Source organism: Marinobacter sp. (genome assembly GCF_048259445.1).
Lineage (GTDB): Bacteria > Pseudomonadota > Gammaproteobacteria > Pseudomonadales > Oleiphilaceae > Marinobacter.
The window spans coordinates 173,015-229,351 of record NZ_JBLXHQ010000001.1; the positions used below are offsets into that span (position 1 = coordinate 173,015).

Here is a 56,337-nt window from a genome sequence, read left to right on the forward strand (position 1 = left end):
GCTCGTAAAACCCTGCTGATGGCGCGAACTCAGAAAGCTGGCCGTTATGGGCAAACACCCAGTAACGGCCCCAGAGCTCACGCATAAACGGATGGGTATTGGCCAGGCAGATTTCACCCACATTGGCCTGGCGGATATGGCAGATTGCTACTTCGCTTTTGATCGGATGAGTCTGAACCACTTCTGCAAGCCGTGAGTTAGCGCTGGCATCCACATCGTGGAAGGCCCGCACGCCTTTGCCCTCATAAAAAGCTACACCCCAGCCATCCTTATGGGGGCCAGTGTCGCCGCCTCTGCGGGTCAGCCCGGTAAAGCTGAAGCAGAGGTCAGTAGGTGTATTGGCGCTCATGGCCAGCAGTTCACACATAAAACGACGTGATTCCTTGTCTCAATAGCCGTCAGCGATACAGGCTCTTGCCGGCAAAGCGCTCAACCAGGGGCTGATAGGCCGAGCCCAGCAGGCGGTTAATAGCATCAATACCCCAGGCATCGGTTCCCACAAGGATGCGGGACTCGTTTTTGAGAATGCCTTTTACAATCGTTTCAGCGGCTTTTTCCGGCGTGGTCATGGCCAGCCTGTCAAAGCCTTTTCGCAGATTTTCAGCACTTTTAGGCCTGCTTGTGCGTGCCGAATTGGCAATGTTGGTTTTTATACCTCCGGGGTGCACACAACTGACCGCAACCGGCTGCTTTTCCAATTTCATTTCCTGGCGCAGGGACTCGGTAAACCCGCGAACCGCAAATTTTGCTGCGTTATAAGCACTTTGTGTAGGTACGCCGATCATGCCAAACACACTGGAAATGTTCACCACATGGCCATCACCCGAGGCGATCAGGTGTGGCAGGAAAGCACGGGATCCATGAGCCACACCCCAGAAGTTGATATCCATGATCCACGCAAAGTCTGTATCAGACATCTCTCGCACCGTTGCAGAGAGTGCAACACCGGCATTATTGATAATCACGTTCACCTGGCCAAAGTCCTTTACCACTTCCGCCGCATGGGCGTATACAGCGTCTCTGTCGCTTACGTCCAACCGGTAAGTTCTGACTTCCGAACCCTCAATAGACGCAGCCGTTTCAGCCAGGCCTTGCTCGTTAACATCCGATAAGGCCAGCCTGCAACCCCGCACTGCCAGCGCTTTGGCGAGCGCTCGTCCGATACCGGAACCCGCTCCGGTTACCACCACCACTTTGTTTTTCAGGTCTTTCATGGGCATTGAACTCTTGTTGTGTGTTGTACTAACTAAAGAAGATACTCTAACAACCGCCCCTGATCAGCATATGGCATCAAATTTCTGTGTTGAGCGACGCCAGGGCCACTCGGACGCAGCCCCGGCTTTTGAGTACAATCCACCATCCGGGAGTTCAGTCTCGCGGATTTCTTAAACCCTGAACCTGCGGATTTTCTGTATGGAATGGAGCCTTACACATTTCTGGCTGATTCTGGCACTCGTGCTGGGCCTCGCCGAGCTGACATCGGGCGTGCTTTTACTGCTGGCACTGGCGATTGCCGCCGGCCTGACCGCTGTGCTTGCCTACGCTGGCATGTCGTTCGAGTGGCAGCTTGTTGGTATGGGCCTGTTCTCTGGCCTGCTGGTACCCATTGCTATCCGCTGGATACGCCCGCGCTTTTCGCCTAAGGGCGTGGCCTATGGCACTACCGGCACGGGTGTCGAACAGGGGAAGCAATATCGCACCCAGAAAAGGGATTTCGACGGTGCCGCGGGTGTAAAAATCAACGGCGATTTTTATCGCCTGCGAGACGAAACCACCGGGGCTACCGACTTCCCTGAAGGAACCAACGTTATATTCAGACAATTCGACGGCACCACCGCCGTTGTTCAAACCGTCCCCTCCAAGGAGCAGTAAGTTATGGAACCCTACATTTCACCGGGGCTGATTATCAGCCTGATTGTTGTCGCTATCGGTATTTTCATCATTGCCAAGGGCCTGGTGATTGTACGTCAGTCTGAAGTCATGGTTATTGAGCGTCTGGGCTCGTTTAATCGGGTTCTGGAAAGCGGCGTGAACATTATCATCCCTTTCGTAGAGCGGCCCCGGCCCATCACCATGATCCGCTACATGCGCATGGGTGAGGAATACCACCCGATGACCACCGATGAAACCCGCATCGACCGCCGTGAAACAGTGATGGACTTCCCCGGGCAACCCGTAGTGACCACCGATAACGTAACCGTGAAAATCAACGGGGCTCTTTATTACCAGATTATTGACCCTCGCCGTGCTGTATACGAAGTGGCCAATATGAGCCAGGCGGTTGAAGTGTTGGCCAAAACCACACTACGCTCGGTAGTGGGCAAGATGGAGCTGGACAAGCTGTTTGAATCCCGCGCCGAGGTGAACAACGCCATTCAGGCCGAAATGGAAGAGCCAGCCTCCAAATGGGGTGTCAAGCTTACCCGGGTAGAAGTTCAGGACATCAGCATGCCGGAAGAAGTGGAAGATGCCATGCGCCTGCAAATGTCTGCAGAGCGAAAGCGTCGAGCCACAGTTACCGAGGCCGAAGGTGAAAAGACTGCAGCGATTGCCAAGGCTCAGGGCCAGCGAGAGTCTGCCATTCTGAATGCTCAGGGCGACAAGGAATCCGCGATTCTGCGTGCCCAGGGTGAACAGGAGTCCATTCGTCTGGTACTCAGTGCAATGGGCGACTCCGAGCAAAACAAGCAGACGGTTATCGGCTATCTGCTGGGGCAAAGCTACATCAAGGTATTGCCGAACATGGCAAAAGACGGCGAGCGGGTGTTTGTGCCCTACGAGTCCTCTGCTCTTCTGGGCTCCATGGGCATGTTCCGGGAACTGGCAGGCAGCCCGGACGATGTGGTTCGCCAATCCCTGCAACGGGACGGCCTGCGCGGCGGCCTGGTAGGCGGGGCCAGTAACGCCTGACCTTGCGAGCGTGCGGACAACTTGAAGAGCATCAGCCCAGCAGGTTGTCCAACGGCTTTTCATAGCCGGGAGCGAATACTTCCATAAAGTAAGCGACTTCCGGCAACCCCTCCTGCTCAAGCCTCTGCCGGATCTGTTTCTCAGCTGGCTCAAACTCTCGGTTGCCCGCACGCACTTCGGCCTGACACTTCAGCCAGGCCGACAAACGGTCTGCCGCCTTGATCAGTTCGCGATCCTCGGCCGGCAATCGGGATTCCCGAAGATAGGGCGCAAAATCTTCGCGCAGGTCTTCCGGTAGCAGCGCCAGTAACTCCGCCTCCGCCTTGTGCTCAATGTCGCCGAAGGCCTCCCGCATAACCTTGGAGTGGTACTTCACAGGCGTGGGCATATCGCCGGTGATCACTTCAGTAGCATCATGGTACAACGCGGCAGCAGCGATTTTATCGGCATTCACCCGCCCGCCAAAGTGCCGGTTGCGGATCAGTGCCAATGCGTGTGCCAGGGTGGCCACTTCCCATGAGTGGGTTGCTACGTTCTCTTCGATTGCGTTACGCATCAACCCCCAACGCTTGATCCAGCGTAACCGGGAAACATAAGCAAAAAAATGACTACCAGCCTGTGACACGCGCTTTATCCCTTTAAAACATCGTTGTGAAATTCATAGCCGACTCAGCGGGCATCCAACGTAAACCCGACAATGACATTGCCATCCTCAGACATCTCGGCATTCCGTGACGGGTCGAGCATGAATAACTGGTTCGCCGGAACACCATGAGTATCTCGCAGTATTTCCTGTAACGCGCTCCCCCGTGCGCTGGCAAGATTACTCAGCGCTTCGGGCACCAGCGTCCGCTCTCCCGCCAGATAGGCCTCACGCGCTTCTTCCCAGGCCTGCTCCGACAACTCTCCTTCCTGACTCGCCGCCAGCTCATCACGCAGAAGCGCCAGCCCGTCAGCATCGGGTGAAACACCACCGCGTATATTCAGTAACAGATCCGGGCGATCAAGCAGAGCTTCCGACAGGGCGGCCAGCTTCTCAGCCTCGCCCGGCACCAGCCTGGTCGTGCCGGGCTCAAAGCGCATTTTGCCCAATTCCTCGCCGCTGAGGCCAGCCAGTTCGGCAATCGACCCAAGCACACTGAACGGCGACGTAGCGGCCTTTGCAAGCAAGTTCACAAACGTTCGCATAACGACCTGGCCGACTCTGAAATCCGGGCTGTCCAGATCACCGCTGACTGGCAGGTTCACATCAATAACACCATTGCCGTCCCTGAGCAGCACCAACCCAAGCTTCACCGGTGCGTTAACGGCCTCTTCGCTGGCAACGGCCTGCCCCAGAGTCAGGCGGTCCATAATCACCCTGTTCGATGCATCTATCCGGCTACCGGTAACTTCATAATCAAGATCCAGCTCTAACTTGCCGCTATCAATGCCGTAGCCCAAATAACGGCTCAGGTAGGGCGAAAGTGCGGGCAATGAGAGGTCTTTCATGGTCAGTTTCAGATCGCTGGTATCTTCCGTACCCAAGGTGCCGATGGTGCCGTCAGCTTCCATGCTGGCACTGCCACCCACTCGACCTTTCAGAGACACCTTGCCTTGTTGCGGCGATACATTACTGAGCCCCGTAATCGAACCATTGAGCTGGTCGAGCGAGGTTGTAAAGGCTGGATTCAGAGTACGGTCCGTATAATCGAGCGCGCCCTTTTCAATCATTAACTGGCCGATCCGGAAGATAAACGACGCGTCGTCGGCCCTGTCCTCTTGCGGCTCTGAGGCTGTATCAGCAGACCTGGGCGGCAGAGAAATTTTCGCAACGTTGTGCACGCTGTCGGTATCGCGAACAAGATTGATGGCCGGCTGAGCGAGGGTAATCGTGCCGATTTCCAATCTGGACGGGTAGACGTTGTACTCAATGGGCGCCAGACGAAGCGTCTGCCACGAGATCAACCGATCGCTGCTGTCTGGCAACTGAAGGTTCAGCCCGCTGACCTCTGCGGTGCCGCTGAACGTACCCGTTAGCGGGTCCTGCTGGCCATCCAGATCGAGATTACCATCCAGCCCGAGTGTGCCAGCTGCAATGGCGAGATTGGCCGACTCCTGCAAGTAAGGCTCAAACACCGCCAGAAGGATACCAGAGCCGGAGATAGCCGCTTCCAGCGTAAAGGGCTGAGGTGTCAGCTGGCCATTCAGGGATAGCGTGCCACCGCTGGCCAGAGTTGTCTGCAGCTTATAAGACATCGGGTCTTCCATCTCGCTGCTGATGTCACCGGTGAACAAGGATAACTGCTCCAGTGTCAGCTCCGCCGGCGAACCCGGCTGCTGATCCTGCCAGGTCACACGGCCATCAGAAATGCCGATGCCATCCAGTGACCACCGGAACGGTTGCTCAGCCGATGCGGGCTCCGACACTTCAGCGCCAGAAACTTTTTGCTGATTGCTCTCATTGAACGCGGCAAGTCTGGCAACCCAGTCAATGTCTCCTGCCTTGTTCCGTGCCAGTGCAACATCGGGCTGTTCCACCGAAATCTGCCCTACAACGGCTTCACGGGCATTGAGGTCGAATCCGATACCGTCAACGGCAATGGATACCGTGGTTAACCCGGGCTGCTCGCTTTGCGCATCGGTAGCAACAGCCAGATCTTCCAGCAACAACCGGCCGTTGTGGGTAGAAAAATACAGAATGTCTCCTGACTGCAGCTCATAGTCTGAACTTACCGTTACTTTACCGCCGCGCAAATCGTAGGGCAGGTAAGGTGCGAGGAAATGCCCGAGCGTTTCGTGATCGGCACCGGAAATTGCAAGATTTCCATTGGAGTAAAGCGGTGTGACACTGAAGTTGCCCCGCCACTCGATGGTCTGGCTGCCCAGTGCCGCCTGCAGGTGATAATCGCTGTTGCGGTCGTCCCGCTGCCAGGTAGCCAGATCGCTCAGGGTCAGGTCCAGCGGCGTAATCCGGAACTCCGCCATTTCAGACTGGGTAAAATCCCGGAACAGCAAAACGCCACCATCTACAGTGACCTGTTGAAAATACAGTGAGGGTGGCGCCTGATCTTCCTGAGCCTCAGCCGTATCTGCGGGCTTACCCTCGTCCCGTGCACTGGCAGCCTGAAAGTCCCGAGCGAAGTTAACGCTGTAGTCTTCCAGCAGATCCAATCGGATGAACGGCTCTTCAAGCTCAATAGCCTCAAACCCGACAACACCCTGAATCAGCTCAAAGAAGTCGAGATTAATAAACAGGCGATCGAAGCCCACCACTTTTTGATTATCGCTGTCCTGCGCAGACAGGTTCAGGGCTTCCACACTAAGCGCAAATGGATTGCTGCGGATGTCACCAACATCGGCTTGCCACCCCATATGCTGCTCCATCTGAGCAGGCAAAGCACGCTTCAGCCACCAGGGCAAAAGCAGAAACCCTGCAAGGCTGTACAGAACCAGAAGAACCAGGAATCCGATGAACAGGTTTCTGGGCATACGGCTTTGTTGACGGCTCTGGGCCACGGACATCTCCTCATGAACGGCGGAATACCGGGGCGATCTTGCCCACTTTCCTGTTTATAAGGATAGTCCGCCAGATGCCGGTTTGTCAGGTGCTCACTTCATTGTCGGTTGCATGCAACCGGTTACGACACAAGGATCGCTGACAGGCGGCCCTGAACCGGATATGCTCAGCCGTCGTAGTGTTTCCCCTGCAATTTTTTTAACGCGAGTGAGAGGAAGGTTTATGGACATCGGCGATATGCGTCGCGATTTTGAAAGCGAAGGGCTCGATCGCGAGGCGCTGAGCGACGACCCGGTACGGCAGTTCGAGACCTGGTTCGGCGACGCCCGGGAAGCCAGTATTCTGGAGCCCAACGCCATGTCCCTGGCTACCACCGGAGCCAACAACATGCCGGATCTGCGCACGGTATTGCTGAAATACTTTGACGAGCGCGGGTTCGTTTTTTACACCAACTATGAAAGCCGCAAGGCCCATGAGATGGACGAGAACCCTCAGGCTGCATTGTTGTTCCCCTGGATTGGCCTGAACCGGCAAGTGCGTATTCAGGGTCGGGTCGAAAAAGTCAGCAAGACTGAATCCCTGAAATACTTTGCCTCACGCCCACGTGGTAGCCAGATAGGCGCCTGGGTCTCGGAGCAGAGCAAAGCCATTACGTCACGGGGACTGCTTGAGCAGAAAGTGGCGGAAATGAAACGCAAATTCAGCGAAGGTGAAGTGCCATTGCCGGGCTTCTGGGGCGGCTATCGCGTTGTCCCTGAGCGCATTGAATTCTGGCAAGGCCGCCCCAGCCGTCTCCACGACCGGTTTGAATACGTGAGGGAAGGCGATGGTTGGCTCATCCAACGACTTCAGCCCTGATTCCAGCGGCAATCAACCGAAGCCGGACATCTGGCTATGCCACCAGGCCGGATCAGCTCCCGGGGTTGCGCCAGATTGGCTTACATTTGATGAACGCGAACGGTTATCGGGGCTAAGCCCGGCCCGTGCGGCGGAATTTCTCACCAGCCGCTGGTTGATCCGCCAGGCTCTCAGCAGGGCGAGCGCCGTGCAGCCTGGGCAGTGTTGGCCAGTGCAAGGGCGCGCGATTGAGTCTGCCAGCCCGCCAGGTTGGCATCTCTCACTCAGCCATAGTAACGGTCTGTCTGCCTGCGGAACCCAATACGGCTCGGCTCTGGGCGTGGATATAGAACCGAGCAAACGTCACCCACAATGGCAAAAAGTGGTTAAGCGCTGGTTCTCCCCCGTTGAACAAGAATGGCTGTTTCAGGAAGATGATCCCCACGCTTTTCTCTGGGCCTGGACATTGAAAGAGGCCTGGCTGAAAGCAACCGGCCGGGGTATTGCAGGCAATCTGCAGACACTGGAAGTACGCCGGAATTTCGAGCTCTACGGCGATCAGCCAGATGATTACTGGCAAGCCTGCGCCTTTTATACCGAGGGTTTTCTATGCACACTGGTATTCAGGCAAACGGAAAGCCATCAGGTTGGTTCATGGCCAGCCATCACACTGCTGGAGCCGCCCTCTGAGGGTTACAGCCTGAGCGCAGCAGAATCCCTGGACACACACTGGGAGCCAATGTTTCAGCGCAGGATCCGCTTGAAACGCTGATCACTTCGCCGGGAGAACGCCACATGCCTGTTGTACTCAAAGATGATCCGGCCCCCGCAACCCCGGCCCCGAACGAGCGCTGCCCTTGGTGCGGTTCCGATCCGCTTTATGTGCATTACCATGACACCGTCTGGGGCAGGCCTGAATACGACGATCTCGCTCTGTTCGAAAAGCTGTGCCTGGATGGCCAGCAGGCCGGTCTGAGCTGGATTACGATTCTGCGCAAACAGGAAAGCTATCAGGCCGCTTATGACCATTTCGATCCGGAAAAAATCGTTCGGTATAACGACGCCAAAGTTGCCGAACTTTTGACAAATCCGGGCATTGTGCGCAACAAACTGAAAGTCCGGTCAATCATCAAAAACGCCAGAGGGTTTCTCGACCTGCAGGAGCAAGGCAAAGGGTTTTCACACTTCCTCTGGTCATTTGTTCAGAACAACCCTGTGCAGAACAACTGGCGGAGCTTTGATGAAGTGCCGGTTACCACACCGCAATCAGAAGCTATGTCGAGGGCGCTGAAACGAGCGGGATTTACGTTTGTCGGCCCGACCATTGTTTATGCTTTCATGCAAGCCACCGGAATGGTTAACGACCACATGGTATATTGCCCGCAGCATATGCAATGCCGCTCGCTCGCCCAATGATCTTAAACGCCCGGGGACTCGTAAGTTCTGGAGAATCAGGTATCCCGGAGCTTCACTGTGAGAATTACCCTCGAACAACTCGCTACCCAGCCAAAGCAGGTCATTGATCTGCTTGAAATCATATCCATTGAAGGCCAGCAATACATGGCCAGGCTGAGCCTCGGCGATGAGCAGCTATTGCTGTCTGACAAGAAGGGCCTTACGCGTCTTTTCCGAAGTGCCTGGCAGATTCAGGACACTCTGGGCAGTTTTTCCATTAAAGAGACTCAGGTCGTTCATCCCTCTGCTTATCACGAGATGATTGGCATGGCCCCGGCCGCAATAGAACCGTTGAGAATAAGGGTTCAGAGGCAGCAGGTTCAGGGGAAAAAACAGTGATTTCAGTAGCGAGACTTGCGATTCTGGTAGGAATAGCGGGGCTGATTCCCTTCGTTGCCGGTGTTACCGCTCTTTTTACAATGCCGCAGTACAGCGTCTCTGTGCTGGGTTATTTTTATCTTTACAGTGCGGGCATTCTGGCTTTCATGGCGGGTGTATACTGGCCAATAGCCATGCAGCTGGATAACCGTTGCTACCCGCTATCCCCCTTGGTAACCATGCTGCTGAGCCAGGTTTTCTTTGTTGCAGCAGGCGTCGGCCTGCTGTTGAGTACTCCGGCACAGATCGCACTTTACACTGTTGCCTACCTTGGCCTGTATATCACCGATACACGCTGGATGCGGGTTTACTGGCCAGGCTGGTATCTGAAGCTGCGCCTTGTTCTGACGCTCGTCGCAGTTGTTTGCCAACTGACCGTTGGCGCCTGGTTCTTCCTGATACATTCCGGCCAGGCGGTCTAAAGCCGGTAGGACTCTTCCCGCCCGTCTGCCAGGGCTTGCAACTTGCGCAAAGCCAACTTCTCTATTTGCCGCACTCGTTCCCGGCTTATGCCCATATCATCCGAGATCACTTGCAGCGTATCCGGTTCAGGCAAATTCAACCCGTAACGGCGTGCCAGAATAGCCTGCTCGCGATCGGTCAACTCACTGAACATGGATTTCAGAGCCCGGCGATCATCGCGGCCAGACATCCTCTGCTCCGGGCTCGCCTGCTTGTCAGCCTCAAGGCTGTCGCCCAGAGTGATTGTACCATCGTCCATCAACGGAACATCCGTTGAAAGTTCACGCCAGGCCAGAGCCCTGAGTTCTCCGATCCGGGAGGGCGTCGCTTCCATCGCCTGTGCCAACTCTGTCTGAGATGGCATGCGCCCGAGATTCTGATGCATCTGCAACGAAACTTTATGCAGGTTGCGAATTTCATTCACAACGTTTTCCGGCGTATGAACCAGCCGGGCACCCCGCTGCAAACAGCGCTTGACCTCTTCGCTGATCCACCAGTAAGCGTAAGTAGAAAAACGGAAGCCTTTGGTAGGGTCAAAACGCTCAACCGCTTTGATCAGGCCCACATTAGCGTCCTGAATCAAATCAGACATAGAAATGCCATGCTGGTTATAACGGCGGGCAATGTGAACAGCCAGACGCAAGTTGCTCTGAATGAGCTTGCGACGACAAGCGTTGGCAAGATGGAAGGCACGACGGCACCTGGGTGAAAAGGCACAAGCGTCGCCGAGGCTGCCGATAACAGCACGGAAGGTCTGTGGTGTGTCGTCAGGCAAAGACAACTCTGCGCTGATCACATGATAACACCGCGTAAGTTTGCGAGAGAGGCGGCGTTCAGACGCCTCTGTGAGCATTTCATACCGGGACGCATCCCTGAAATAGAGCCCGACCAGAGAATCCCTTTCACCATCGTTGGGCATTTTAGGAGACGGCCCCGGCCTGTCTGTGTTTAACATGGCTCGGTACCCGTTGGAATTTACAGAGAATACGTCCTCATACCCTGGACGGATTCATCGCCGGCCGCCCTGCCGACGATGAATCTGCTCCGGACTGAATCACTCCATGCCTCAGGCCGCGACTATCGCATACCCATGGTTGTGGGGCTCAACAAGAACACCATGCAAAGCAATGATAGCTTTTTCATAGTTGTCCTCATCAACCACGAACTGGATATCAACCTGGCGCATACACAGGTGCAAAGCCAGCACGTTGATTTCCTCATCAGCCAGCACTTTGACCGACCGCGCAAGAATGCCAGGCATTTTTATATCACTGCCAATCGCTGAAACCACAGCCACTTTGCGGGTACTGATCTCACCGTTGGGAAACTCATCTTTCAGCGCCTTCACCACGCGTTTTACGTGTTTCAGGGTGCTGTCTACGTAATGAGTAATACTATTGGCGTTGGTGTCTTTTGCCATAAACCGTACTTTGAAGCGGCTCAGTATATCGAGGATGCGACGGTCCGAGCCGGGTTCTCCCTGCATATCCTGATCAAATACCTCGATGGCAAATACACCCTTGGCGCCGGCAATAATTTCAACCTGTGGTTTTTCACTCACATAATCGCCGGTGATCAGAGTGCCGGTATGTTCCGGCTCGAAGGTATTCATCACCCGCAGCGGAATCTCCGCCTGACGCAGACCCTTACCAGCACGGGGGTGAATCGCTTCCATACCCAGATTTGCCAGCTGGTCGGCTACGTCGTAGTTGGTCCGCCCCAGAGGAACCACTTTTTCTGCTCCTACAATGTTGGGATCGGCAGAACTCAGGTGGTATTCCTTGTGAATGATCGCTTCCCGGGCATCTGTCATGACGGCTACGCGGCTGAATGTCATCTCGCTATAGCCCCGATCGAAGGTACGCATCAGGCCTTCCTTGCACTGGGCGTAGCCGGTAACGATCGGCAATTCACGGCTCAAATCAACGGAGTCAAACGTCTGCTTCAGCTTTTCGTCCAGCGGCAACAGCTCCGTATCTCGCCAGCCGGTAAGATCCACGAAACGTGCATTGATACCTTCTTGCTGCAGTTTCAGCGTAGTGTTGAAAGCACTGTGAGCCTCACCAATGCCCGCCAGCATTTCACGAACCGTCAGCAGATGCTCTTCGAGCTGAAACTGGCCATAGGAACACAGGCGCTGAAGGTCAATCAGGCAGCCGCGCACACCTTCGATACGGTCAGTAATAAACTGATCTGCCTGCTGCTTGAGCATCGGATCTTCAAACAGTTCGCCGTTGATGTCGGTAATAAACTTTATCAACTTTGTAAGGTCGTCGCCCCATGCCCAGTCCGATTCCGCATCGGCAAACAAGGCATACACACCCGGCTCGCCGGTCTTCTTGTGCTCCAGCAACTCGTTGGTTACGCCTCCGTATGCAGACACCACGAAAATTCGCTGATAGAGGTCTTCCTTGCTACGATCCCCAACGATAATGTTATCGCGCACGGCTTCGTAGTTACTCATTGAAGTACCGCCGATTTTCTCGACGGTATGTAATTGGCTTGTCATAGTTCTATCCTGGCTACCCTGCAGACTGAATTTTCTGGATGGCGGGGCGTCTTACGACGCCTCGCTGATTCCTTCCTGCATGATTTCATCCACACTCTTTGCCAGCAATTCTGCACCCAGTTTCAGGTCGTCCTTGCTGGTTGTAAGCGGCATCAGGCATTTGATGACTTCATCATTCGGGCCACTGGTCTCGATAATCAGACCGTGCTCAAAAGCACGCTTGGTAATCGGGCCTGTAATATCAGCATGGGTGGCTTCAATGCCCCGCATCAAACCGCGCCCTTTCATTTTGAACTCACCCGGGTACTTATCGCAAATGGCCTGCAGCGCATCGCCCAGTACCTGGGTCTTTTCTTTTACCTCATTGGCAAAGCTGTCGTCTTTCCAGTACGTCTCTACCGCAGTCCGGGCCGTGATGAACGCCATGTTGTTGCCACGGAAAGTACCGTTGTGCTCGCCCGGATCCCAAACATCCAGTTCCGGCTTGAACAACACCAGTGCCATGGGCAGACCATAGCCACTCAGGGATTTGGACACGGTCACGATATCCGGCTTGATACCGGCAAATTCAAAGCTGAAGAAATCACCGGAACGGCCATTACCCGCCTGAATATCGTCCAGAATCAGCAGAATGTCGTGCTTCTTGCAGAGGGCTTCCAGGCCCTTCAACCATTCGGCGCGGGCGGCATTCAGACCACCTTCACCCTGAACGGCCTCCACAATAACCGCCGCCGGCAGCTCTACACCGGAGGAGCTGTCTGACAGCAATTTGTCCATGATGGCCAGAGTGTCTACATCTTCACCCAGATAGCCGTCGTAGAACATGAAGTCTACGCCCGACAACGGCACACCGGCACCGCCACGGTGATGCTTGTTACCGGTTGCGGCAACCGCACCCATGGTCACGCCATGAAAGCCGTTGGTGAACGAGATAATGCCGGTACGGCCTTTCACTTTGCGAGCCAGCTTCAAGGCTGCTTCCACACAGTTGGTTCCGGTGGGGCCGGTAAACTGCATTTTGTAATTAAGGCCACGGGGGTCCAGGATGTACTTCTTATACGACTCGATAAAGTCATGTTTGGCCGTTGTAAACAGATCAAGGCCCTGGCTCACGCCGTCTGCCTCAATATATTCAAGCAGGGCTTTTTTCAGAACATCGTTGTTATGGCCATAGTTCAGTGAACCTGCACCGGCCAGAAAATCCAGATATTGCTTGCCGTCTTCCGTGTATAAATGCGCATTTTTGGCGCGATTGAAAATCACCGGGAAGGCACGGCTGTATACACGTACTTCAGATTCGGTAGACTTGAAAATTTCCATAGTTTTACCTCTCGGCCTGATCAGGCCTGTTTAATAGGGTTCTTTAAAGGGTAACTCTGAGACTGGGAGCATGAGCAGGCATGGAGCCTCCTTGAAAAATGCTCAGGGCTTTCATGGGCTCAGGGCTTCTTGGTAAACGGCCCAATACGCAGCAGAAATTCAGAATCGTGCTGGCCACCAAAATGGGTGTCTTTTTCGAAGTGCTCATGATGCTCAAGCTCGGCGCCCATGTCTCGCGCGAACGAGCGGAACAACGCCCATGAAGCTTCATTATCTGCGGTGATCGTGGTTTCCATGTGAGTCACGTTTTTGCACGCTTCCCGAGCCACGATTTCTTTAAGCATCCGCTTGGCAAGACCCTGCCCACGACCTTTCTCATGAACAGCAACCTGCCACACGAATACAGTTTCGGGCTTTTGGGGAGGAAGGTATCCGGAGATAAAGCCGACCAGGTCGTCGCCTTTCTCCGCAGCAACGCCGGTGTCGGCGAAATGACTGCATTGCAAGAGGTTGCAGTAAATCGAGTTGGCATCCAGAGGGGGGCATTCTGCTACCAACTGGTGGAGCCTTAAGCCATCATCCTTAACGGGTGTACGCAGGGTGATGGCGGTGGTATTCGATCCTTCTGATGTCATAACGTGGTTAATTCGCCTTAAAAGTAAGGGGTAAATTATATAGACCACAAAATATATTTCAAGTCGGGCCGGTCAGTGGCGCCACGGCAACCATAAGCGCCTGCCTCAATAATAGACCGGATTACTGCATTCGCCAGTAACTGAAATATTAAAAAATGGAAGGAAACACAAGATCACCCGGGGTTAGCGAGGCGCCCTCAAGAACACGCTTGCGGTAAGAGATCGCAGCCGGTGAACCCTCAGGCCAGATGTGGTCAAACTCCGCAAGCCAGGCCTTGATATCGAAGTCGACAGGCATCAGATCCACATGCAGCCCGCCTGACTCGAGGCCTGCAACTGACCCGGACAGCGGAGCCGAGAGGCTGAGGCGAGCAATCAGACCGCGGGCATCAGAGCTCAGATTGCCCATGCCTGAAGCGCCGTTGTTGGCCACAAGGCAACGACGCCCCTCAATTTCGCCCGACCAGAGCACCGGCAGGCAGGTGTGAGTGGACACCATCGCATCCGCACCGGAACTCCGAAACCACTCCGTGAGCTTTTCGCTGTTGCCAGCAGCAAAGGATTCATGGGCCAGCCCCCAACCGGCCAGAGACTCCGGATCGCCATGCAACACCAGAATCTTTAGGCCTCCAAATAACAGACAATGATATCTGGGAAGAGAGGACAGCCGCTTCTGGATATCTGGATGCGCCCCGGCAACATCCTGAAGCCTCGCCATGATCTGATTGGAACGCTCAACAACACCCTGATCCACAAACTCGGGGTAAGCACAGCCGCACCCCGCACCCGTGCTCGGAGCAGCCAGTTCATAGTCCACGTTACCCAGGCTGGCAGTGTGGCCCAGCACTCTGCTATTGATATCACGGAACAGGTCATCATTTGCGTTAAACCAGTTGAAATCACCATTGAACACCAGCTTTACGCTGCGCCCCTGCCGTTCTTCAGCGAGGGCCATGCGCTCAATTTCATCCAGCGCAAACGGGTTCCCATACAGCCCACCAATCACATACAGAACGTCTTCCGTAACCGGCATGGGGTTTGCGCATAAAGACGCCGGTTCATAGCGATAAGCCAGGGGACAACTGCGACCTTCACTCATCGCGCCTCTCCTGCAGCCAAGGATTTACCGGCCAGCAGCCGCATCGCCAGGGGCAGGAAGAAACCTGCAGTGCATATTAGAAACCCGTAGGCGTTAACTCCCAGCAGCATGGCGTAATCGCCATCACCAATGGCCCAGCCCGCCGGGATCAACCCGGTTGCCAGCATTAACCCGAGCCCCAGACCAGTCCAGAAACTGAGATGAAAGCTCCAGGGCGACCAACGGGTAAATCCGTAGAAAAGAAACACCGGCGCCAGCCCCATCACCATGGTGCCGGAAATCGTGGTGGCCTTGAGAATATCCGTACCGGCAAACATAGGCAGGTTGCCAATTACTGCAAATACGATCATCACCGCCGCACCCACCCGCATACTGGGCAAACGGTCTGTCGCCCGCTTCGCCAGCCGTGGCAAATCCACCGCCAGGGATTTGGCGAGAGAGGTAAAGGTTGAATCCAGCGTAGAACCCGCAGAAGTCATCATCACCACACTCATAAAAAACAGCGCCGCCAACCCAAGAGACTGGCCGACTGCAGCGGGTGCATTGCCCATGGCCTCAATACCATTCAGGCGAGCGTGAACACCCACCAGGCTGAACAAAAACACCGCCACAAAACCCAACAAGCCCGCAACTACAAAGCTCTTGAGCATGGTTTTTTCCTTGTTCACGAAACCCCGATCAGTCAGCACCGGATCATGAAACGGATAACTGAACATCTGCAACAGTGCCACCAGCAGCAAATCAAACCCTGCGTTCAACCGGAACTCACCCTCGCGCAGCAACGCGGAGGTATCATTAGCCGGGATAATCATGAACAGCACCGCACCCAGGAAAAACACAAACACAAAGGTCTGAATCACATCGGTAAAAATCGAAGAACGCAGCCCGCCTTTCAGGCTGTAGGCCAGCGTAAATGCCGTGAACACCATTGCCGCAACGTAATACTTCCACTCCCCGGGCAACCCGAAGTAACCACCCACAACCGCCGTGTTACTCCACACCTCGTTATACAGCCGAATCAGAATAGCCGCCGCAAACGCCAACCCGGCAAGACGCCCAAACCGCGACGTAAGAAAATCCTGCAGACTCCGCGCGCCGGTCTGCGTGCGAATCAGGTAGATGATATACCCGGCCACCGGAATCGAAAGCCAGTAACTGGCATAAGCCAACCCCCCAGTCACGCCGTAGGTGGCACCCAGGTTGGCCGCATTGGTTACCGATTTGGCAAAAATCCAGCTGATAAAAATGCTGGCCGTAAGCGACCACTGACTAACCGGATTACCCTGATCGTCTGCGCCCTTATAAAAAGAGTCCGCATTCCTGCTTTTAGGCGACAGCGCATACATAACCACGCCATAAACCAGCAAGAACCCCCAGAACAGGGAGGCTTCTGTGATGTTCACTATTGTTTATTTCCTCGTTGTGTTCCGGGATTTCTATTCGTATATCAGCTTCGGAGGTATCGGCGCTGGTGGGGTTGGGGTCAAAAAACCGCCCGTGAACCCATCCATGGGGGGCTTGGTCGCGCCGTCCTTGGCGCTCCACATTTTTTGACCCCAACCCCACCAGCACCTTGACTGAACCAAATTCTTTCGTTCCCCGACAGAAAAGGCGCCTGGAGCACTTACATTTTTAAGCATGAGGCTCGCAAGGTGTTCCCGCGGTATGGGGGGTGACGTTTTATTTTCGCCGGAAAAAAATGTCTGAGCGCAGCGAGTTGTTTTTTCCAAGAAAATAAAACGTCACCCCCCATGCCGCCAACTCCAATCCCAGCAGGCTACCAGGCCAAAATCAGACAGGCGCCGAACAACTAGCCCCATAGCGATAACAGGAAAAACACCGATGATGCCGCAACATAATGCGCTCATCCATGCTCTCCGCCAGCGACCCACCCAGATCATACTGCGGGTCATCATCCACCAGCGTGCACGCATACACCCGCACCGAATCGCCCTTCTTCACCAACATCCGCGTGTAGGTACACATGAAATGGACACGGCTATCCACCGTCGGATACTTCTCCATACAGTTCTCGGTAATCTCCGGGCTACCGTCCTCAGACCCCGGCGTCCCCAAATCCGGGAACGCCGTAAACGCAAGATTCTCCGGAATCTGCCATTCACGAAATATTCCTCGAAAGGCAGACTCAACCTCCGAAGCCACTTCATCTGCATCGGTCTGACGGGCAATAGACACCTTGAAACCCTGCTCAACCAACCAGTGAATACCCTCCAGCGCCTGATCAAAGCTTCCCTCACCGCGATCCTTGTCATGGCGGGCACGGTCAGGAAAATCCAGGCTCACGCGGAAATGGATCGGGTAGGGGTTTTCCAGCAACGGCAACACCTGATGACGACGCTTGAGTAACGGCTCCGTGGCATTGGTAAGCACAAAACAGGGCCGATGCTGGCTGGCGTAATCCAGAATATTCACAAAATCCCGAATCACGAATGGCTCGCCACCGGTGAAGGAAAACTGCTCCACGCCCATATCCAGGGCTTCATGGATAAATGGCTTCACGTCGCTCAACTTCATGCCGGGAATACGGCCATCACCCGGATGACTGCCTTCCAGGCAGAAGGGGCAGGCCAGGTTGCAGGCGGTCCCGGTGTGAATCCACAGCTCTTTCAACTTATCAGCGTCAATGTAACCTCTGGGGTCACCATTGCGGGTGTGGGTCCAGCTGTCTGATGCTCTTGGCTCCAGCACTTCCACTGCCGGAATGCGCTGTCTGGCAGATCGGGTTTCAATCAGGGGCATGGAGGCTCCTAGATGGTTCAGGAATAAGTGTGCTCGGGCATGGGCGAAGCCGTTTGATTACTGCCATCGCCCCACGTTTTTCAGCCCGCATTCATTTCTTTACGTTTCTGTTGGCGAGTTTGGCCTTTCCCCCGGCGCCAGCCGTGAAGCTTCTCCAGCAATCTAAGAATACCTTCCGGTGCATGAGCGCGCTTCCACTCGCCCGCCGCATACTTGGCTGATTCATTCCAGGTCGGGTAGGGGTGAATGGTGCCCAATATTTTGTTCAGCCCCAGCCCATGCTTCATTGCGAGCGTGAATTCCGCGAGGATTTCACCTGCGTGGGAACCTACTACAACCACGCCGAGAATCTTGTCCTTGCCCGGTGGCGTAAGAACTTTTATGAAACCATAGTCTTCGCTCTCGGCAATGGCGCGGTCCAGATCATCCAGGCCATATCGGGTGATTTCATAGGCAACACCCTGTTCTTTCGCTTCCGCTTCGCTAAGCCCGACCCGTGCTACCTCGGGCGATGTAAACGTAACCCAGGGCATTACCCGGTAATCCACCCGGAAACGCTTGAACTGCCCAAACAAGCCATTTACCGCCGCATACCAGGCCTGATGCGCTGCCGCATGGGTGAACTGGTAGGGGCCTGCCACGTCACCACAGGCGAATACGTTGGGGAAGCGAAGGCTCATGTCGTCTTCAACGGGCACAGTTCCATTCGGCAGAACGTCGATTCCGATTTTGTCGAGCCCCAGATTTTCGGTATTGGCAGCGCGGCCCACGGCAACCAGCACCTCATCAAAAGCAATACGAACGCGCTCGCCCCTATGTTCGCAGTAGACGACTTTTTCGCCCGCTTCGATGGCGAATTCCCTGGCCGCGTGTTGCAGGCGAAGGTCAATCCCGTCGCTTTCAAACCGCGCTTTCACCAGCTCTGATACATCGCTGTCTTCTTTCGCCAGCAGCCGATCACCCATTTCTACCTGAATCACCTGGCTACCCAGGCGGGCAAATGCGTGAGCCAGCTCGGACCCGATCGGACCGCCACCCAGGACCAGCAGACGCTCCGGCTGATCCTGCAGCTCCCACAGATTGTCAGAGTGCAAAGGCTGCATATCCTTTAGCCCGGGAATCGGCGGCATAGCCGGCTTTCCTCCAGTGGCAACAATAATGCTTCGCGCTGTCAGGCGCTCAGTGTGACCATCGTTATGCCGGACTTCCAACTCCCAAGGAGATATAAAGCTCGCCTCACCCGCGATGCAATCAACACCCAGCTTACGGTAACGCTCCGGGGAATCATGGGGCTCCACCTTGGCGATTACCTCTTTAACCCGGTTCATGATGTTCTTCAAGGAGCCCTTCACCGGCACTGATTCAAGCCCGTAGCGGTTGGCATGGCGCAACGTATCGGCTGCTTTGGCACTGCGAATCAAGGCCTTGGAGGGCACGCAACCGGTATTCAGGCAATCACCACCCATTTTATGCTTTTCAATCAAGGCGACTTTTGCTTTCACAGCTGCAGCGATATAGGCCGAAACAAGGCCGGCAGAACCGCCACCAATCACCAACAGGTTATAGTCAAAGTGCTCAGGCTTCTGCCAACCCGCATAGACTTTACGGCGGCGGATGAAACCGACGACAGATTTGGCTATCAGCGGGAAAACCCCAAGCAACGCAAAGGAAAGCAGCAAATCTGCAGACACAATGTCACCTGTGGACTCGATTTGCCCCAGTTGAGTTCCTGCGTTCACAAACACAAATGTGCCCGGCAGCATAGCCACCCAGCTCACAAGCGCGTATGTGCGCAGCTTCATGGAAGTCAGGCCCATGGCCAGGTTGATCAGGAAAAAGGGAAATACTGGCACCAGGCGCAGAGTTGCCAGGTAAAAGGCTCCGTCTTTTGATATACCCCGGTCCATCTTCGCAACGGTTTCAGCGTAGCGCTTACGCAAGGTGTCACGCATGAGGAAGCGGGCGACAAGGAACGCCAGAGACGCACCGAGGGTTGATGCAATCGAAACCGCCACTAGCCCATAAAAGTTGCCCAGAAAAGCACCACCTGCCAGAGTCATGATGGTCGCCCCCGGCAGAGACAGCGCGGTTACCACCACATAAATCAGTGCATAGCCGGTTACAGCCAAAAGAAGGTTTTGTTCAACCCATTGCGCCAATGCATCCTGATTGGTTTGCAGGTTCTCCAGTGTCAGAAGTTTATGCCCATCAAAACCAAGAAAAAGGCCAACGACCACGCCGATTATGATGATAAGGAGAATCTTGCTACGGCTCATATCGTATGCCTGTAAAAAATGAGTGAGGTAATACGCTGTTATCGTCAGACAGGGTCAATGACTAGATGTTACAAGACCCTGAAAATATTTTTTGAGCGATCGCTACAGAATACCGTAACTTTTGATAGTTTAGAAAACTATATAGAGCTGACCGGACGCTCCGACCTGCCACCAAAAGTTAAGTTCCACGAATCCGCAGACAAGCCAACTGAAGACAGAGATAAAAGTCAGCGGCAAGTCAAGCATTCAAAAATCCGGCAGAGACGGCTAGTGTTAAGCTGAGGAACGGCCATCAGGCTGCAATCTCCCCCGCGCCTAACCGGAGTAAAGAATGTTTCTGAACTGGCTGGCCAAGCACCTTGCCGCTTACCTTTCCAAGCAGGTGGCACAGCATTCGGTGGCTACCTCCACTTATGAGGCTCTGGAAAAAGCACTCAGGCCCGGCGATGTTTTGCTGGTCGACGGCGATACACGCATCAGCGTAGCGATAAAGTATCTGACCCAATCAACATGGTCACACTCGGCCCTCTACCTGGGGCCGAATGCTGGTCTGGGAACATCCGTTGATGGCGAACCTCACACACTGATTGAGGCTGATGTCGAGGTCGGCATTCGATCTTTACCTCTGTCTTTTTACCGCAACTGCCACACCCGCATTTGCCGCCCGGTGGGGCTTGATGACGAAAACATCAAAACGCTCACCGACTATGCCCTGAGCCGGTTGGGCAACCAGTACGACATGAAGAACGTGTTTGATCTGGCGCGCTATCTTATACAGACACCGCCAGTTCCGGCGCGGCACAGACACAAACTGCTGTCGTTCGGGAGCGGCGACCCGACACGGGCTATCTGTTCCACATTTATTGCAGCGGGTTTTCAGCGCCTGCGTTATCCGATACTTCCGACCATCGACACAATACCCTCCGACGACCCGAACTGCGCAGACTGTATTCGTGAGCACTATCGAATCCGGCAAACATCCTTGTTCACACCGAGAGATTTTGACGCATCCCCGTACTTCCGGATTATCAAGCCAACCCTCGAAGACAACTTCGATTTCAGAGGCATCAACTGGGCAGATCTGTAATCTGCCTCAGCCGCGCGCTGACGTTAGCGCAGGTCCGGATTCAACGTGTAGGTTCCGGTAACTCTGGCACTGGCCAGAACATGGCCAGCCATGGCGTTACGCACCGCTTCGCCATCAAATTCCTCCGAAAGTCCCAGCGATTCCACATCCAGTGCATGCACTTCGTAGTGATAGTGGTGCAGCAATTCATCGTTCCAGGGCGGGCAGGGGCCGTCATAGCCGAAGTAAGTGCCTGCCATATCAGGGTTTCCAGCCAGGAATTGGGTGAAGTTGTTCACTCCTCGCAGGCCCACCGGTCCAAAACCGCCGTCTTTGCCTTTGGGCGTAACACCATCGCTGTCTTCGCCTTCCGGAATACGGCTGGTTTTGGCGGGGATATCGACCAGAAGCCAGTGGAAGAAATCAATGCGCGGAATATCTTTGGAAATCGTTTTGCCTTCCTGGTTTGCATCATCAGCCACACTGGGCACATCCGGATCAAACATCATCACGACGAAGCTTTTCGTTCCTTCCGGTGCATCTTCCCAATACATTTCGGGGTTCCGGTTAGGGCCGAAGCTCATATGATCTTCCCGGTTGAACACGCCGAACGCGAATATCTCCGGGACCGGTTTGCCCTCTTCAATACCCTCAACGTTCAGTTTCATCGCGTTTTCTCCTGTCAGTTATTGCTGTCTATTGCTGGGTTATATCTCCTTGATTGTGCCAGAGACTAACCCATTTTGTGCTAAAACGTTGTATCAGCGGTATCGTATGCATGTCTACACCGATTTTTCAGCAACCTTTTAAACGGAGACCCGATGAGCGAGCACAAAACCGGCCAACCGCAGCAACCAGCGAACCAGTCAGATGAAGACGCGATTGCCTTTGCCCAGGGAATTTTTGAACTGGCACGCAATGGCGGCACAAAGCTGCTCCGCCCTCTGCTCGAAGCCGGCGTACCCGTAAACATACGCACCAGCAAAGGCGAAAGTCTGCTGATGCTTGCCGCCAGCAACGGCCATATCGATACGGTAGAGCTTCTGCTGGAAAAAGGCGCCGACCCGGAGCTTCAGGATGCAGATGGCAACACGGCACTGAGTCTTGCCCGCGCCAAAGGCGCACAGGACGTAATTAAACACCTCAATCGCTAGGTTTCCGGCTTCCTCAAAGAGCAACGCATGTTCAACAAAGGCGAGATTATTCATCATAGCCGGGACAAACTCGGCAGCATTCTGGTGATCGACTACCGCAAACACCGGGTACTGACCTTTAACTCCGTGTTTGAGCAAAGCAAGATCGACCGACGATACCCGCATGTACCCGTGCACGAATACAGCCGGGCGATGCTGCTGCCGGGCGCCTTTATCAGACCTCGCCACGTCACCATCCTCGGCCTGGGCGGTGGGGTTATGGCCAGCGCCTTTCACCACCTCTATCCGGAATGTCAGGTACACGCAGTGGAGCTGAGGCAAGCGGTACTGGATGTGGCACGGGAGTACTTCGACCTACCCGACAGCGAACGCCTGCTGGTTACCATTGCTGATGCCCGCAATGCCCTGAACGATGCTCCAGACGCCAGCACCGATATGATTCTGGCCGACCTTTATAGTGCAGACCGCATGAGCCCCGCACAGGCGCAGCGCCAGTTCGTGGAAAGCTGCAACAGGGTGTTAAGCCCCGGTGGCTGGCTGGTTCTGAACTATCACCGGACACCCGACGCCGAAGGGCCCTACTTCCGCCAGCTTCGCAAGCACTTTGCCGTGGTGCTGATATTCAAAAGCAAAACCAACAACACCGTGGTGTACGCCAGCAAACAGCCCTTCGAGGCCATCCACCCGAAAGACCCTGCACTGGCCAGCCTGGAAAAACGGTTACCGATCGACTGGAGCCGATTGATGGGCAGAGTCAGCCGGCTTTGAATCCAGCCTTGGCCCAGGCTGGCTCAGGTCCACTTTTCCTGGGGCGGCACGTAGGCCTTGAAGCGATCAATCAGCTCTGCCGGTGTTTGCGTCAATACAATCATGTCGAGGTACTGCTGTTTGACAAACCCCGTCGCTACCATGCTTCTGACCATCTCCAACAGTGCATCGTAAAACCCGTCGACGTTATAAAAGCCGCAGGGCTTCTGGTGCATGCCCAGCTGTCCCCAGGTCCACATTTCAAAGATCTCTTCGAGCGTTCCAATGCCGCCGGGCAAAGCAACAAAGCCATCGGACAGCTCTGCCATCTTCGCCTTGCGTTCGTGCATGTCACGCACCACAAACAGCTCCGTAAGGCCGGGATGCGCAAGCTCGCGGTTAACCAGGTGCTGCGGGATAACACCATAAACCTTGCCGCCGCTGGCAAGCACAGAATCAGCAATAATACCCATCAGGCCAACGTGCCCACCGCCAAATACCAGATCTATACCGTTATGACCAAAGAACTCGCCCAGCTCTCTGGCTTTCTCAACGTATAGCGGCTCATTACCTGAACGGGAACCACAGTAAACTGCTACTTTCATGCTTTTCTGTCTCTTGTATGTTGAACAGCCGATAAATTCAGGTCTTATGACCAATTGTACCGGCCGTCCGGAGAACGTTAGTATTGATATCCTATCTTGTAATCAGGCTCCAGTGACGACAGCCAAGCGCTTTTCAGAAAGAGCGTTTGGCTTTCTTTACTTACAGGTCGGATCGCTATGGAAAATCTTCATCATATTGTAGTCGTCGGAGGTGGCGCCGGCGGCCTCGAACTTGTTACCAGCCTCGGCAGAAAGCTGGGCAAAAAAGGCAAAGCTCGCATTACCCTCGTTGATGCAGGCCTGACGCACGTGTGGAAGCCCCTTCTGCACGAGGTTGCGTCTGGCTCCCTCGACGCAAACTCTAATGAAATAAATTACCGCGCCCATGCCCGCAAGCACCACTACGAGTTCCAACTCGGGCGCATGAGCGGCCTGAACCGCGAAACCAAAAAGCTGGTGATCTCGCCTTTTCTCGACGAAGAAGGCAAAGAAGTTGTTCCCGAACGCCTGTTGAATTACGACACCCTGGTTATAGCCGTCGGCAGTACCGCTAACGACTTCGGAACCCCTGGCGCACAGGAACACTGCCTGTTCCTGGATAGCCTGAAACAGGCCCGACGCTTCCACAACCTGATGCTCAATGCCTTTCTGCGCAAAAATCACGAAGCCCGGCAAGGCAACGAGCACACTCTGGACATCAGTATTATCGGTGCTGGTGCCACAGGTGTTGAACTGGCCGCAGAGCTACGGTTGGCGTCACGGGAATTGCCGGTGTATGGCATGAACCACCTGAAGCCATCCGATGTACACATAACGGTGATTGAAGCGGCAGACCGGATTCTGCCTGCACTCCCTGGCCGGCTCTCGGCAGCCGCTACCAAGGAGTTGGACCACCAACATGTGAACGTTCTTAACGGCCAACCCGTCAGCGAAATCCGCCCCGGCCTTGTTATACTCAAAGACGGTACTGAACTGCCCTCGGAAATGACCATCTGGGCCGCCGGCATCAAGGCACCGGCCTTTCTGGCGGACCTGGACGGCCTGGAATCCAACCGTGGAAATCAATTGATTGTGCACCAGACCCTGCAAACCACCCGGGATTCTGACATTTTCGCTTTCGGTGACTGCGCCGCCTGCCCGCAACCGGGTACCGACCGGCCGGTAGCACCCCGCGCCCAGGCCGCGCACCAGCAAGCAGACGCTCTGTTTAAAACTCTGTGCAACAGGTTAGAAGGCAAAGACGCTGTACCCTTCGTTTATAACGACTACGGATCGCTCATCAACTTCAGCCGCTACACCACCGTGGGTAATCTGATGGGCAACCTTTCCGGGCGCAGCATGTACATTGAGGGAAAAGTAGCCCGGCTGTTTTATGTGTCGCTATACCGCATGCACCAGGTGGCGCTGCACGGCTTTCTGCGCACGGGTGTGATCTGGTTTATGGATAAGATAAGCCGGGCTATGCAGCCGAGAATGAAGTTGCATTAATGGGCGGGGAACCTCATCCACTACACGGGATAATGCCGAGCCCGCCTATTTGAATCGCACCACAAGCTCGTGCAAATCCCCGGCAATGGTTTCCATCTGCTGCACCCGTTTTATTGCCAGCTCGCCTTTGTGCAGGCTATCGGAACCCAGGCTGGAGATGTGTTCAACCTGCTCGTTAATCTGGTCAAATACCTGCGCCTGCTCCTCAACGGCAGCAGCCATCTGAATCGACATTTCAGCAATTGTGCCAACCGACCCTGCTATATGGCCAAGCGTGGTCTCGGCTTCCAGCATATGTGCAAGCCCGCTGTCGGCGGATTTTTTGCCCTCGTCGGTCGCCTCCACAGAGGCAGATGTTCTGGCGAGCAGCGCTTCGATAATGCTGTGTATTTCCTGTGTTGAATCCTGTGTCCGTTTGGCCAGGCCCCGCACTTCATCCGCCACAACCGCAAAACCGCGCCCGTGCTCGCCTGCGCGAGCTGCCTCAATTGCCGCGTTCAGCGCCAGAAGGTTGGTCTGCCCGGCGATCTCTTCAATAATCTTGGCTGCACTCGCGATTTTCTGGCTTTCAGAGGCAAGCTCGCCGACCGATTCACTGATGCTGTGCACGGTTGTTTGCAGGTCTTCGATAACTTCACGGGTTGTTCCAATAACGGCAGCGCCACGGTCTGCCAGTTCACGGGACTCCTCAGCTTTATGGGCTGTATTCTGAACGTTGGACGACACTTCGGTAATGGTCTGGGACACCTGGTGCACAGAGGCCGCGACATTACTGATTTCTGCCTGTTGTTTCCTGAGGGCTTCGTGGGATTCGTAGGTGACTTCCAGCCCCTGCACAGCTCCAGATTTCACTTGCCCGGCAGAATCTTCAAGCCTTGTGAGTACGGCATCAAGGTGGGCTTTCTGGGCCATTATGGCCACTTTCAGGCGCCCCGATTCACGGTCGTCGTCTGTGTAACTCTGGGCGGCGAGGTCGTCCGTAAAACTGTTTCCAAGCAACTGCGTCACCGAGCTTACTAACCGGCGCCGTGAGTTGTGTATCCAGAAAATATAAGCCGCAACGCCCAGCACCAGAGCAGTCTGCGCAATCAAAGCCTGGTCCATGTAAAACGCGAGCGCCGCAACAAGCAAAACCGCTAACAGAAACATCGATTCCGGTGCGAGCTTTCGCAAAAGAGAGGTGTCTGAGCGGCCTTGGCGGATCCTTGCGTACTGCTTTTCTGCTCGCTGAACATCTTCCCTGGAAGGGCACGAGCGAACCGACTCGTAACCAACAACGGCTCCACTTTCGGTGACAGGCGTAATGTAGGCACTAACCCAATAAAAATCGCCGTTCTTGCGACGATTTTTAACCATGCCCATCCAGGGTGTACCAGCCTTCAGGTACGTCCACATGTTTTCGTATGCGCTCGGAGGCATATCGGGGTGTCGGACAATGTTGTGCGGCTGGCCGATGAGCTCATCCCGGGTAAACCCGCTGACGTCCACAAACGCCTGGTTGCAGTGGCGTATTTTGCCTTTCAGATCCGTCGATGAAATAAGCTTTTGCGACTCTGAAAATATGTGCTCAGTGTCAGTAACTGGTAAGTTTTTTCTCATTTAGAACACCCGAATCGGCGATTGTCATATCACTAATCTGGTGGAGGGTGCCCGATATGTAAAATAATTGCTGAAACAAATTGTTTTTTCATGAACTGAATATTTGTTCAATGTTTTCAGTAACCTTGGCTCCAAGCATCACTGATCGACAGACAGCGTTTCATTTCAGAAGGTGTGAAGAACAGCTATACCAACCATTTTTAGTTTATCCCGCTGCGGCCTCCAGCTTCGCTATGGTCGACCGTGCTGGTGCAGAAAGCTCAGCCGGATTTTGCTTGGCGTAGGCAATTATTTGCTGTTTCATGCTGCGGGCCCAAAACTTATGTAAATGGTCGGCTGCCACGTCGGTCACCTTATCGTCATCGCCGTGATGCCGGTTGTTGGCAATAATCTGGTCGAGCATTTTGATCAGGTTATTCAATTGCTGGTCACTCACAACACCTTCTCCTGAGCTGTATTATCACTGCAGGTATAAATTACGTGGCGCCCCGGGCGGGCAAAGCCGATCAGGTTCATGCCGCTTTTCCGGGCTTCTCGAATGGCCAGGGCGGTAGGAGCCGATACCGCCACAAGAGTGCTGATACCCACACTGGCGCTTTTCTGCACCATTTCAAAACTGGCGCGGCTGGAGATCAGAGCGAAGCCATCGCGAAAGGCCTGATCGCCATGTTCACGTAACCGCGCGCCGATCAGCTTGTCCAGCGCGTTGTGCCGACCAACGTCTTCCCGAGCCTGGACAATCCGGCCCTGGCCATCGCACCAGACTGCGCCGTGGGTAGCGCCGGTTTGCAGTTGCAGCGGCTGATGCTTTTTCAGGTTTTTCAGTGCTTCTTGTATGGCTTCATCACCGGGAAGCGGCTTCGTCATCACCTTTTCAAGTATCCGCACCACATGAGCAAGGGATTCTGTACCGCAAAGCCCGCAGCCGGTTCGCCCTGCCATGTTGCGGCGCTGCTCCCGCAGGCGTGCATAACAATCGCCGGCAATGTGCATATCGACTTCTATGCCGTCTTCGCCCGGCTTTATCTCGATGCTGAAGAGTTGATCCGGCCGCTGCAGAATGCCTTCGCTCAAGCTGAAACCCAGGGCAAAATCTTCAAGATCGCAGGGCGAGGCCATCATCACCGCATGGGACACGCCGTTATAGACCATGGCCACGGGGACTTCTTCTGCAATCAGATCGTGGGATCGGGCGCCCTCTATACCGCCGCGCACGCTCACCGAGCTTCCGCTCATCGATGGCGGCAAAGTGCTGGCGGCTGAATCGTGCAAAACCGCCGATGCCTGACTATTTGAGTGCGTTTGCATGGCTGTCTTCCCCACTTTCCATGGCCGGCTTGAGCAAGGCCTGCTGGCGCTCGTCGAAGTTCACAAAATTGCGCTGCCAGTCTGATGGCTGAGACACTTTTTCTACCTGAACGGCGGTTACCTTGTATTCCGGGCAATTGGTTGCCCAGTCGGAGTTATCCGTGGTGATTACGTTGGAGCCGCTGCCCGGATGATGAAACGTTGTGTAAACCACACCCGGCAACATGCGGGTGCTTAGCCTGGCCCGCAGCACCGTTTGGCCTACGCGGCTACTGATGCCCAGCCAATCACCGTCTTTCACACCGCGCAATTCGGCATCGCTGGGGTGCAGTTCCAGCAGATCTTCATCGTGCCAGTCGCTGTTGCTGGTTCGGCGAGTCTGCGCACCTACGTTGTACTGCGACAAGATACGCCCGGTAGTCAGCAGCAACGGGAAACGACGATTGGTTCGCTCCTCACTGGCCAGGTATTCAGTCACAGCAAAGCGACCTTTGCCGATGGGAAAGTCCACCGTGTGCATGGTGGGCGTGCCATCCGGGTGCTCATCGTTGCAGGGCCACTGGATACTGCCCAGTTGCTCCAGCTTGTCGTAATTTACACCCGTGAAGGTGGGCGTCAGTGAAGCAATTTCATCCATGATTTCAGAGGGATGATTGTAGTGCATGGGATAACCCAAAGCGTTGGATAGCGCCATGGTCACTTCCCAGTCTTCCCTGCCGGCAATCGGTTCCATTACTTTGCGCACGCGGTTAATACGACGCTCAGCGTTGGTGAAGGTGCCGTTCTTTTCCAGAAAGGTGGAGCCTGGCAGCAGCACATGGGCGAACTTGGCGGTTTCGTTCAGGAAGATATCCTGCACAATCAGGCAATCCAGAGCCCTCAGAGCCGATTCCACATGCTGGGTATTGGGGTCTGACTGCGCAATGTCCTCACCCTGCACATACAGCGCTTTAAATGACCCGGCGATAGCCGCATCAAACATGTTCGGAATGCGCAGGCCCGGTTCGTTGTCGATGGGCACACCCCAGACAGCCTCGAAGCGCTCCCGCACCGCCGGGTCGTTCACGTGCTGATAACCCGGCAGTTCATGGGGGAAGGACCCCATATCGCAGGAGCCCTGCACGTTGTTTTGCCCGCGCAGCGGATTTACCCCACCGCCCTCTTTGCCGATGTTGCCAGTGGCCAGTGCCAGGTTGGCAATGCCCATAACCATGGTGGAACCCTGGCTGTGTTCGGTCACGCCCAGGCCATAGTAGATGGCGCCGTTGTTTGCTTGTGCATAAATGCGAGCCGCTTCGCGGACTTTGTCCGCCGCTACACCGGTTACCGCTTCCATGGCTTCCGGGGAATTGCGCTCCTCCGCAATAAACCTGCGCCAGGCGTTGTAAGCCTTGGTATCACAGCGGTTATTAATGAAGTCCTGATCTTCCAGTCCTTCAGTGACAATCACATGTGCCAATGCGTTAACTATGGCCACGTTGGTGCCGGGGCGCAGTGGCAGGTGCAGGCCTTCTTCAGCGTTTGGCGTGTGAATCAGATCAATACGGCGCGGATCAATCACGATCAGCTCGGCTCCCTCGCGCAAACGCTTACGCATCAGCGAGCCGAATACCGGGTGGGCATCGGTCGGGTTGGCGCCAATCACCATGATGGTGTCGGCTTTCATAACCGAATCGAAGGTCTGGGTGCCAGCCGATTCGCCCAGAGTAGTTTTGAGGCCATAACCGGTGGGGGAATGGCATACTCGCGCGCAGGTGTCGGTGTTGTTGTTACCGAAGGCTGCCCGTACCAGCTTCTGCACCAGATAGGTTTCCTCATTGGTGCATCGGGAGGAGGTGATGCCGCCAATGCTTTCACGGCCATATTCAGCCTGAATGCCTTTGAGCTTTTTGGCTGCGAATTCGAGCGCTTCATCCCAGGACACGACTTTCCACGGGTCGTTGATGGAATCGCGAATCATCGGCTCTTTGATGCGGTCTTTGTGTGTGGCGTAACCAAAGGCAAAGCGGCCTTTTACACATGAGTGACCATGATTGGCTTCGCCGCCTTTGTAAGGAACCATGCGCACTAACTGATCGCCTTTCATTTCAGCTTTGAACGAGCAACCAACACCGCAGTAGGCGCAGGTGGTGACTATGCTGTGCTCGGGCTGACCGGCGTCGATCACGCTCTTTTCCATCAGCGTGGATGTGGGGCAAGCCTGCACACACGCTCCACAGGATACGCACTCGGAATCCATGAACGGGTCGTTCTGGCTGGCCACCACTTTGGAATCAAACCCGCGGCCTTCAATGGTCAGCGCAAAGGTGCCCTGTACTTCGTCGCAGGCGCGCACGCAGCGCGAACATACAATGCACTTGCTGGGGTCGAAGCTGAAGTATGGGTTGGAATCGTCAATTTCGGCGTCCAGATGGTTTTCACCGTCAAACCCGTACCTTACTTCCCGCAAGCCGACGGTGCCGGCCACATCCTGTAACTCGCAGTTGCCGTTGGCCGGGCAGGTGAGGCAGTCCAGCGGGTGGTCGGAGATGTAAAGTTCCATGATGTTGCGGCGCAGCTTCGCCAGTTTGCCGGTCTGGGTGGTAACGGCCATGCCTTCTGTCACAGGTGTAGTGCAGGAGGCCGGGTAACCGCGGCGGCCTTCGATCTCTACCGCGCATAGGCGGCACGAACCGAAAGGCTCCAGGTTGTCAGACGCGCACAGCTTGGGAATATTGATGCCCGCCAGCGCCGCCGCCCGCAAAACCGAAGTGCCCTCCGGTACAGCAATCTCGCGGCCATCGACGGAGACAGATACAAGCGTTTCCGACACCCTTGCCGGAGTGCCGAAATCAAAATCAGGGTTCGGGATGCTCGTGCCGGCGTCGTAGCTTTGTGTGTTCGGATCGTAATAGTGCAACATGTTATGCCTCCACCGGGCGCGGGCTGGCCATCAGGTCTTCCGGGAAATATTTCATCACGCTTTGTACCGGGAAGGGCGTCATGCCGCCCATGGCACAGAGGGAGCCGTCCACCATGGTTTCACACAGGTCTTCCAGTAATTCCAGATTGCTGTCCCGGTTCTCACCGGCACGGATGCGGTCAATTACTTCCACGCCGCGCACCGAACCGATCCGGCAAGGGGTGCATTTACCGCAGGATTCAACAGCGCAGAACTCCATAGCGAAACGCGCTTGTTCGCCCATATCCACAGTGTCATCAAACACCACCACACCACCGTGCCCGATGCCGGCGCCGAGTTTGGCGAAGGCTTCGTAATCCATCGGTGTATCCCACTGGCTTTCAGGCATGTAAGCCATCAGTGGGCCGCCCACCTGCACGGCTTTCATGGGCCGACCGGTAAAGGTGCCGTCTCCGAAATCCTCCAGCACTTTGCGCAGGGTCACGCCAAAGGCCAGCTCGATCAAACCACCCTGTTTGATGTTCCCCGCCAGCTGAATGGGCAGGGTGCCCAGCGAGCGGCCCTTGCCGTAATCGGCGTAGGCTTTGCCGCCGTGAGCCATGATGTACGGCACCGCCGCCAGCGACAGTACGTTGTTTACCACCGTAGGCTGTCCGAACAAGCCTTTGATAGCGGGCAGCGGCGGCTTTGAGCGCACCAGCCCGCGCTTGCCCTCCAGGCTTTCCAGAAGAGAGGTTTCCTCACCACAAATATAGGCGCCTGCGCCGAGGCGTACTTCCAGACGGAATTTGCGGCCATTGCCACAAACGTTGTCGCCCAGATAGCCGTGAGCCTCTGCCCTGCTGATAGCCTCATCAAGCATTTTCCTGGACAGCAGGTACTCTGAGCGTACATAGATAAAACCAAGGGTCGCACCCACCGCAAGGCCGGCAATGGTCATGCCCTCTATCAGCATGTAAGGGTCGCATTCCATCACCAGGCGATCGGCAAAAGTGCCGGAATCGCCCTCGTCGGCATTGCACACCACGTATTTTTGCTGGCCGTGCGGCTCATCCAGCACGGTCTGCCATTTGATGCCTGCGGGGAAGGCCGCGCCGCCGCGACCTCGCAGGCCGGAGGCCTTCACCTCATCCACAATGCCTTGAGGGGTCAGCGCTGCGGCCTTCTTCAGACCGGCAAAGCCGCCGTGGGCGATGTAATCTTCAATACAGATCGGGTCGGTAATACCGATGCGGGCGAACGTAAGGCGTTGCTGTTGCTGCAAGTAGGGGTGTTGCGTGATATCGCCCAGATACAAAGGGTGATCGGGATGCCCCTCAAACAAGCCGGCAGCGACCAGTTCTTCAACCTGATCTGGTTCCACCGGACCATAAGCGACGCGGCCATAAGGCGTTTGTACTTCAATCAGAGGTTCCAGCCAGAACAGCCCGCGTGAGCCGTTGCGCACCAGATTCAAGTCCAGGTTCTGCGCTGCCGCTGCGACCTGCAGATCTTGCGCGACTCGGTCGGCACCCAGAGAAAGGGCTGTGGTATCGCAGGGCACATAGATTGTTATTGTCATGGGGTTTGCTCCTGCCTTTATACTAGCTGCAGAACGGACGTGGTGAGTTTGTCCGCCAGCTGATCGAATTTTTGCGGGGTCACTCGGCCGATAATTTCGTTGTTCACGCGAATAGACGGCCCGCAGGCGCAGTTGCCCAGGCAGTAAACCGGCAGCAGAGTGAATTCGTTATCGGCGGTGGTCTCGTGATAGCCCACGTCCAGCTTCTCTTGAACGTGGCGCTCAAGCGCGCGACTGCCGCGGGCCTGGCAGGCCTCTGCACGGCAAACCTCCAACACGTTGCTGCCCGCCGGGCGGGTACGGAAATGATGATAGAAGCTGAGAACTCCGTGAATATCGGCACGGGTTTGCTGCAGCATTTCAGCAATGATGGGCACAGCACCTTCGGGCACATAGCCGACGCGGTCCTGTATGGCATGCAGAATGGGGAGAAGCGCACCGGGTTCGTGCTGTAGGGCTGTGACTTCCTGGCGGATCATGTCAGGGCTCCAGTCGCCGGCAACGGGTAGCGCTTTGTGGTCAGCCCTCTCTGACATATGCATAACTATTCCTATTTGTTTTTATTCTGATACAGTAAAAAGACTCGATTTGTTCAAAATAGCACTCCTGACACCGGTACGGAATATGAACAAAAGTGCATAACAAAAAACTGACCATATCCCCGGCCTGGGTATTTCGCACCGACACGGACGAACTCTTCGAGCCCGTTCTGTTTCGCCTGCTGGCAAGCATTCGTGATACCGGCAAACTCACCGTTGCCGCAGCAGCCGTTGGTATTTCCTACAGGCATGCCTGGAATTTGCTCAATCGGGGTGCCGATATTCTGGGCATGCAATTGGTGGTTATGCGAAAAGGCCACGGAAGCCGGCTTTCTGCTTTGGGTGAGAAACTGCTGTGGGCAGAACACCGGGTAACCGCACGGCTTGGCCCCCAAATCGACAGCATGGCTGCGGAGCTGAACGATCAGGTTCAGCAGTTACTGGCAGGCGCGAAACCCACTCTGCGCCTGCATGCAAGCCACGGCTATGCGGTCGCTTTACTGCCCGAATTTTCAGAGCAGGTAAGCATCAACCTGCAATATCGGAACCCCGAAGAGGCACTTTCGGCTCTGAATAGCGGCGAGTGCGATATCGCAAGTTTTCACCTGCCTACATGCCCGTCACTCGCACGGCAGATTATCAGCCACTACAAAAAGCACCTGGACGGTCACGAGCACCGCCTGATCCGCTTTGTTACCAGGCGCGAAGGCTTGATGACGCGCAAAGGCGAACACGAGAGCATTCGCACTTTGCAGGATCTGAGCACTTCTGGCCTCAGCTTTATCAGCCGCGATCGGCATTCGGGCACCCGGATACTCTTTGATCTTCTACTGAAGCAGCAAGGTATAGCCAGAGATAGTATCAACCGCACTTCCCAGCAGGAGTTCACCCACACGGCGATTGCAGCCTTTGTAGCTTCGGGAATGGCGGAAGTTGGTTTTGGGGTACAGGCGGCTGCCGAGCAGTTCAACCTGAATTTTATTGAAATGGCCAGCGAGCACTACATGCTGATCTACCGCCAGGATCGCCTGCCCTCTGCGACGCTCGAAAGCCTGACAGCGCTCATGAAATCACCCGCATTGCTTGATCGCATTCACAAGTTGCAAGGGTACGAACCGGATCGTTCCGGCGAGGTCACCACATTCGACACTCTGGCAGAAGAAGCCTGACAACCGTCAGGCGGCGTCTGTTACCGCCAGCAGATTGCGGCCAGATCTCAACACACCGTCACTGATGTCGTTGGTGATGGCGTCTTCCAGAGCTATTGCGTCACGGGTCGTCAGGGCCGCAAGAATTTCTTTGTGGCGATCAATCTCGTAATACTCGTTTACTCTTGTAAGAACCTGGCGCTGGAATGGACCGAGCTGCAGCCAGATACTTTCAATCATTGGCATTGATGCCTGAGCCGGATTAACCGTGTACAACGTGCGGTGAAAATCCTGGTTCAACAGCGTCAACTGGTCGAGATCCCTTTCCGACACGAACCCATCCATCCTGTCATCCATTTCCGTCAGCTTTTCGATGATGACATCCGACATATACGGCAATGCCCGCTTGGCTGTATGAACCTCAATCGCAACGCGGAGCGCGACCAGCTCCTCAAAGCGCTCGAGTGTCATCAAAGGCACCGTCATGCGCCGATTATCTTTGATCTGTATCGCATGTTCCGAGCTGAGCCGCCGCACTGCCTCACGCACCGGGGTCGGGCTGAGCCCCAGGCAATCTGCCAATCCACGCATAGTCAGCGAGGTGCCGGGCTCAATCGCGCCCAGCATGATTGCGTTACGCAGACGCTCGTAAACGTATTCCTGCGTGGTTATCCCGGATATAGCGGGAATATCAGGAATGTTGAGTTCGCCGTTACTGGTCATCAGGCCGCCTCGGGCTTGTTGGAGGTGGTCATATTATCAAAATACATTGACACATTTAAGATAATGATATAAATATTTGTCAAATGATATCACAAATTTTTAAAGGGTATCGCAAGGTGATCCATGTCTGACAATAAAGCCGAAACCTGGCTGGCACAGCATCCTGAGATTGATTCCATTTTTGCGTGCGTGTGTGACCTGAACGGCACCATGCGAGGCAAGCGCGTTCCGGTAGAGCAGTTGGCCAAGGTGATAGACGGCGGGCTGCGGATGCCGTTATCGATTGTTGGCATGGATATCTGGGGCGAGGATGTCGAAAACAACGAGCTGGTTTTCGAGACCGGTGATTCCGATGGGCTATGCGATTTTACCGGCCGCCCGCTGATGCCCATTACCTGGACCAGCCGCCCCACTGCACTGGCAATGCTCTGGATGAGGCAGGAAGATGGCACACCGTTTCCGGGCGATCCCCGTCGAGCGCTGGCGCGCGTGGCCGAACAGTACAAGGCGCGAGGGCTGACGCCTGTCGTGGCAACCGAGCTGGAGTTCTATCTGGTAGATCCCTCGGAAGACTATCCGCAAGCACCCTGCTCCCCGGTCACTGGCAAACGCCTTGAATCCGACGGCGCGCTGTCGCTGGATGAACTGCAGCATTTTGATGAATTTCTGAACGATGTCTACGATGCCTGCGAATTGCAGGGTATTCCCGCCGATGCCGCGATCTCGGAAAACGGCGCCGGCCAGTTTGAGATCAACATGCGTCACGTCGCTGATCCTTTGCGTGCGGCCGACGATGCAGTGCTGTTCAAGCGGCTTGTGCGCGGCATTGCCCGCAAGCACGGGTTTGCGGCCACGTTCATGGCGAAGCCGTATGGTGCGCTTTCTGGCAGCGGCTTTCACGTCCACTTCTCACTGATCGATGAAAACGGCGTGAACGTCTTCGACAATGGCGGCGATGAAGGCTCGCCCCTAATGTTGAATGCAGTAGCGGGAATGCTGGCCACAATGCAGCAAAATACCCTGACATTTGCGCCACACGAGAATTCCTTTCGACGTCTTCTGCCTGGAGCCCACGCGCCAACGAACGTTGCCTGGGGCTACGAGAACCGGACCGCTGCCATCCGTATCCCTGGCGGCGCCGCAAGCGCGCGACGCATAGAACATCGTGTCGCCGGTGCCGATGCCAACCCCTATCTGGTGTTAACCAGCATCCTGGGTGGCGCGCTGATGGGTATCGAGAACAACCTCGAGCCCGCCGCACCCATCACCGGGAACGCCTACACAATGAAGCTCGACACTCTGCCTCTGGACTGGGCAACTGCCATCGACGCCTTTCAAAAGGGTGCCGATGTACCGAACATCTTCTCCAAGCGACTGCAAACGATGTTGGTCGAATGCAAAATGCAGGAGTTACGCACGTTCGCCCGCCATGTGACCAATTTCGAATACCACAGCTACCTGGAGATCGTGTGATGAGCTCCCAAAGCCATCCCTATGCGGGTGACGGCAACCACACCACAAGTTACTACGCCGCCTCGGCCAATCCTGCCCCGGAAAGGCCGGAACTGACCGGTGATCATCATATCGACGTCTGCATCGTCGGCGCCGGGTATAGCGGGCTCTCAACAGGCCTGTACCTTGCAGAAAAAGGCTACAAAGTCGCCATCATTGAGGGCGCGCGGGTTGGATGGGGTGCGTCGGGCCGTAACGGCGGCCAGATCGTAAACGGCCTGAACGCCAGCCTGCAAACCATCAAAAAACGCTACGGACAAGACACGGCCACGTTCGTAGCCGGCCTGGTGCAGGAAGGTGGCGAGATCATCCGTGAGCGAATCAGCACCTACGACATCCAATGCGACCTGAAAGACAAGAACATTTTTACGGGGCTGACCAGCGCCCACATGAGCGAACTGGAAGAGCGGATGAAGCTTTGGGCCAGTTACGGCCTGAAAAACCAGGAGATGCTGGACAAGGACCAACTGCGCAAATACGTCAATTCCGACCTTTACGCGGGCGGGATGATTGACCATTCCGGCGGCCACATGCACCCGCTGAATCTGGCCCTGGGCGAAGCCGCGGCGTTTGAGCAGAACGGCGGCACGATCTATGAGATGTCCGCCGTAATCGACGTGGATCACGCAGCGGCGCAACCCGTTGTCAAAACCGCCAAAGGCTCAATGACGTGTAAAACGCTGGTTCTTTGCGGCAACGCCTACCTGGGCCATGTGGTGCCGACACTCACCTCAAGGGTGATGCCGGTATCAACACAGGTAATGGCAACCGAACCCTTGGGTGAGGCACGGGCGCGGGAACTGATTCCATCGGATGCCTGCGTCGAGGACATTCGCTACATCCTCGATTATTACCGATTGTCTGGTGACAACCGCATGCTGTTTGGCGGCGGCACTGTTTATGGTGGTGCCGATCCCGTTGACATCAAAGCCAAGTTGCAGCGCAACATGGACAAGGTATTCCCGCAACTCAAAGGGGTCAAAATCGACTACGCCTGGAGTGGTAATTTTGCCCTTTCATTCAGCCGTGTGCCGCAGATGGGGCGCATCGGAAGCAACACGTATTTCGCTCACGGCTACAGCGGCCATGGCGTGACTGGATCGCACACCTTCGGCCGCATTCTGGCCGAGGCAATCCACGGCGACATGACCCGGTTCGATGTGTTTGCCAAGGTACCCTGGTATCCGTTCCCCGGTGGGCGCATGTTCCGCGTTCCCTACTCGGTGATGGGCTCCTGGTGGTACGGGCTGCGCGACAAAATGGGTATCTGATCAAACAATAAAAATTATTGAGGAAAACACCATGAAAAAAACAACAATGATCTTCGGCGCGCTGGCGCTGACTACCAGCTCAGCATGGGCCGATGGTGAACTGAACGTGTACCACTGGTCGGATTACGTGGCCTCCGATACCATTTCCAACTTTGAAAAAAGAACCGGCATCACGGTCAATTTCGACGTGTTCGACAGCAACGAAGTGCTGGAAGCCAAGATGCTGACGGGCGCAAGCGGCTACGATGTGGTGGTGCCTTCAGTCGAATTTCTCGCTCGCCAGGCGCAGGCCGGCCTTTATGCCAAAATCGACAAGAGCAAGCTGAAGAACTACGGCAATCTTGATCCCGACATTCTCAAAATCATTGCGGTAAATGACCCCGACAACACCTATGGCGTGCCCTACATGATGTTCTCAGTGGGGATCGGCTATAACATCGACATGATCAAAGAACGTATCGATGCCGACAAGATCGGCAGCTGGGACATGGTTTTTGATCCGGACACCGTAGCCAAACTGGCCGATTGCGGTGTGGTGATAATGGACTCGCCGTCTGAAGTCATGGCATCGGCGCTGAATTATCTGGGGCTGGATCCGCATTCCGAAGATAAAGGCGATCTGGAGAAAGCCAGCGAGTTGATGCTGGGTGTTCGCCCCCATATTCGCTATTTCCATTCGTCGCAATACATTAACGATCTGGCCAATGGCGACATCTGTCTGACTATCGGCTATTCCGGCGACATACTGCAGGCACGCGATCGTGCTGCAGAAGCAGGACAAGGAACCAATGTTGCTTATACGATCCCGAAAGAAGGCGCACTGATCGGGTTCGACATGATGGCGATTCCCGACGATGCACCAAACCCTGAAAACGCCTTGAAGTTCATTGACTACATCCTCGAACCAAAAGTTGCCGCCGACATCACAAACTATGTGTATTTCGGCAACCCGAACACGGCTGCCACGGAATTCGTAAACGAAGACGTTGCGAATGACCCGGGAATCTACCCTCCCCAGGACGTCAAGCTGAAGATGTTCGTTTCCAAGCCGCACTCAGCACGCTATGACCGCACACTGACTCGCACCTGGACCACGATCAAGACCGGAAAATAAACCTGCATGTTGTCGCCCGGGCTTACCCTGGGCGGCGACCATTTCCGGGATTTTTTTTGGGGAAGGGGGACAATCATGCCTGCCGTCATTTCAGTGCCAGATCCAAAACCGTGGGTCGATCCGAACGCGGTGCCGTTTTTACAAATCAAAAATGTGACCAAAAAGTTCGGCGACTTTACGTCGGTCTACGACGTTTCTCTGGATATCTACAAAGGTGAGATCTTTTGCCTTCTGGGCGGGTCGGGTTGTGGCAAATCGACTCTGCTGCGAATGCTGTCGGGGTTTGAGGATCTTACCTCCGGCCAGATCATTATCGACGGTCAGGATCAGGCCGGTATCGCGCCTTACAACCGGCCCACCAACATGATGTTTCAATCCTACGCACTGTTTCCGCACATGACTGTGGAAAAGAACATCGCTTACGGGTTGAAACGCGACGGCCTGCCCAGGGCAGAGATTGCGACTCGCGTGACCGATATATTGTCGTTGGTGCAGATGGACGGCTTCGCCAGACGTAAGCCGCATCAGCTGTCCGGCGGCCAACGTCAACGCGTTGCGCTCGCCCGCTCGCTGGTGAAGAAACCCAAGTTGCTGTTACTCGACGAACCTTTGGGCGCGCTAGACAAGAAATTGCGCGAAGAGACCCAGTTTGAATTGATCAAGATTCAGGAAAGCCTGGGCGTGACCTTTGTGGTGGTTACCCACGACCAGGAAGAAGCCATGACGCTGTCCAGCCGGATCGGTGTTATGACCGCCGGTGAGATCGTTCAGGTTGGCACTCCGCGCGAGATATACGAATACCCGCGAAACCGGTTTGTTGCCGATTTCATTGGCTCGGTGAATATCTTCGAGGGTCGTATCGCCGAGGATGGCGTGAGCCACGTAATTGTCGCATCACCCGAAGCAGGTCTGGACATCTATGTGCCGCACAGCATCAGTGGAATAATTGGCCAGAAAGTTGCGGTTGCGGTGCGCCCGGAAAAAATCGTGATCAGCAAAGATGATCTGGGAGATCTGCGCAACAAGCTCACGGGCATCATCGATGAGATTGCCTATATGGGTGATGCGTCTGTGTATCAGATACGGCTAGATAACGGTAAGCGCGTGCGCGTTAATCAGACAAATCTGACTCGCTCGGAAGAGAGCACGCTGAATTACGGTGACCGGGTGAATCTGGGCTGGGACGGCAGTGCCGGGGTTGTGGTGACGTCATGAGCAGCTTGCCACTGGGGTCCAGGATCGCGGCACTTCTGGGCCGGATGGGACTCAAGGGGCGCATCCTGGTTATTGCTATTCCTACCGTCTGGCTGCTGCTCTTTTTCCTGATTCCGTTTCTGGTAGTGGCAAAAATCTCGTTTTCTGTGGCTGCTATTGCCCGGCCACCCTATTTGCCAATCGTCGAATGGGTCGATGGATTTTTCAGAATCAATCTGAATTTCGGCAACTATCTGTTCCTCCTCGAGGATCCTCTTTACGTCGCGGCCTATCTGGGCTCTGTCAAGATTGCCGGTATCTCGACCCTCTTCGCGCTGCTGATCGGGTATCCGATGGCTTACCTGATTGCACGCTCGGAGCCGGATCGGCGCAACCTCTTGCTGATGCTGGTGGTACTGCCCTTCTGGACATCATTCCTGCTGCGCGTTTATGCGTGGATTGGTTTTCTCAAGAGCAACGGGGTCATCAATAATTTTCTGATGAGCATCGGAATCATCGACGAGCCGCTGGTGATGTTACAGACGGATTTCGCAGTCTATATCGGTATCGTTTACACCTATCTGCCGTTCATGATCCTCCCGCTTTATGCCAATTTGGTAAAACTGGACGAGGCCTATCTTGAGGCATCTGCCGATCTGGGCGCACACCCGATGACCACCTTTTTTACCGTTACCTTGCCGCTTTCTCTGAGCGGGATCATCGCAGGCTGCATGCTGGTATTCATTCCCGCTGTTGGTGAATTTGTCATCCCGGCGCTTTTGGGCGGGCCGGACACTCTCATGATTGGCCAGGTGCTCTGGAACGAGTTCTTCTCGAACCGCGATTGGCCCATTGCCTCGGCCGTTGCCATCGTAATGCTGTTTGTTCTGGTGATCCCGATCATGCTGCTGCGCTGGGCCCAATCAGCGAGCGAAGGAGACACCCGATGAAACCTAAATCCCGGTTTCTTATGGTCGTCGGCATTCTGGGCTTCACCTTCCTTTACGCACCGATCCTGTCACTGGTCATCTTCAGCTTTAATAAAAGCCAGCTGGTGACGGTATGGGGTGGGTTTTCAACCAAATGGTACGGCGAGCTGTTCCGTGATCCACAAATCCTGGAGGCGGCGTGGGTCAGTGTGCGTATCGCCCTGGCCAGCGCAACCCTGTCGGTTGTGATTGGCACGGTGGCATCCTTCGTGTTAATCCGGTTCCAGCGCTTCCGTAGCAAGACACTGCTGAGCATGATGATTACGGCGCCACTGGTAATGCCTGAAGTGATTATTGGCCTGTCGTTGCTGTTGATGTTCGTCGCGATGGAAGGCCTTGTTGGCTGGCCCGGCGGGCGTGGTATTTTGACGATCATCATCGCGCACTCAACATTCGGTGCGGCCTATGCGGCGGTGATTATCCAGTCACGACTGGTGGATATGGATCTGTCGATAGAGGAGGCCGCGCTGGATCTTGGCGCGCGCCCTGTGCGGGTATTCTTCGACGTGACACTGCCGGTGATTGCCCCGGCGCTGATGTCAGGCTGGTTACTGGCCTTCACCCTCAGTCTGGACGATCTGGTGATTGCCAGCTTTGTCTCCGGCCCCGGTGCCTCGACCCTTCCGATGGTCATCTTCTCGAAAGTCCGGTTGGGAGTCAGCCCGGATGTGAACGCACTGGCGGCGATCATTATCGGTGTTGCCTCGTTAGGAATTATTATCGCAGCCTTGCAGATAAACCGCAGCAGCAAGGTATCCCGGAACTGACACTGGCGGGGCCTGCGGCCCGGTTCAGGATATCACCCGCGCCATCGGCTCTGACGGCAGCCAACCATTTGATACAAATCTGCTTTGCGTTGATACTGAAAGGCATCGAAATTCGGTATGGAGCGGGTGATGGGAATCGAACCCACGTGTGCAGCTTGGGAAGCTGCCGTTCTACCATTGAACTACACCCGCCAGAAGGCGTGACTACCCGCGCAATATAAGCGCTTCCGCCGGTTCCCGGCAAGCATTCTCTTTGGGAGTTCTGATGGATCCAATGCTCACCCTGGTAGGTGCTCTGATGCTCGTCATCAGCATTGTTCTGAGCCCACTTTCCAGCCGGGTCGGTATGCCGGTGCTGCTTATTTTTCTGGCGGTGGGCATGATGATGGGCAAAGACGGCCCGGGCGGCATTGAGTTCGACGATTTTCAGCTTTCTTTCCTGGTCGCCAATCTGGCGCTTGGCGTTATCCTGCTTGATGGCGGCATGCGTACCCGGGCAGAAACCTTCCGTGTGGGCCTCAAACCTGCACTGGTACTTGCAACCGTTGGCGTCGCCATGACGGCCCTGGGGGCAGCCTTCGTTGCCTGGCTGGTCTTCGAACTGCACTGGATGACGGCCCTGCTCATTGGCGCCATTATCTCATCAACCGACGCGGCCGCCGTCTTTTCACTGTTACAGGGTCGTGGACTGCACCTGAATGAGCGCGTCAGTGCCACGCTGGAAATCGAATCGGGCAGCAACGACCCCATGGCGATTTTTCTCACGCTGATGATGGTCACGGTGATCACCAGCGGTGGTGAGCACGCCATACACGATTCATTGATTCTGTTGTTCAAGCAGTTCAGCATTGGCGGCGTTGGCGGGATCCTCGGCGGCTTTCTGATTGCTGAGCTGGCCAATCGCATTCGGCTGACGCCATCACTTTACCCTCTGCTCGTGGTCGCCGCCGGCATTCTGGTGTTTTCTGTTATCAATGCCCTGGGGGGCAGCGGGTTTCTCGCCATCTACCTGTGCGGTGTTGTGATTGGCAATCGCAAGGTACGTATGATGCCGATGATCCTTCAGGTACACGATGGTCTGGCGTGGCTGGCCCAGCTCTGTCTGTTCCTGATACTTGGCCTGCTGGTCAACCCGTCGGACCTGCTGCCTCTGGCTGGAAGTGGCCTGATACTGGCGTTGGCGCTGATTTTTATAATCCGCCCCTTAACCGTAATGCTCATCGTCTGGCCATTCGGGTTTAACCGCAGGGAGCTTGGTTTTATCAGTTGGGTAGGGCTCCGGGGGGCTGTGCCTATTGTTCTGGCGTTGTTCCCGATTATTGCCGATCTGCCCGAGGCTCAGCTGGTTTTTCATGCAGCGTTCTTTATCGTTCTGGTGTCACTTCTGGTTCAAGGCACAACGCTCACCCCGCTTGCCCGCGCTCTACGCCTGGAAATTCCAGCAGACGGGGAGCCCTACCGCCGCCTGCCTCTGGACGCCCCTGCAGCAGGCGATCACGAGTTAATGTTGTTTCCTTTACGGGGCGAAAACTGGGAAACACCCAGAGTGCTGGGCCAGCTCCGCTTTCCGGAAAATACGGCCGTTGCCGGCGTTTTCCGCAACCGGGTATGCCTGCAACCCAAAGCAGATCTGGAAGTATCCAGTGGCGACATGGTCGCCATGTTTGCCACTCCCAGCGTTCTGAAAGAGCTGGGCAAATCGCTGAGCGGCCGTCACACACCGAAATATCTCGCGGAGCGAGCATTTTTCGGAGACTTTGTTCTCAACGGGGATGCGCTGCTTGGGGATGTAGAACAGGTCTATGGCATAGAGTTTGATGAACTCCCGCCAGAGCTGTCACTGGCAGAATGCTTTGCGCGGCGCACCAAGGGCCACCCGGTTGTTGGCGACACGGTGGTTCTGGGGCCAGTTACTCTGGTGGCCAGAGCCATAGAGGCCGACCAGGTCACCAAGGTTGGCCTCAAAATGGACAAGTCACAAAATGCCTGACAGCCGCACCAGATAGCTATAAAAGTTAACAAAACCCCTTAACAGCTGGCCTATTGGTTATGTTATAAAAGCTCTGAGCAAAGATTAATCATTGGTAAGTTAAGGTTATGGCTATTCTCCGTCTATTGGTCTCTTGTCTGCTGGCTCTTTTTGTTGCCGCAAGCCTTCCGGCCTTCGGCTCTGAGCTGCTGGCCAGAGCAGATTCCCGTATGCCGACACTGAACGATTCGCCAGGCGAGTCTCTGATCGTCAACAGAGTGCTGGTGAAAAAAGGGCAGCGTCGTCTTTTTCTGATGAATGGGGAAGAAATCATCCGGAGTTACCGCATATCACTTGGTGATAATCCGGAAGGACACAAGCTCTTTGAAGGAGATGAACGCACACCGGAAGGCGATTACACGCTGGACTGGCGAAATTCCGGCAGCGATTTTTACAAATCCATTCACATTTCCTACCCGAGTGGAAAAGACCGTGAAATGGCGGAAAACTGGGGCCTGGACCCCGGTGGCAGCATTATGATTCACGGCCTGCCCAATGGCGCAGGAGACATGGCTTTTGCTTATACCGGCCTGGACTGGACCAACGGCTGCATTGCCGTAAATAATCAGGAAATGGACGAGATCTGGCAACTGGTCAACGATGGCACACCCATTCGCATTCTCCCCTGACCGCTTTTCGCTGACACAAGAATTAAGTTGTTGTCATAACCTAAGAAAATTTACGTATACTTAGTTAACATTTCGTCTCAGAGTGTTTTACACTGTTTTACGACTCCGGTAGTCAATGCCTATCGGGCCGAAACTGAGAGGAAGTCGTCTGAACTGACTTTCGGACCAACAGGAAGTAATTCGATCAATAAGGGGATTTACAATGCGTAAACTGACGATCGCCGGAATCGCACTGGCTACTGCTCTGACTGCAGGTTGTGCAACTACTGACCAGGGCGCTCTCGACGAAGCCAATGCAACTGCCAGCTCTGCTGAGATGACTGCAGACAAGGCAATGAACACCGCTAACAGCGCTGCCAGCTCTGCGCGTGCTGCACAGAAGACTGCAGACCAGGCTCTGGCCGCTGCAAAAGCAGCTCAGAAAGCTGCTGACGAAGCTAACGAGCGCGCCAAGCGTATGCTCGACCGTGCAAGCATGAAGTAAGAGTTCAGCTTAAGCACTACGAAAAAGGCCGGGAATCCCGGCCTTTTTTATTGCTTCAACTTTTTTCGTACTGCCTCCCCCAAAAATCAGAAATACAGCTTCTGCTCAGGCTCTTCCGATGCAACAGGCTGCTTGTTTTCTGACGTCTTATCTGCCGCCAGACGGGCAACCTGTTCACCGACCATGGCGGGAATGCCGTCAGCCTGGTCTACGGCCAACTCTATAGCTCTGCGCTGAACCTCAACCCCCGGATGTTTCTCGCGGAATGCTTCCACTTCAAGGGTAACTTCCCGCCACAGACGATCGCGATCCTGCTTGCTGTAATCTTCATGGGGGCGATGAACCTCAAGCCACACCTCACCACCAGACAGTCCCATTTTAACCGGATCATTTACGATCTGAACCGAAGTGCCCTTATTTACCTGATACACAAAGCGGGATATGTCTTCGTTGTACATCCGGAAACAGCCATGACTGACCGGCATACCTACGCCAAACAACTTGTTGGTGCCGTGGATCAGATAGCCCTTTTCACTCAGCAGAAGAGCATGGCTGCCTAAAGGGTTATCGGGGCCGGGCGGTATCATTCGGGGCAGATAATCGCCAGAAGCTTCATATTCTGCGCGAATGCTGGCAGGGGGATACCATGCAGGTGATTCCAGCGGCATGGTAACCTTGGCGTCTGTCAGCGGAGACGGATTCTCTGCGGACCCCACACCGACCGGATAAACCTGTACGCCACTCTCGGTGAAATAGTAAAGCCGGTACTCCGCCAGGTTGATAACGATACCTTCCCGGCGTGCCTCCGGAATAATGTATTGGCGCGGCAGTGTAATCGTAGTGCCCTCTCCCGGAAGCCATGGGTCCACCCCGGGGTTCGCTTTGACGAGCTCCAGATAACCCAGCGCAAGCTGGCTGCCAACTTCCGCAAAGGTGTCTTCGTAGCGAGTGGTGAACACGCCCAACTGACCGGCCAGATCACCGCTCACCTTGAACGTTGGCACCCTGGGACTGCGATCAGGAGCCTCTGCAGAACCCGGTTTTTCAGGAGCGCTTCGCTGCTCAGCGGCCCACACGGGCTGTAAAGCCAAAGCACCGGCCAGCAGCATCAGTAGTGAATACGTTTTGAATCCCATAAATCCCGTTCCAGAAAAACCTGCTTCTCAGCGTGCAATGACAGCAGTCACTCTCAAGAGTTCCAGAGCACCGATGAAAGGGTAACCACGGCCATAACCGCAAACAGCATGCTCGCACAAATCCGCGCTGTCGCCAGCGGCATGCGATCCATTAGCCACTGACCCGCCATGATAACCGGTATATTGGCCAGCAACATCCCCACTGTTGTACCGATGATAACCCAGATCGTTTCAGTAAATCGGGCAGCCAGTACAACGGTCGCTACCTGGGTTTTGTCACCGATCTCTGCCAGGAAAAACATGACGGTTGTCGCCATAAAGGCGCCCATACCGAGAAACCGGGACTCATCGTTATCGTCCTTGTCCGGAATCAGAAGCCACAGCGCAATCAACACGAAACTCACTGCAAGAATCCAGGGCAACCAGGCTTCGGGAATCCATGCAGCGACCCAGGCGCCCAGCCAGGCAGACAAAGCGTGATTCAGGATCGTCGCAACCAGAATGCCCATGATAATGGCAGTTCGTCGCGAGTAGCGTGCAACGAGAAAGAGCGAGAGCAACTGGGTCTTGTCGCCAATTTCAGCAATGGCGACCGCTATGGTGGAGGTAAGAAAGGCATCCATCAATCAATCCGGTGAAGAAGTCGGGAAACACTGCACTCTACACGCGCATTCGCCAAACCGGAATGGCTGCAACGGCGACAAATACGGCAACAAGCCACCAGGCCGAATGGAAAGCGCTGATAGTTGGCACACCGTCACTATGCTCACCAAACTCGATAGTCAGTGCGACGATATTCACACCAAACGCGCCACCAAGCTGGCGGGTAAAGTTGATAATGCCAGAGCCTGCGCCCAACTCCTCTGGCTCAAGAGGATTGAGCGCACCTGTGGTCAACGCCGGCAACATGAAACCGATACCCACGCGGCCAAGCATCGTCCAGAGCACCAGCCAGCCAAAGGCCAGCGCCAGGCCAGACAGCGCAAACAGGACCGCTGACATCGCAAAAACCACAATCCCGAAAATAACCAGCTTTCTGGCACTCTCCCTGTCTGCCAGGCGGCCTGCCAGCGGGAAGGTCATACCCAGCACAATGCCCGCAGGCAGCATCAACAGACCGGCCTCTGTAGCAGTAAATCCCAGGGCAGTCTGGACATACAGCGGTATAAGATAGGTAGAGCCGAATAGCGCCAGCCCAAGCGCCATTGCCCCCATATTGGCGTACAAAAAAGAAGGTTTTCGCATCAGAGCAAGATTGAGCAGGGGGAACTTTATTCTCTGCTGGCGCCGCACGAACATGACGAGAAACACCAGAGCTGCCAGACCTTCGATCGCAATGCGACCCTCCTGGCCCGCCAGGCTCTGCACCCGGTTCAGGGTGTCAAGGGTCAGGCCTATGGTGGTTCCCAGTAAAACCAGCCCCGGCAGATCAAACCGATAGGGTGAAGGGCGGGAAGGGGGCGTGGGCAGAAACCGCAGCGCCATGAAAACGCCGAGAAATGTGACCGGAGCCGGCGCAAACATCACATAACGCCAGTCAAGCTGATCCACCAGAAAACCGCCGAGCACTGGCCCGAGCGCCGGTGCAAGTACAATGCCCATGCCATAGATACCCATGACACGACCACGCTGATTGCGAGGGAAAATCCGGAACACCAGATACATGCCCATAGGCTGCATCACGCCAGCCATAGTGCCCTGACCGATACGGGCCGCAATCAACTGTTCCGGCGAGTTCGCAAACCCTCCTGCCAGTGAGACCAGCGTAAAGGCCGCCATAGCGAAAGCCAGAGTCTTGCGCACCCCGAAATGATCAAGCAACCAGGAAGAAGCCAGCATGGTAGTGGTCATGGCGGCGATAAAACCTGTTGCCAGCCAGTGCACCTGCCCTTGCCGGATACCGAACTCCACCATGATATCGTGGAGTGCAACGTTCACCACTGTGGCGCTAAGAACAGTCGCAATGGTTCCCAGCATCACCGTAACGAGCGCAAACCAACGCCACCGGGAGCCGTACCGGTCAGTTAAACCCGCAACAGAATTATCACTCAAGGATTACTTCTGCTTTTCAGCGTTATCCAGAATTTTGTGGAACACTTTCAACGCGCTCTCGATATCGTCCATGCTGATACCCTCAAGCATCTCGTCCCGCAGCGCATCAGCACGGGCTGTCAGTACTTCCATGAATTCCCGGCCGGGGTCGGTGAGGTGCAGGCGACGGGCGCGGCGATCATTGGGGCAGGCACGGCGCTCTATTAGTTTCTGTTCTTCCAGGCTGTCGAGCAGACGCACAAGTGTCGGGTTTTCAATAGCCATCAGGCTGGCCAGTTCGCGCTGGGTCAGGCCTTCACCACCCTGCTGAAGATAGACCATAGTAGTCCACCGGGCCTGAGTAACACCCAGATCTTTCAGGCGCTCGTCTAACAGCTTGCGCCAGCGACGGGTAACCCGGGCCACGGCAAAAGGAAACTGATCTTTCATGGTTAATACTCCGTTCCGGGGCCGGAATCACGTTTCGCAAATCACACAGTGCCGACCAAAATGCTTACATTACGGGAAAGCTACCAATAGTAAGCTAACCATTGAAATAAAAACAGATGTTATGACAAAACAGAATCGGGAAAAACCGAAAGTGCCGGGTACACCCCTGCGTCAACCGGTTTGACGCAAGGACTCCTCGTGCATTTCCTCGATTTCGGGAGATTCCTGGAACTCCGTATTCCGCGGATCCAGTTCTGCCAGTACAGAAGAGGTTTCGGGCATTGCAGGCACATAATGCTCCTGATCCGCTACGGCCACATCGTCGGTGTAGGTAATGCGCAAAGATGTAATTACTGCAAGCACCATCAGGAAACCGGCATTCCCGAGAAACAGCCCTTTTGGCCCCATAAGGTTAATCAGTTCAGCCATCACAACGGGACCGATAACGCTGCCGATGCCGTAACTGAGCAGCAAGGTTGCACTGGCCGCTACAATACGGGTGCTTTCCATGCGGTCGTTGGTTATGGCCACAGAAATCGGGTAAATCGTTGCCGAGAGTCCTGTAAACAGCCCCACCAGCAGCGTGAGCAGCCAGAGATTTCCAACGCCGGTAAAACTGACGCCAACTGCCGCCAACGCAGCAGACAAAACCACCCAGAACATGACACGGCGGCGATCAAAGCGGTCGCAAAGCCGCCCCAATGGCCAGGCAAGAAGCATTGCCGCAATAATGGCACTCGCCATAAATGTAGAAGTTTTGGCAACATCCAGCCCAACCAGGGTTGCGTATACCGGCCCGAGTGCATAAAAGCCCCCGATCAGCACGCCGCAGATCAACGCGCCGGAAACGCCGGTGAACGACTCGCGGGCGAGCGTGAAAAACGAGATGCGCTGAACCTGTTCGATAACCGGTGCCTCCATCCGGGTCAGGGACAGGGGGATAAGTGCTAACGCCAGCAGAATAGCCGCCAGGGAATACGGCATGAAGTTGGCCGGATCGCCCACGTTAATAATAAGTTGACCGCCAGCGGCCGAGAGATAAAAAATAATCTGGTAGACCGCAAACAGTGCGCCCCGGTTACTGTTGCTGGCGCGACTGGAGAACCAGCTTTCAATGACAACCAGAACGCCGGCAATACTGAACCCTGAAAGCACCCGCAGGAATGCCCAGAATTCAGTGGAAATGGCCATGGGATACATGAGCGCAGTCACGGCAGCGACCGCAGCAAATACAGCGAACGCGCGAATATGGCCGACCCGGCCAATAATATGATGTACGTATAGAGTGCCCAGAACAAAGCCTATGGAATAACACACCAGCACCCAGCCTATAACATCCGGCGAAACTTCCTCGATACTCAGGCGGATACCCAACAGGGTCATCAGAAACGCATTACCACTGACCAGCAGAACAATGCTCAGAAGAAGAGCAGACAGGGAGGCGACCGTTCGGGTCATTACAAAAACTCCGGGCTGTGCGAAGCGGATTGATCGGGCTGGAAATCCGGGCTGTTAATCAGAGTAGCAGCAAGGACCGGTCTCTACCGGAACTGCATTACAACAGCACCTTAAAGCCGTGACTACTACGCACTTCCCGAAGTTCTTTGCGCAGGCCAGAAGCGTCAAACGCGCCTGTGGCGCGGTTTCACAATGTTTCACATTAATCTGCCGTAACAGACCCGTCGTACCATAGGGGGTAACATAACTGGTAATTATTCAATAAACCCGTGAGCGTCTGGTTATGAAAAAAACGGACTGGCCCATCCGATGGGATTTGCTGCTTCGCTACCGACTTATTGAAACCATTGCGCTGTGGGAAGGTCGCCTGACCACCAACCACATTTGCCATAGCTTTGGTATCGGCCGGCAGCAGGCATCCAAGGATATAAACACTTACCTGCGGGAACTGGCTCCGGGCAATCTTGTCTATGACCGTCACCTTAAGGGTTACGTGCCTGCAGCTCGTTACCGGCCCGTTGTAACCCGCGGTCACGTAAGCGAATACCAGGACCTGCTTGCGCGCCAGCAAAGCCTCAGCGGCACCTTCGAAGATCTGAATATAGGCCTGCCAGACAGCACCGTTGTATACGCACCGAATCGGGTTATCGCACCCGAAACCATGCGCGCAGTCGTCGCCGCCACACGCCATGGCCGCCAACTCAAAGCAAGCTACGCATCCCTGAGCCGCCCAGAAGCAGTGGAGGGTATCCTGGAACCACACACTCTGGTGTGCACGGGCAATAACTGGCATTTGCGCGCCTGGAGTGAATCCAATCGCGAGTTCCGGGATTTTGCCCTCAGCCGTTTCCACGCAGCGCCCACGGCCCTGCGACAAAAAGCCAAACATACCAGCGTGCAGGATGACGACTGGAATCGCACCGTCACCATGTCAATCTCGCCTGATCAGCGCCTGACGGATGCCCAGAAAAAAATCATCGCGCTGGATTACGGCATGGATAATGGCTGTCTGAATGTTGAGACCCGCGCCGCTCTGGCGCCATACGTGTTGTCACGGCTCGGAATTGCGCTGGACAACCATCATCCTGACCCGCTGATACAACAACTTGAACTGACCAATCCTGATCAGCTCGGGTTCGGCAGCAAGCGCGAGCGCGCGCTGAAAGCCTCCGCAGGCCTCAGCTGAACTGATCAGCGTGATCTCTGGACCACGATTTTCTGGCGCACTCTCCCTTGTTCTGCTGCTGACTGCTTCAGAGGGTCTGGCAGCAAACGCCTGCGGAAATCCTGCGACACCGGTCGCTGAGATTCAGGGCCGGGGTGATACCTCTCCGCTTTCCGGGGAGCGGGTTACGGTCGAAGGTATCCTCACTTTCGACGCCCGCGCTGAGGGTGGATTTGACGGTTTCTATCTGCAACAGGCGGACGGCGAAACCGACGCTAATCCCGAAACCTCCGAAGCCTTGTTTATACATACCCGCAAAAAAACGGGAGCGGCGGGGGAGCGTTTGCGCGTTACTGGCACAGTAAAAGAATTCCATGGCCTGACCGAGCTGACCGACATCCGAATCATCACATCCTGCGGTTCGGCGCCTCTCCCGAAAGCACAGACTCTGACGCTGCTCTGGCCAGATGCCCTGGAGTCACTCGAAAACATGCGGGTACGGGTGGCTCAACCGTTGACGATTATCGATTCCTGGAACCTTGCACGTTACGGCGAACTCACGCTGGCGGCCGGTGATCAGGTCGTACCCACGGAATATCTTGAGCCTGGCCCGCAAGCCACACAGATTGCCGACCGAAACAGACAGCAGAGGCTGCTGCTGGACGACGCCCGCAGCGTTCGCTACCCCAGCCCGATACCCTGGCCACCCGGCGGCCTGAGTGGCAAAAATACGGCCCGCGCCGGCGATAAAGTCCAGAATCTTTCAGGCGTTCTTGATTACCGGTTCGGGGCCTGGCGGATACAGCCGGGAGAACCACCGGTTTTCGAATCTCTGAACATGAGACCCCCGGCGCCCGGCCGACCGGCAGAGCCGCATGTCCGAATCATGACCATGAACCTGGAGAATTACTTTAACGGCGACGGTGAAGGTGGCGGCTTTCCGACAAAGCGCGGTGCACCAACAGGTTTGGCTCACACAGCGCAACTCAGACGAATAGTAGAAGCCCTGCGGCGACCGGATCCGGATATTCTGGCGATTACCGAACTGGAGAACGACGGCTATAGTGAGACCAGTTCGATAGCACAGTTAGCGGGCGCTCTTGGTCCAGAATGGACTTTTGTTATGACCCCGGGTAATGATGGTCGCGACCAGATACGCACCGGCCTGCTATACCGCCAAGACCGGATCGTAGCCGAGACAAAACCGGAGCGCCTGAACAGTTCAGGCCGCCCGCCACTGGCACAGATTTTCCGGCCGGAAGGCCAGCGCCTCGCTATTCAGGTGGTGGTGCCACACCTGAAATCCAAGTCCTGCAAGGGTGCAACGGGGCCCAACCGGAACAGGAACGATGGCCAGGGGTGCTATGGAGGGCGTCGCACAGAAGCTGCTCAGGCTCTTACAAAATGGCTTGACCGACTGCCGCAGGTTCCGGACCTGGCCGGTACACTGATCACAGGCGACCTCAACAGCTATTTCCACGAAGATCCGATAAAAGCTTTACGACAGGCGGGGTTCACCAGCATGGTGCATCATTTTCATCCCTGCACGGCACAACAATGTGCCCATTACACTTACCGCTACAAGGGCGAAAAAGGTTCGCTGGACTATGCCCTGGCCTCATCCTCGCTCGAGCCACGGGTACTTGGTGCCAGAACCTGGGCTATCAATGCCGACGAGCCGCCGCAACTGGGATATAAAAACAACCTGTCACCCAATGCCGCGGCGCCTTGGCGCTCCTCTGATCACAATCCGGTGATCACGGATATCCGGCTCTGACCGCGTCCTCAGATTCCTGAAAATCCCTTCTTACAGTCTTGAGCTCATCTGGCCAATTGGCCCCTCGTGCCCGTTGACGCGTCACTGAAGTCATGGGGGCAAGGCGTCGCAAAGGTCATAATCAAGCGCAATGGTCACCAGGTTATATAACAAGAACAGCTTTCAACAAGGATTCCCATGCGTACCTCTGCCTCAATTGCCCAGGATCTGGGTATGCCGGCCATCTACCTGCACATACTGGCTGAACTGTTGAATACTATAGGCATCGACGAACGCGATCTGCTGCTTCGGGTCGGACTGGACCCGGTCAGGCTTAAATCTGCGGATGTCCGGGTATGCCAGGCGCAAGCCAGTGAATTTGTTACCCGGGCCATCATCGAAAGCGGCGAGTCAGGCCTTGGTATCATGCTCGCAAGTGAGCTCAAGCTACCCTTACACGGCGCACTGGGCGTTGCAGTAATGAGCAGCCGCACACTTCAGGACGCGCTGGATCTGATGACGCGCTATCTCACCCTGCGGGCTCCCCATCTGAGTGTGAGCCGTCGCGAGTGCGGCGAGGAAATGCATTACACCGTTCGAAGTGATGGCGACCCGGGCCCCTTGCAGGGACTTGTTATGGACGCCATGCTGTTCGGCTGCGCCTTCATGGGCCAGCAGCTCACCGGCACTGCCGTAAAGGGGTCGAGAATTCTCAGAAAGGGGCCTGAGCCTTCCTGTTTCCATCGCTTCCGACAGTCGATCGTGATGCCCGTCATTTATGACGCACAGGCAGACGCGTTGGTGATCCCCGTCTCAGCACTCTCAGCACCTATCCGTTTCAGCGATGAACAGCTTGCGGAATCGTCGCGCGCCCAGTGCGAGGACGCGCTGAAACAACTGACCGAAGACGCGGGCTTCGACTGCCGGGTACGACGGGTGATTGAAACCAGTTATCCATTCCCGCCAAAGCTGGCGCGAGTAGCCGCTACCCTGTTCGTATCCGAGCGCACATTGAAGCGCCGGCTCCAGGAAGAAAATGCCAGTTTTCAGAACCTCGTGGATCAGGTTAGGCTGGAACGGGCCAGGGAATTGTTAACCGGTACCGGCATGAACCTGAACCAGATTGCGGACGCTTTAGGCTACGCAGATGCGGCAAACTTTACCCGGGCGTTCAAGCGCTGGACAGGCATCAGCCCGAGTTACTACAGAGTAGCCGCCGCGTAATCAGTCAATGCCTATGATTTTGTGCATCTGCAAAGTCAGGCGCCACCGGGGATGTGCCAGGCAATATTCTGTGGCCCTGCGGGTATTGCTCTGTTTGACCGGGTCCGTGCCCTTGTCAGGGGCTGACGGGGAGGCCATGGGTGACAGAAAAAAATGTCGGGCACTTATGTGCATAAACCTTTCCGGCATGGCCTTGGGCTGGGGATACACCAGCTTCAGCTCATCGCAGGCTTCAATCACCACGGGGGCATCGGCTTTCGGACTCACGCATAACCAGTCAATGCCGGCGGGCGCGGGCAGAGTGCCGTTGGTTTCAACCCCGACCTCAAAACCCTGTTGATGAAAAGCATCAATCAGCGCTGTGTCCAGCTGCAACAGGGGCTCTCCGCCAGTACAAACCACATAGGGCACTCCCGGAGCATCCGGCCAAAGGCTGCGAATGTGGGTCGCCAGAGCTTCTGCGGTCTCGAAAGACCCACCATTCTGGCCGTCCGTACCCACAAAGTCCGTGTCACAAAAATTACAGACCGCCGTTGCCCGGTCTTTCTCCCGACCCGTCCACAGATTGCATTTGCTGAAACGACAGAATACCGCGGCACGGCCGGCCTGAGCACCCTCACCCTGCAAGGTGTAAAAAGCTTCTTTGACCCGGTACATCAGCGCCCCGCCTCATAGGCCAGCGGATCCGGAATGCCGTTTTCGGCAAAAGCTTCCAGGCGCTCTACGCACGAGCCACAAAGCCCGCAAGCCTTTTCACGCCCGTTGTAACAGGTCCACGTGTTGGCATAGTCGAGGCCAAGCTTCACGCCCTCCGCGAGAATCTCGCCTTTGCTCATGTGCATGAACGGCGCCTCGATGCCCACAGGCTCATAGTTTGCTACGCGGCACGCAGCATCCATTTTTTCTACGAATTCAGGCCGGCAGTCGGGATAAATCGCGTGGTCGCCGCCGTGGGCGCCATACCACACCGCACCGGCATTCACGGTTACGGCATAGCCGGTGGCCAGAGAAAGCAGGATCATGTTGCGATTGGGCACTACCGTGGCTTTCATGTTCTCTTCTTCATAGTGGCCTTCGGGTATGTCTTCACCGGATGTCAGCGCAGAACCGGACATGACCTCGCTCATGGCACGAATATCTATAACCTTGTGAGGTACGCCAAGGTCGGTGCAAACAGAGCGGGCGACGTCGAGTTCACGGACATGACGCTGGCCGTAATTGAAAGACAATGCATGGACCCGCAACCCTCGGGCACGCGCACGATGGAGCAAAGTAAAAGAGTCCATTCCTCCGGAATAGATTACAACCACGGTGTCGGTCATGCAGGCTCCTGGCTAAGGAATAGGGGGTCTGTAAAGACCAGGTAACAGAGTAGGGGTATTGTAACAGTGTGAGGGCAGGTAAACTGACTCTAAAATAACCTTCTAAACAGACCGCCAATGACTACCGAACTGCGCCCGGCATTTATCGACTTCGAGGCATCAAGCCTTGATCTGATTGAAAGCTACCCGATCGAGGTAGGCGTTTGCATGCCCGACAGCTCTTTGCATAGCTGGCTGATTGCGCCCCACATACGCTGGCAGAACTGGTCTGAAAGCGCGGAACGGATTCATGGCATTCCAAGATCCCGCTTATTGGCGGAAGGCAGTGCAGTGGCAGAGGTAGCCCATCACCTTAATCGGTTGCTGTCCGGCCATGTTTTCTGTGACGCCTGGACGTTTGACAGTTTCTGGCTGTACAGGCTTTTCCGGGCTGCCGATGTGAAGCCCGGATTTCAACTGGAATCTGTCTCCGTACTACTCGACTCCCGGCAGGTAACACAGTGGCCATCTGCGCGCCAACAGGTCATTTCTGACCTGGGTCTGCCCGTTCACCGGGCAGCAAATGATGCTCTGATTCTGCAAAGAACCTGGGAGTATATCAGTGCTTCAGAACGCGCGTTCTGAGAACAATGATCTCCAGACCATTCCTCAGGGTATGCAGTGTCCAGTAAGTAACCAGCGCCATCAATCCGGCACCGAGAACAGTAAAAGCAAGATCATCACCAACAACCTGGCCTTTAGCCAGTAGCATGTATACGGCCAGCGCAGCGATCAGAACGATTTCTACAGCAAAATGGATGCGGAATTTATTGCGGGCAAATCCGAA

Annotated in this window: 54 protein-coding genes and 1 tRNA gene (2 of these 55 only partly in view); 25 read left to right on the plus strand and 30 right to left on the minus strand. The window is 55.3% G+C overall.

The genetic code is table 11. The features are described 5' to 3' along the window. Positions 1 to 367, minus strand: the beginning of a protein-coding gene (locus ACN0RL_RS00765; protein ID WP_417512728.1) for a class II glutamine amidotransferase. 401 nt of this gene lie to the left of the window's left edge; the window shows 367 of its 768 coding nt (coding positions 1-367); its start codon is at positions 365 to 367; its stop codon lies off the left edge, out of view. 31 nt (positions 368 to 398) lie between these two features. Continuing rightward, positions 399 to 1,214 (minus strand): SDR family NAD(P)-dependent oxidoreductase, encoded by an 816-nt coding sequence (locus tag ACN0RL_RS00770; protein WP_417512729.1) that lies wholly within the window; start codon positions 1,212 to 1,214, stop codon positions 399 to 401. 199 nt (positions 1,215 to 1,413) lie between these two features. Between ACN0RL_RS00770 and ACN0RL_RS00775 the strand changes: the two genes are divergently transcribed. After that, positions 1,414 to 1,872 carry an NfeD family protein gene (locus ACN0RL_RS00775; RefSeq protein WP_417512730.1) on the plus strand — a complete coding sequence of 153 codons (459 nt, stop codon included), beginning with the start codon at positions 1,414 to 1,416 and terminating at the stop codon, positions 1,870 to 1,872. Positions 1,873 to 1,875: 3 nt separating this feature from the next. After that, on the plus strand, positions 1,876 to 2,910 hold the full coding sequence (locus ACN0RL_RS00780; RefSeq protein ID WP_417512731.1) for an SPFH domain-containing protein: 1,035 nt from the start codon (positions 1,876 to 1,878) through the stop codon (positions 2,908 to 2,910). Positions 2,911 to 2,941: 31 nt separating this feature from the next. Here ACN0RL_RS00780 and yfbR read toward each other — a convergent pair whose 3' ends face one another. Next, the gene (yfbR, locus tag ACN0RL_RS00785) at positions 2,942 to 3,535 is read right to left on the minus strand and encodes a 5'-deoxynucleotidase (protein WP_417512732.1); all 594 of its coding nucleotides are present in this window, start codon (positions 3,533 to 3,535) and stop codon (positions 2,942 to 2,944) included. Between the two features lie 44 nt (positions 3,536 to 3,579). Next, entirely contained in the window at positions 3,580 to 6,414 is a 2,835-nt protein-coding gene (locus ACN0RL_RS00790) for a DUF748 domain-containing protein (RefSeq protein WP_417512733.1), read from the minus strand. 217 nt (positions 6,415 to 6,631) lie between these two features. Here ACN0RL_RS00790 and pdxH point away from each other — a divergent pair, with 217 nt between their 5' ends. The 5 genes from pdxH to ACN0RL_RS00815 are packed head-to-tail and all read left to right on the plus strand — an operon-like array spanning position 6,632 to position 9,501. Beyond that, positions 6,632 to 7,267 carry a pyridoxamine 5'-phosphate oxidase gene (pdxH, locus tag ACN0RL_RS00795; RefSeq protein ID WP_417512734.1) on the plus strand — a complete coding sequence of 212 codons (636 nt, stop codon included), beginning with the start codon at positions 6,632 to 6,634 and terminating at the stop codon, positions 7,265 to 7,267. Beyond that, positions 7,236 to 8,018 carry a 4'-phosphopantetheinyl transferase family protein gene (locus ACN0RL_RS00800; protein WP_417512735.1) on the plus strand — a complete coding sequence of 261 codons (783 nt, stop codon included), beginning with the start codon at positions 7,236 to 7,238 and terminating at the stop codon, positions 8,016 to 8,018. The genes pdxH and ACN0RL_RS00800 overlap by 32 nt, the downstream gene beginning before the upstream one ends. A 23-nt stretch (positions 8,019 to 8,041) precedes the next feature. Beyond that, positions 8,042 to 8,662 carry a DNA-3-methyladenine glycosylase I gene (locus ACN0RL_RS00805; protein ID WP_417512736.1) on the plus strand — a complete coding sequence of 207 codons (621 nt, stop codon included), beginning with the start codon at positions 8,042 to 8,044 and terminating at the stop codon, positions 8,660 to 8,662. Positions 8,663 to 8,719: 57 nt separating this feature from the next. Beyond that, a complete protein-coding gene (locus ACN0RL_RS00810; protein WP_417512737.1) occupies positions 8,720 to 9,040 on the plus strand; it encodes a DUF6482 family protein in 321 nt (106 codons plus the stop codon). Then, entirely contained in the window at positions 9,037 to 9,501 is a 465-nt protein-coding gene (locus ACN0RL_RS00815; RefSeq protein ID WP_417512738.1) for a DUF3429 domain-containing protein, read from the plus strand. The genes ACN0RL_RS00810 and ACN0RL_RS00815 overlap by 4 nt, the downstream gene beginning before the upstream one ends. On the opposite strand, the gene ACN0RL_RS00820 is transcribed toward ACN0RL_RS00815, so the two are convergent. The 8 genes from ACN0RL_RS00820 to ACN0RL_RS00855 all read right to left on the minus strand — a co-directional run bounded on the left by ACN0RL_RS00820 (position 9,498) and on the right by ACN0RL_RS00855 (position 20,140). Beyond that, positions 9,498 to 10,460, minus strand: a complete 963-nt coding sequence (locus tag ACN0RL_RS00820; protein WP_417512739.1) for a sigma-70 family RNA polymerase sigma factor — start codon at positions 10,458 to 10,460, stop codon at positions 9,498 to 9,500. The two genes, ACN0RL_RS00815 and ACN0RL_RS00820, sit on opposite strands and share 4 nt — an antisense overlap. 147 nt (positions 10,461 to 10,607) lie before the next feature. After that, complete coding sequence (locus tag ACN0RL_RS00825) at positions 10,608 to 12,050, minus strand: aspartate kinase (RefSeq protein ID WP_417512740.1); 1,443 nt, start codon at positions 12,048 to 12,050, stop codon at positions 10,608 to 10,610. A 51-nt stretch (positions 12,051 to 12,101) separates the two neighbouring features. After that, positions 12,102 to 13,370: a diaminobutyrate--2-oxoglutarate transaminase gene (gene ectB, locus ACN0RL_RS00830; protein WP_417512741.1), complete on the minus strand. Its 1,269-nt coding sequence runs from the start codon at positions 13,368 to 13,370 to the stop codon at positions 12,102 to 12,104. A 119-nt stretch (positions 13,371 to 13,489) separates the two neighbouring features. Next, positions 13,490 to 14,005, minus strand: a complete 516-nt coding sequence (ectA, locus tag ACN0RL_RS00835) for a diaminobutyrate acetyltransferase (RefSeq protein ID WP_417512742.1) — start codon at positions 14,003 to 14,005, stop codon at positions 13,490 to 13,492. Between the two features lie 148 nt (positions 14,006 to 14,153). Beyond that, positions 14,154 to 15,104: a hypothetical protein gene (locus ACN0RL_RS00840; RefSeq protein ID WP_417512743.1), complete on the minus strand. Its 951-nt coding sequence runs from the start codon at positions 15,102 to 15,104 to the stop codon at positions 14,154 to 14,156. Continuing rightward, on the minus strand, positions 15,101 to 16,507 hold the full coding sequence (locus ACN0RL_RS00845; RefSeq protein WP_417512744.1) for a sodium:solute symporter family transporter: 1,407 nt from the start codon (positions 16,505 to 16,507) through the stop codon (positions 15,101 to 15,103). The genes ACN0RL_RS00840 and ACN0RL_RS00845 overlap by 4 nt, the downstream gene beginning before the upstream one ends. Before the next feature lie 388 nt (positions 16,508 to 16,895). Further along, on the minus strand, positions 16,896 to 17,864 hold the full coding sequence (locus tag ACN0RL_RS00850) for a radical SAM protein (protein WP_417512745.1): 969 nt from the start codon (positions 17,862 to 17,864) through the stop codon (positions 16,896 to 16,898). Positions 17,865 to 17,944: 80 nt separating this feature from the next. Further along, positions 17,945 to 20,140, minus strand: a complete 2,196-nt coding sequence (locus ACN0RL_RS00855; RefSeq protein ID WP_417512746.1) for an FAD-dependent oxidoreductase — start codon at positions 20,138 to 20,140, stop codon at positions 17,945 to 17,947. 331 nt (positions 20,141 to 20,471) lie between these two features. Between ACN0RL_RS00855 and ACN0RL_RS00860 the strand changes: the two genes are divergently transcribed. Next, positions 20,472 to 21,227: a YiiX/YebB-like N1pC/P60 family cysteine hydrolase gene (locus ACN0RL_RS00860; RefSeq protein ID WP_417512747.1), complete on the plus strand. Its 756-nt coding sequence runs from the start codon at positions 20,472 to 20,474 to the stop codon at positions 21,225 to 21,227. A 23-nt stretch (positions 21,228 to 21,250) separates the two neighbouring features. Here the strand turns inward: ACN0RL_RS00860 and ACN0RL_RS00865 are convergent, their stop codons facing one another. Continuing rightward, complete coding sequence (locus ACN0RL_RS00865) at positions 21,251 to 21,874, minus strand: YbhB/YbcL family Raf kinase inhibitor-like protein (protein WP_417512748.1); 624 nt, start codon at positions 21,872 to 21,874, stop codon at positions 21,251 to 21,253. 153 nt (positions 21,875 to 22,027) lie between these two features. Between ACN0RL_RS00865 and ACN0RL_RS00870 the strand changes: the two genes are divergently transcribed. Further along, a complete protein-coding gene (locus tag ACN0RL_RS00870) occupies positions 22,028 to 22,360 on the plus strand; it encodes an ankyrin repeat domain-containing protein (protein WP_417512749.1) in 333 nt (110 codons plus the stop codon). A 27-nt stretch (positions 22,361 to 22,387) separates the two neighbouring features. Next, entirely contained in the window at positions 22,388 to 23,128 is a 741-nt protein-coding gene (locus tag ACN0RL_RS00875; protein WP_417512750.1) for a spermidine synthase, read from the plus strand. A 23-nt stretch (positions 23,129 to 23,151) separates the two neighbouring features. On the opposite strand, the gene ACN0RL_RS00880 is transcribed toward ACN0RL_RS00875, so the two are convergent. Then, positions 23,152 to 23,712, minus strand: a complete 561-nt coding sequence (locus tag ACN0RL_RS00880) for a TIGR00730 family Rossman fold protein (RefSeq protein WP_417512751.1) — start codon at positions 23,710 to 23,712, stop codon at positions 23,152 to 23,154. 177 nt (positions 23,713 to 23,889) lie between these two features. Here ACN0RL_RS00880 and ACN0RL_RS00885 point away from each other — a divergent pair, with 177 nt between their 5' ends. Further along, positions 23,890 to 25,200: an NAD(P)/FAD-dependent oxidoreductase gene (locus ACN0RL_RS00885; protein WP_417512752.1), complete on the plus strand. Its 1,311-nt coding sequence runs from the start codon at positions 23,890 to 23,892 to the stop codon at positions 25,198 to 25,200. Between the two features lie 45 nt (positions 25,201 to 25,245). Here the strand turns inward: ACN0RL_RS00885 and ACN0RL_RS00890 are convergent, their stop codons facing one another. The 6 genes from ACN0RL_RS00890 to ACN0RL_RS00915 form a co-directional block, all read right to left on the minus strand. After that, the gene (locus ACN0RL_RS00890) at positions 25,246 to 26,799 is read right to left on the minus strand and encodes a methyl-accepting chemotaxis protein (protein WP_417512753.1); all 1,554 of its coding nucleotides are present in this window, start codon (positions 26,797 to 26,799) and stop codon (positions 25,246 to 25,248) included. Between the two features lie 205 nt (positions 26,800 to 27,004). Beyond that, positions 27,005 to 27,235: a formate dehydrogenase subunit delta gene (locus ACN0RL_RS00895; RefSeq protein WP_417512754.1), complete on the minus strand. Its 231-nt coding sequence runs from the start codon at positions 27,233 to 27,235 to the stop codon at positions 27,005 to 27,007. Then, positions 27,232 to 28,107, minus strand: a complete 876-nt coding sequence (gene fdhD, locus ACN0RL_RS00900; protein WP_417512755.1) for a formate dehydrogenase accessory sulfurtransferase FdhD — start codon at positions 28,105 to 28,107, stop codon at positions 27,232 to 27,234. The genes ACN0RL_RS00895 and fdhD overlap by 4 nt, the downstream gene beginning before the upstream one ends. Further along, complete coding sequence (fdhF, locus tag ACN0RL_RS00905) at positions 28,088 to 31,009, minus strand: formate dehydrogenase subunit alpha (protein WP_417512756.1); 2,922 nt, start codon at positions 31,007 to 31,009, stop codon at positions 28,088 to 28,090. The genes fdhD and fdhF overlap by 20 nt, the downstream gene beginning before the upstream one ends. A 1-nt stretch (position 31,010) precedes the next feature. After that, the gene (locus tag ACN0RL_RS00910; protein WP_417512757.1) at positions 31,011 to 32,570 is read right to left on the minus strand and encodes a formate dehydrogenase beta subunit; all 1,560 of its coding nucleotides are present in this window, start codon (positions 32,568 to 32,570) and stop codon (positions 31,011 to 31,013) included. Positions 32,571 to 32,587: 17 nt separating this feature from the next. Then, positions 32,588 to 33,112: a formate dehydrogenase subunit gamma gene (locus tag ACN0RL_RS00915; protein WP_417512758.1), complete on the minus strand. Its 525-nt coding sequence runs from the start codon at positions 33,110 to 33,112 to the stop codon at positions 32,588 to 32,590. Positions 33,113 to 33,204: 92 nt separating this feature from the next. Between ACN0RL_RS00915 and ACN0RL_RS00920 the strand changes: the two genes are divergently transcribed. Continuing rightward, positions 33,205 to 34,278: a substrate-binding domain-containing protein gene (locus ACN0RL_RS00920; RefSeq protein WP_417512759.1), complete on the plus strand. Its 1,074-nt coding sequence runs from the start codon at positions 33,205 to 33,207 to the stop codon at positions 34,276 to 34,278. A 6-nt stretch (positions 34,279 to 34,284) separates the two neighbouring features. Here the strand turns inward: ACN0RL_RS00920 and ACN0RL_RS00925 are convergent, their stop codons facing one another. Continuing rightward, positions 34,285 to 34,980, minus strand: a complete 696-nt coding sequence (locus tag ACN0RL_RS00925) for a GntR family transcriptional regulator (protein ID WP_417512760.1) — start codon at positions 34,978 to 34,980, stop codon at positions 34,285 to 34,287. 123 nt (positions 34,981 to 35,103) lie between these two features. Between ACN0RL_RS00925 and ACN0RL_RS00930 the strand changes: the two genes are divergently transcribed. From ACN0RL_RS00930 to ACN0RL_RS00955, 6 genes are all read left to right on the plus strand, one after another. Beyond that, complete coding sequence (locus ACN0RL_RS00930; RefSeq protein WP_417512761.1) at positions 35,104 to 36,453, plus strand: glutamine synthetase family protein; 1,350 nt, start codon at positions 35,104 to 35,106, stop codon at positions 36,451 to 36,453. Further along, positions 36,453 to 37,763, plus strand: coding sequence for an NAD(P)/FAD-dependent oxidoreductase (locus tag ACN0RL_RS00935; protein WP_417512762.1), 1,311 nt, complete (start codon positions 36,453 to 36,455; stop codon positions 37,761 to 37,763). Before ACN0RL_RS00930 ends, ACN0RL_RS00935 begins: the two co-directional genes overlap by 1 nt. Positions 37,764 to 37,794: 31 nt before the next feature. Continuing rightward, positions 37,795 to 38,877, plus strand: coding sequence for a polyamine ABC transporter substrate-binding protein (locus ACN0RL_RS00940; RefSeq protein ID WP_417512763.1), 1,083 nt, complete (start codon positions 37,795 to 37,797; stop codon positions 38,875 to 38,877). 75 nt (positions 38,878 to 38,952) lie between these two features. After that, complete coding sequence (locus ACN0RL_RS00945) at positions 38,953 to 40,092, plus strand: ABC transporter ATP-binding protein (RefSeq protein WP_417512764.1); 1,140 nt, start codon at positions 38,953 to 38,955, stop codon at positions 40,090 to 40,092. Then, complete coding sequence (locus ACN0RL_RS00950; RefSeq protein ID WP_417512765.1) at positions 40,089 to 41,021, plus strand: ABC transporter permease subunit; 933 nt, start codon at positions 40,089 to 40,091, stop codon at positions 41,019 to 41,021. The genes ACN0RL_RS00945 and ACN0RL_RS00950 overlap by 4 nt, the downstream gene beginning before the upstream one ends. Beyond that, entirely contained in the window at positions 41,018 to 41,827 is an 810-nt protein-coding gene (locus ACN0RL_RS00955) for an ABC transporter permease subunit (protein ID WP_417512766.1), read from the plus strand. Before ACN0RL_RS00950 ends, ACN0RL_RS00955 begins: the two co-directional genes overlap by 4 nt. Before the next feature lie 118 nt (positions 41,828 to 41,945). On the opposite strand, the gene ACN0RL_RS00960 is transcribed toward ACN0RL_RS00955, so the two are convergent. Next, positions 41,946 to 42,019 (minus strand) — tRNA-Gly (locus ACN0RL_RS00960). A 73-nt stretch (positions 42,020 to 42,092) separates the two neighbouring features. Here ACN0RL_RS00960 and ACN0RL_RS00965 point away from each other — a divergent pair. From ACN0RL_RS00965 to ACN0RL_RS00975, 3 genes are all read left to right on the plus strand, one after another. Further along, entirely contained in the window at positions 42,093 to 43,817 is a 1,725-nt protein-coding gene (locus tag ACN0RL_RS00965) for a potassium/proton antiporter (RefSeq protein WP_417512767.1), read from the plus strand. Positions 43,818 to 43,924: 107 nt separating this feature from the next. Beyond that, positions 43,925 to 44,485 (plus strand): L,D-transpeptidase family protein, encoded by a 561-nt coding sequence (locus tag ACN0RL_RS00970; protein WP_417512768.1) that lies wholly within the window; start codon positions 43,925 to 43,927, stop codon positions 44,483 to 44,485. Positions 44,486 to 44,687: 202 nt separating this feature from the next. Further along, the gene (locus ACN0RL_RS00975; protein ID WP_417512769.1) at positions 44,688 to 44,969 is read left to right on the plus strand and encodes an Lpp/OprI family alanine-zipper lipoprotein; all 282 of its coding nucleotides are present in this window, start codon (positions 44,688 to 44,690) and stop codon (positions 44,967 to 44,969) included. An 86-nt stretch (positions 44,970 to 45,055) separates the two neighbouring features. Here ACN0RL_RS00975 and ACN0RL_RS00980 read toward each other — a convergent pair whose 3' ends face one another. From ACN0RL_RS00980 to ACN0RL_RS01000, 5 genes are all read right to left on the minus strand, one after another. Beyond that, positions 45,056 to 46,105, minus strand: coding sequence for a L,D-transpeptidase family protein (locus ACN0RL_RS00980; protein ID WP_417512770.1), 1,050 nt, complete (start codon positions 46,103 to 46,105; stop codon positions 45,056 to 45,058). A 53-nt stretch (positions 46,106 to 46,158) separates the two neighbouring features. Then, positions 46,159 to 46,728 carry a TMEM165/GDT1 family protein gene (locus ACN0RL_RS00985; protein ID WP_417512771.1) on the minus strand — a complete coding sequence of 190 codons (570 nt, stop codon included), beginning with the start codon at positions 46,726 to 46,728 and terminating at the stop codon, positions 46,159 to 46,161. 37 nt (positions 46,729 to 46,765) lie between these two features. After that, positions 46,766 to 48,157, minus strand: coding sequence for a DHA2 family efflux MFS transporter permease subunit (locus ACN0RL_RS00990; protein WP_417512772.1), 1,392 nt, complete (start codon positions 48,155 to 48,157; stop codon positions 46,766 to 46,768). A gap of 3 nt (positions 48,158 to 48,160) precedes the next feature. Next, entirely contained in the window at positions 48,161 to 48,586 is a 426-nt protein-coding gene (locus ACN0RL_RS00995) for a MarR family transcriptional regulator (protein ID WP_417512773.1), read from the minus strand. 171 nt (positions 48,587 to 48,757) lie between these two features. Further along, on the minus strand, positions 48,758 to 50,044 hold the full coding sequence (locus tag ACN0RL_RS01000; RefSeq protein ID WP_417512774.1) for an MFS transporter: 1,287 nt from the start codon (positions 50,042 to 50,044) through the stop codon (positions 48,758 to 48,760). 283 nt (positions 50,045 to 50,327) lie between these two features. On the opposite strand from ACN0RL_RS01000, the gene ACN0RL_RS01005 reads away from it, so the two are divergent. The 3 genes from ACN0RL_RS01005 to ACN0RL_RS01015 all read left to right on the plus strand — a co-directional run bounded on the left by ACN0RL_RS01005 (position 50,328) and on the right by ACN0RL_RS01015 (position 54,189). After that, a complete protein-coding gene (locus tag ACN0RL_RS01005) occupies positions 50,328 to 51,230 on the plus strand; it encodes a WYL domain-containing protein (protein WP_417512775.1) in 903 nt (300 codons plus the stop codon). A gap of 10 nt (positions 51,231 to 51,240) precedes the next feature. Beyond that, positions 51,241 to 52,986, plus strand: a complete 1,746-nt coding sequence (locus ACN0RL_RS01010) for an ExeM/NucH family extracellular endonuclease (RefSeq protein ID WP_417512776.1) — start codon at positions 51,241 to 51,243, stop codon at positions 52,984 to 52,986. 177 nt (positions 52,987 to 53,163) lie between these two features. Beyond that, positions 53,164 to 54,189, plus strand: coding sequence for an AraC family transcriptional regulator ligand-binding domain-containing protein (locus ACN0RL_RS01015; RefSeq protein ID WP_417512777.1), 1,026 nt, complete (start codon positions 53,164 to 53,166; stop codon positions 54,187 to 54,189). Here the strand turns inward: ACN0RL_RS01015 and queE are convergent, their stop codons facing one another. Together queE and queC are read right to left on the minus strand one after the other, a co-directional pair. Beyond that, complete coding sequence (gene queE / locus ACN0RL_RS01020) at positions 54,190 to 54,846, minus strand: 7-carboxy-7-deazaguanine synthase (RefSeq protein ID WP_417512778.1); 657 nt, start codon at positions 54,844 to 54,846, stop codon at positions 54,190 to 54,192. Beyond that, positions 54,846 to 55,511: a 7-cyano-7-deazaguanine synthase QueC gene (gene queC, locus ACN0RL_RS01025; RefSeq protein WP_417512779.1), complete on the minus strand. Its 666-nt coding sequence runs from the start codon at positions 55,509 to 55,511 to the stop codon at positions 54,846 to 54,848. Before queC ends, queE begins: the two co-directional genes overlap by 1 nt. Before the next feature lie 117 nt (positions 55,512 to 55,628). On the opposite strand from queC, the gene ACN0RL_RS01030 reads away from it, so the two are divergent. Then, positions 55,629 to 56,135, plus strand: coding sequence for a hypothetical protein (locus tag ACN0RL_RS01030; protein ID WP_417512780.1), 507 nt, complete (start codon positions 55,629 to 55,631; stop codon positions 56,133 to 56,135). On the opposite strand, the gene ACN0RL_RS01035 is transcribed toward ACN0RL_RS01030, so the two are convergent. Then, a protein-coding gene (locus ACN0RL_RS01035) for a hypothetical protein (RefSeq protein WP_417512781.1) crosses the window boundary here: on the minus strand, positions 56,110 to 56,337 show its 3' portion. 12 nt of this gene lie beyond the right edge of the window; only the last 228 of its 240 coding nucleotides appear in the window; the start codon falls outside the window, past its right edge — the gene reads right to left on this strand; its stop codon occupies positions 56,110 to 56,112. The two genes, ACN0RL_RS01030 and ACN0RL_RS01035, sit on opposite strands and share 26 nt — an antisense overlap.

What these genes read in the sequence shown, in the direction of transcription:
- ACN0RL_RS00770 (WP_417512729.1), bottom strand. Translation starts at nt 1,214, where the DNA reads ATGAAAGACCTGAAAAACAAAGTGGTGGTGGTAACCGGAGCGGGTTCC.
- ACN0RL_RS00775 (WP_417512730.1), top strand. Translation starts at nt 1,414, where the DNA reads ATGGAATGGAGCCTTACACATTTCTGGCTGATTCTGGCACTCGTGCTG.
- ACN0RL_RS00780 (WP_417512731.1), top strand. Translation starts at nt 1,876, where the DNA reads ATGGAACCCTACATTTCACCGGGGCTGATTATCAGCCTGATTGTTGTC.
- ACN0RL_RS00790 (WP_417512733.1), bottom strand. Translation starts at nt 6,414, where the DNA reads ATGTCCGTGGCCCAGAGCCGTCAACAAAGCCGTATGCCCAGAAACCTG.
- pdxH (WP_417512734.1), top strand. Translation starts at nt 6,632, where the DNA reads ATGGACATCGGCGATATGCGTCGCGATTTTGAAAGCGAAGGGCTCGAT.
- ACN0RL_RS00800 (WP_417512735.1), top strand. Translation starts at nt 7,236, where the DNA reads ATGGTTGGCTCATCCAACGACTTCAGCCCTGATTCCAGCGGCAATCAA.
- ACN0RL_RS00805 (WP_417512736.1), top strand. Translation starts at nt 8,042, where the DNA reads ATGCCTGTTGTACTCAAAGATGATCCGGCCCCCGCAACCCCGGCCCCG.
- ACN0RL_RS00820 (WP_417512739.1), bottom strand. Translation starts at nt 10,460, where the DNA reads ATGCCCAACGATGGTGAAAGGGATTCTCTGGTCGGGCTCTATTTCAGG.
- ACN0RL_RS00825 (WP_417512740.1), bottom strand. Translation starts at nt 12,050, where the DNA reads ATGACAAGCCAATTACATACCGTCGAGAAAATCGGCGGTACTTCAATG.
- ectB (WP_417512741.1), bottom strand. Translation starts at nt 13,370, where the DNA reads ATGGAAATTTTCAAGTCTACCGAATCTGAAGTACGTGTATACAGCCGT.
- ectA (WP_417512742.1), bottom strand. Translation starts at nt 14,005, where the DNA reads ATGACATCAGAAGGATCGAATACCACCGCCATCACCCTGCGTACACCC.
- ACN0RL_RS00840 (WP_417512743.1), bottom strand. Translation starts at nt 15,104, where the DNA reads ATGAGTGAAGGTCGCAGTTGTCCCCTGGCTTATCGCTATGAACCGGCG.
- ACN0RL_RS00850 (WP_417512745.1), bottom strand. Translation starts at nt 17,864, where the DNA reads ATGCCCCTGATTGAAACCCGATCTGCCAGACAGCGCATTCCGGCAGTG.
- ACN0RL_RS00855 (WP_417512746.1), bottom strand. Translation starts at nt 20,140, where the DNA reads ATGAGCCGTAGCAAGATTCTCCTTATCATCATAATCGGCGTGGTCGTT.
- ACN0RL_RS00860 (WP_417512747.1), top strand. Translation starts at nt 20,472, where the DNA reads ATGTTTCTGAACTGGCTGGCCAAGCACCTTGCCGCTTACCTTTCCAAG.
- ACN0RL_RS00865 (WP_417512748.1), bottom strand. Translation starts at nt 21,874, where the DNA reads ATGAAACTGAACGTTGAGGGTATTGAAGAGGGCAAACCGGTCCCGGAG.
- ACN0RL_RS00870 (WP_417512749.1), top strand. Translation starts at nt 22,028, where the DNA reads ATGAGCGAGCACAAAACCGGCCAACCGCAGCAACCAGCGAACCAGTCA.
- ACN0RL_RS00875 (WP_417512750.1), top strand. Translation starts at nt 22,388, where the DNA reads ATGTTCAACAAAGGCGAGATTATTCATCATAGCCGGGACAAACTCGGC.
- ACN0RL_RS00880 (WP_417512751.1), bottom strand. Translation starts at nt 23,712, where the DNA reads ATGAAAGTAGCAGTTTACTGTGGTTCCCGTTCAGGTAATGAGCCGCTA.
- ACN0RL_RS00885 (WP_417512752.1), top strand. Translation starts at nt 23,890, where the DNA reads ATGGAAAATCTTCATCATATTGTAGTCGTCGGAGGTGGCGCCGGCGGC.
- ACN0RL_RS00890 (WP_417512753.1), bottom strand. Translation starts at nt 26,799, where the DNA reads ATGAGAAAAAACTTACCAGTTACTGACACTGAGCACATATTTTCAGAG.
- fdhD (WP_417512755.1), bottom strand. Translation starts at nt 28,107, where the DNA reads ATGCAAACGCACTCAAATAGTCAGGCATCGGCGGTTTTGCACGATTCA.
- fdhF (WP_417512756.1), bottom strand. Translation starts at nt 31,009, where the DNA reads ATGTTGCACTATTACGATCCGAACACACAAAGCTACGACGCCGGCACG.
- ACN0RL_RS00910 (WP_417512757.1), bottom strand. Translation starts at nt 32,570, where the DNA reads ATGACAATAACAATCTATGTGCCCTGCGATACCACAGCCCTTTCTCTG.
- ACN0RL_RS00915 (WP_417512758.1), bottom strand. Translation starts at nt 33,112, where the DNA reads ATGCATATGTCAGAGAGGGCTGACCACAAAGCGCTACCCGTTGCCGGC.
- ACN0RL_RS00925 (WP_417512760.1), bottom strand. Translation starts at nt 34,980, where the DNA reads ATGACCAGTAACGGCGAACTCAACATTCCTGATATTCCCGCTATATCC.
- ACN0RL_RS00930 (WP_417512761.1), top strand. Translation starts at nt 35,104, where the DNA reads ATGTCTGACAATAAAGCCGAAACCTGGCTGGCACAGCATCCTGAGATT.
- ACN0RL_RS00935 (WP_417512762.1), top strand. Translation starts at nt 36,453, where the DNA reads ATGAGCTCCCAAAGCCATCCCTATGCGGGTGACGGCAACCACACCACA.
- ACN0RL_RS00940 (WP_417512763.1), top strand. Translation starts at nt 37,795, where the DNA reads ATGAAAAAAACAACAATGATCTTCGGCGCGCTGGCGCTGACTACCAGC.
- ACN0RL_RS00945 (WP_417512764.1), top strand. Translation starts at nt 38,953, where the DNA reads ATGCCTGCCGTCATTTCAGTGCCAGATCCAAAACCGTGGGTCGATCCG.
- ACN0RL_RS00950 (WP_417512765.1), top strand. Translation starts at nt 40,089, where the DNA reads ATGAGCAGCTTGCCACTGGGGTCCAGGATCGCGGCACTTCTGGGCCGG.
- ACN0RL_RS00955 (WP_417512766.1), top strand. Translation starts at nt 41,018, where the DNA reads ATGAAACCTAAATCCCGGTTTCTTATGGTCGTCGGCATTCTGGGCTTC.
- ACN0RL_RS00965 (WP_417512767.1), top strand. Translation starts at nt 42,093, where the DNA reads ATGGATCCAATGCTCACCCTGGTAGGTGCTCTGATGCTCGTCATCAGC.
- ACN0RL_RS00970 (WP_417512768.1), top strand. Translation starts at nt 43,925, where the DNA reads ATGGCTATTCTCCGTCTATTGGTCTCTTGTCTGCTGGCTCTTTTTGTT.
- ACN0RL_RS00975 (WP_417512769.1), top strand. Translation starts at nt 44,688, where the DNA reads ATGCGTAAACTGACGATCGCCGGAATCGCACTGGCTACTGCTCTGACT.
- ACN0RL_RS00980 (WP_417512770.1), bottom strand. Translation starts at nt 46,105, where the DNA reads ATGGGATTCAAAACGTATTCACTACTGATGCTGCTGGCCGGTGCTTTG.
- ACN0RL_RS00985 (WP_417512771.1), bottom strand. Translation starts at nt 46,728, where the DNA reads ATGGATGCCTTTCTTACCTCCACCATAGCGGTCGCCATTGCTGAAATT.
- ACN0RL_RS00995 (WP_417512773.1), bottom strand. Translation starts at nt 48,586, where the DNA reads ATGAAAGATCAGTTTCCTTTTGCCGTGGCCCGGGTTACCCGTCGCTGG.
- ACN0RL_RS01000 (WP_417512774.1), bottom strand. Translation starts at nt 50,044, where the DNA reads ATGACCCGAACGGTCGCCTCCCTGTCTGCTCTTCTTCTGAGCATTGTT.
- ACN0RL_RS01005 (WP_417512775.1), top strand. Translation starts at nt 50,328, where the DNA reads ATGAAAAAAACGGACTGGCCCATCCGATGGGATTTGCTGCTTCGCTAC.
- ACN0RL_RS01015 (WP_417512777.1), top strand. Translation starts at nt 53,164, where the DNA reads ATGCGTACCTCTGCCTCAATTGCCCAGGATCTGGGTATGCCGGCCATC.
- queE (WP_417512778.1), bottom strand. Translation starts at nt 54,846, where the DNA reads ATGTACCGGGTCAAAGAAGCTTTTTACACCTTGCAGGGTGAGGGTGCT.
- queC (WP_417512779.1), bottom strand. Translation starts at nt 55,511, where the DNA reads ATGACCGACACCGTGGTTGTAATCTATTCCGGAGGAATGGACTCTTTT.
- ACN0RL_RS01030 (WP_417512780.1), top strand. Translation starts at nt 55,629, where the DNA reads ATGACTACCGAACTGCGCCCGGCATTTATCGACTTCGAGGCATCAAGC.